The following is a 54,258-nucleotide window of genomic DNA, read 5'->3' as shown; positions in this document are numbered from 1 at the left end:
TGGAGTGCCTTCGGACGGCGGTTCAATTCCGCCCACCTCCACCATCTGTATGGCCTGTCGAGGCCGCAAGAAGCCGGATCTCCCGTCAACTGGGGTTCCGGCTTTTTTGTGCCTGCACGTCGCGCAGGACGTGTGGCGCATAATCGGGATGACACCGCCAACACAACAGTTCCTCCATCCGCGACCGCCAGAAGGATCTGCAATGAAAATCGCCACAACCACGCTCGCCCTGTTCCTCACCGCGCTCGCCGCCGCCCCAGCCACGCACGCCGCAGCCCCGGCCATCGCGCCGCCCGGCACCGCCACGCTGGAAGCGCTGCTGGCCTGCAAGGCGGGCTCGGATTTCAGTGCGGCCGACGCCATCGATGCCCTGCAGGCGGCCGGCCTGGCCAAGAAGCCGGGCGGCACCTTCGAGCCGGAGGACAAGCCGGTCGCGCTGTTTGGCGGCACGGTCAACAGTGCCGATGTGACTGTGGCCGAAGGCGAGAAAGGCCTCTTCGTGTACCTGAACGGTGTCGACGCCAAGCGCCTGGCCAGGGACTGGTCGGTGACCGAGGTCAACGAGCATGCCAATACCGAAGAACCTTCGTACGTGAAGCGCATCGACAAGCACCACACCCTGCACGTGATCGCAGGCGACGACTACGAGGGCTATTCGGCGGCGGTGAAGTGCCAGATCAGCCACTGATGGCGTAGCCGACGCTACAGCCAGCGTGGCACGCGATGACGGTACTGCGCGTACGCCTCGGGAAAGCGGGCCATCAGTGCCCGCTCCTCCGGCAAGATCTGCAGCCAAGTGATGTACGCCACGAACAGCGGCACCACCAGCAGCGCGATCAGGTTCTGCAGGTACACCATGGCACCAAACAGGACCAGCGCCTGGCCGAGATACATCGGATTTCGGGTGCGGCGGTAGATTCCGCTGGTAACCAGCGCGCTCGACGCCGAAGGTCGCAGAGGATTGACGGTGGTACCGGCGCGCCGGAAAGAGACCTTGGGCAGCAGGTTGAGCACGACACCCAACGTCACCGTCACCCCGGCCAGCAGAACAGGCATCGGTACCCGAAGGTGCAAACCCTGCCACAGCCAGCGTGCTGCAAAGCCCGCAGCGGCGAACAGCAGCATTACCACGGGCGGGGGAATGCGGGTTTCCAGCCAGGCCATCGCGATCACCGTGTCCTTTCCATTCGCCGCAGTGTCACACGGAAATGGCTGAATCGCCCCAAGCGGCCAGGCGCAAACCGACCGTCAGGTCTATTCCGCTTTGACAGGCCGGCCGCTAGAGTGGCGCCACCGCGCAGGAGGATCGCATGGCTACCACGGGCTTGGGCTTCATCGGCCGCACGACCCTCATCATCACCGTGCTGCTCACCCTGGGCGGCTGCGCGACGCTGCGCCAGTTCGGGCCGTCGGTGCAGGTTGCCTCGGTCACGCCCGGCCAGTACATCGCGCTCAAGCGCGGTGACATCCTGACCTCCGGCAAGCTCAGCGCGGCGACCATTGAGACCCTGCGCGTGGCCGGGCTCGATGAGGGCGTCTGTGCCAAGCCCGGCCTGCCCTGCATCGAGGCCATGGAAAGCAGCATCGTGGTGCGCGAGGAAGACAAGCGCTCCAGCCTGGCCGAGTTGTGGCTGCAGTATGCGATGACCCTGCCGGCGCCAAAGCGCGAGTACTCGGCATCCGGCCGCGCCAAGACCGCAGTCACCGAGCTGGATGCCGACTTCCAGCCACGCCTCGATGCGTGGATGCAGGTCGCGCGCCAGGCCTATGCCTATCTGTTCTTCACCGAGCGCACCGCCAACCAGCGTGGTTTCGAAGACCGCCAGACCCAGGTGCGCGACTACTACAACCTGGCGGTGCAGGAAGCCTCGGTGCAGCTGTACAACGCGTATGCCACCGGCCGCGTGCACGGCCAGGCCAGCCATTTCCAGCTGGGCCGCTGGACCTTCGTGCTGGCCCCTTCAGACCAAGCATCGGCGCTGGACCAGCGTACCCCCAGCGAGCTGGTACCCGCCGCCTCGCTGTCGTTCACCGGTACGCTGCGCAGCGTGCATCGCCGCGATGGCTTCGGTGCCGAGCTGGTGGCGGTGATGGACGACCCGGCCGGCAGCACGGCCACCACGCCTCGGGCAGCGGCGCAGGCAACGCAGGCCAGCACTTCGGCCACGCAGAGCTGGAGCGAGATGCCCTCGCCATCGATGACGGTGCTGCTGCGCTTCTCGGGGAACAACCTGTGGGAGGTGCTGCACGATGACGAGCCGGAGCTGGAGATCCACGATCCCTACCAGGTTTCGGAAGTGACCCTGCACGGCCAGCAGGTGCCACTGGCGGCCAACTTCACTGCCGGCTATGCGCTGTGGCTGGCCCGCTCCAACTTCAGCCGACAGTCGTTGCGCACGCTGTTCGGTGGCAAGGGCGGCATCGACACGCCGCATCTGTACATGATGCAGCCCTACGACCCGAACCGCCGCGTGCTGCTGATGATCCACGGCCTGGCCAGCAGTCCGGAAGCCTGGGTCAACGTGGCCAACGAACTGCTGCGCGACGACGAGATCCGCCGGGAGTTCCAGGTCTGGCAGTTCTATTACCCGACCAACATGCCCATCGCGATGAGCCACGATGCGATGCGCCACACGCTGACTGAAGTGTTCAAGCACTTCGACCCCAGCGGCAAGGCGCAGGCCTCGCATGACATGGTGCTGGTGGGGCACAGCATGGGCGGGGTGATCGCACGGTTGATGATCTCCTCCTCCGGCGACCACCTGGTCGACACCCTGCTGGCCACCGCGCAGATGACGCCCGCCCAGCGCGAACTGCTGCGCACCAAAGGCGCACCGGTGCTGACCTTCCTGCCAGAACCGGAAGTGTCCCGCGTGGTGTTCATCGCCACGCCGCATCGCGGTACCGACGTGGCGGGCACCCGCCTCGGCCGGTGGATCGGCCGGCTGGTGCGGTTGCCACTGACCGTGCTGGAAGACGTCGCCACCATCGCCAACGACGGCCAGATCGACCGCAATGACGGCAAGCACGGCTACCAGATGAACAGCATCCAGAACCTGGACAAGGACGACCCGTTCGTCCGCGCCGTGGCTGACCTGCCGATGTCACCGAAGGTGCACTACCACTCGATCATCGCCCGCGCCAAGGCCGATGGCCCACTTGAGAAGACTGATGACGGGCTGGTGCCCTACTGGAGTTCGCACCTGCCGCACGCGGATTCGGAGAAGGTGATCGTGTCCGGACACAGCGTGCAGGAAGCTACGCCGGCCATCGTCGAGCTGCGGCGGATCCTGCATGAGGACATGCAGGCACACGGGCGAACGGGAAAGTAAGCCGCCGTCCCGACAGATCAGGCACCGGCCGTGCGCCGCGAGAACGTGCCATGCAGCGCCGCCGGAATCGCAAAGCCCTCCATGCGCACCTCGGGCCGATAGTCGGCGCTGGGGGTGAAGCGGAACTCGCGTGCCAGCAGCGCGCACAGCAGTACCAGCTGTGCATTGCCGACCGCCGATCCCACGCAGGAACGCGTGGGGAAGCCATAAGGCACATAGATGCCGGCGGTACGCTTGCGCCGTTCGGGCAACCAGCGATCGGGATCGAACTGCAGCGGGTCATCCCAGTACTTCGCCGAGCGGTGCTGGATGAACGAACTCAACTCGAACACTGTGCCTTCGGCGATGGCCTGCCCTTCCACCTGCAGATCGCAGGCGGCCACCCGGCGGTTGTTGAAGGGCGTGGAGTACAGCCGCATCACTTCCTTCAGGAAGCGCATCGTGCAGGGAATCCTGGCCATCGGCAGCGCATGGATCTCCGCATCCGAGAGCGGCGCGAATTCCTCCTCGATGCGCTGGCGCCAGTGTGGATGCATCTGCATCGCCAACAGCAGGCAGGCGGCCATCATGCCGGGCACGCCGGAAATGGCGATCAGCTGCACGGTGACCAAGTAGGTGACCTTGTCCAGGCCGATGCGCTCTCGCAGGCTCAGCAATGACTGCGCGTAGTCCAGCGCCGAACGTCCGCTGCGGACCCGGCGCTTGAGTTCGGCGGCGATCGCCCGTGATTCGGCACGGCCGATGAGGAAGTTGCGCAGCAGGTGGCGCCGATGGATGACCTGCTCGACCTGGGTGGTGTAGCGCAGATGCAGGGCGCGTTCGATGGCCGCAGTGCCGCGCGCGTCGAGCCCATCGATCACCAGTGGCACCAGCGGATGCGCCATCACCTTCCACACGGCTGGCGTGGCATCCAGCTCGCGCCCGCACAGTGCGTCCAATGCCTGCCGCATGCGCGACTGCAACGCCTCCAGAGTCTGTGCACTGGTGAGTTCAGCACTGCGCGTGGCAATCAGGCTGCGCACTTCGGTCCAGCGCACGCGTTCGTGCCGGCGGAACAGGTCGGCCAGCGACTCGACCACGAACAGGTGCTCGGAATTCTCCTTGTCGACCTTGCCGGCCAGTTCCGGGCAGAACACCCCGATACCGCCGGTTTCCAGTTTCAGCACAGGCCCTTCGCGCTCCACGCGCGCAGCCAGGCGCTCGGCAGCAATGGCGCTGCCTTCATTCGACATCCCTTGCATGCAGTGCGTCTCCGGCAGGAAGGGACTCGAAAGACGAGTCCCTTCGTCTTGCTACCGCTCAATCGCGGGTTTGGCCCGCAGGATCAGAATTCGACCCACAGAGGCCAGGTATTCCACACGCTGCTCTTTTCGTTCGGATGAATATTCAGAGTGACGCGCAATGCTCGGGCGAATCTTTTCATTTTCATTCCTTTGCTTGCTGTGTGGTTATGCCGGGATTATCCCGGCACCGGCTAGATAACACGACATAATCCCGCTGTCCAACCGGCCGGGTGGCGCACTGCAGCATCCTGGTTGCGGCCGATTGAGGGGAATCCCTCATCGCGCCTGCGCATCCGGCCTCCTATGCTGGGCTCACTTTCCCCCAACGGAGGTCTGCATGAACACGCAAGAGCCCAGCCGCCAGCCCAGCCCCGATCCGGCCGAGCGCGATGCCTTCTTCCCGTCGCCGTATTCGCTCTCGCAGTTCACCTCGCCCAAGAGCGACCTGTCCGGCGCCGACTATCCGGATGCGCGCCGCGATGGCCGCTGGAAGGTGCTGATGATCGCCGCCGACGAGCGCTATCTGCCGACCGCCAATGGCCACCTGTTCTCCACCGGCAACCATCCGGTGGAAACCCTGCTGCCGATGTACCACCTGGACAAGGCCGGCTTCGACATCGACGTGGCGACGCTGTCCGGCAACCCGGTCAAGTTCGAATGGTGGGCCTTCCCACACGAGGACAGCGAGATCGGCGCCCTGTACGAACGCTACCAGGAACGCTTCCGCCAGCCGTTGCAGCTGGACCAGGTGGTGGCCGGCCTGGGCGCCGATTCGGACTACGCCGCCGTCTTCATTCCCGGTGGGCACGGCGCGTTGATCGGCCTGCCGGAGAGCGCGGCGGTGAAGGCCGCGCTGCAATGGGCCATGGCCGAGCAGCGCCACATCATCACCCTCTGCCATGGCCCGGCGGCGCTGCTGGCGGCGGGCGTCGACGACGCCGAGGGTGCCTCGCTGTTCCGTGGCTACCGCATCTGTGCCTTCCCCGACGCAATGGACCGGCAGACACCGGGGATCGGCTACATGCCCGGGCAGCTGCGTTGGTTCTTCGGTGAACGGCTGGCCCAGCAGGGGGTGCAGATCGTCAATGAGGGCATCGATGGCAGCGTACTGCAGGATCGCCTGCTGCTGACCGGCGACAGTCCGCTGGCCGGCAACGCGTTGGGCAAGCTGGCCGCGCGTACGCTGCTCGATGCGCTGGCGGGGCGCTGAGCCAATGCCTGCGCTGGTGCCCGCGCTGCTGGAACTGGAACAGGCGCGGTCATTGCCGGCGGTGGGCGGCGTGCTGCGCGCCGCCGCCTCACCATTGGGCTACGACCGCCTGTTGGTGTTTGCCACCGGAACCGGGCTGGAGCGCGACGCACAGCGTGTGTACTGGATTGAAGGTGACTGGTTCGGCGACGGCAGCGATAGCGGACTCGCCCGCTACCTGCACGCCTGTCCGGTCAACCGCCATGTGCTGGACAGCAATGCGCCGTTCTTCTGGAGCAAGCGCCACGGTGTGCGTGGCGAGCGCTACCAGGTGGTGAAGCAGCCTCGCGGCGATGGCCTGCATGGGTTGCAGGTGCCGGTGTTCGGCCCGACCGGTCTGGAGGGTGCGGTCAGTTTCGCCGGCACCTCGATTGATGCGTCCGCCAGCGCGCGCCTGCTGCTTGAAATGGTCGGCACGTCAGTCTTCCGCGCGGCGCGGCGGCTTGCCGAAGCGCCGGCCGACATCCGCGCGGGCGCGCTGAGCGCACGCGAACGCGAGGTGCTGCGCTGGGTCGCCGCTGGACGGCGCCAGGCAGAGATAGCGGCCACGCTGGGTCTGTCTGCGCGCACCGTTGAGAACCACCTGCGGCGAGCGCGGCAACGACTGGGCGTGGCCACCACCGCGCAGGCAGTGCGCGCGGCAGGCCGCCGTGGCGAGATTGAAGATTGATCAGGATGGAGGCACTTCCTGCTGCCTGATCAGCGTGCGGCATACGCCCTGTGCATCTGCGCGATTGCAGAAGGCAGGCGACGGGATGAGCTACGACCCGTGATCGCCGGTGCGCGGTCCACCGGGCGGGGCGTTCATCGCCCGCCCGGCATCCGCGAGCCACCCATCCCTGCATAACGCTGCCCTCGCATTCGTGGCATGCTCTGTGAAACCGTTTTCATGGAATGGAGGGATTCCACGATGTTGTCGCGTTTCCGTCGCCCCGCGCTGTCTGCGCTGCTGGCGCTTGCCCTGCCTCTGACCAGCGCCTGGGCCGCAGCCCCTGCGCCGTTGAAGGTGATGTCGTTCAATGTGCGCACCCCGGCCGATACCGAACCCGGCAAGCGCTGGCCCGACCGTCGCGATGCGATGGTGAAGGTCATCCTCGACGCGCACCCAGCGGTGATCGGTACCCAGGAGCTGGTGCAGGAGCAGGCCGATTACCTTGCCCAGCACCTGCCCGGATACCGCTGGTTCGGCGAGGGCCGCCGCGGCGGCAGCGGCGACGAGCACATGGGCGTGTTCTACGACAGCAAGGTGCTGGCGATCGAGGAATCAGGCAACTTCTGGCTGTCTGATACGCCCGATGTGCCCGGCAGCATTACCTGGGGCAACCTGTATCCACGCATGGTCACCTGGGCGCTGTTCCGCCGCATCGATGACGGCCGACGCTTCTATTTCATGGATACCCACCTGCCCTACCGCGACGAGGACGAACCACGCCGGGTGAAGGGTGCCGAGCTGATCGGCAGGCGCGTGGCCGGCCTGGCGGCCGACCTGCCGGTGGTGCTGACCGGTGACTTCAACAGCGAACCCGGCGGCGACACCTACAAGGCATTCACCCGCGTACTGCACGACACCCGTGCCCAGGTGAAGACACCGCAGGGCCCGCGACTGACCTTCCACGATTTCACTGGCAAGGCCACCGCGCAGCTGGACTGGGTGCTGGTGCGCGGTTTCCACGCGCGCAGCTTCCTGACCGATGACCGCCGCATCGATGGCGTGCTGCCATCGGATCATTTCCCGCTGGTGGTCGAACTGGACTGGCCGAAGCACTGACCCCGCACGGCAGCCGCAGCTACAGCGGCGGCTGCCGCGACAGCAGGCGATACAGGGCCTGATGCTGATCGCGCGCCTGGCAGATGCGGGCCCCTATCGCCAGGAACACGGCGACGCCGATCAGGCCCAGCCCCAGCATCGAATCCTGCAGGCGCAGGAAACCGACCGCTGCGGCCATCGTCGCCAGCACCAGCAGCACCACGACCGCCACTGACAGACCCGCACCCGGTGGACCCGGATCGCCGAACAACATCCGTTGGGTATCCCGCCTTCCGTCCGCCATTGCCTGTCCTCCCGAGTGCCTGACCCACTAGTTACACGGCGAGCCCGCAATCCGGCAGAGTCAGAAACGTCACCAAGGTGAAGACGTACGCGAAATGCACCGCGCTACCCTGCCGCGTACCCCTCGAACCTGCGGAGCAGCACATGGCACACCAGAGCCGGCTGGCTGGATTCATCATCGACTGCCAGGACCTTCCCGCCGACGAAGGCGCCCGTTTCTGGGCCGCCGCGCTCGGTCTGCAGGCACAGGCGGCGCGTGCCGAAGGGGGCGCCGAGTATGCCGACCTGCTGGGCGCACCGGCGGGCCTGGACGTTGAAGTCCAGCGGGTCGATCACCCGTCACGGGTGCATCTGGACATCGAGAGCGACGACATCGATGCCGAGGCCGACCGCCTGGAGAAGCTCGGCGCACGACGGATAGGCTTCGTCAAGCGCTGGTGGGTGATGGAAGCACCGACCGGCCATCGCTTCTGCATCGTGCGCATGCGCGAGCGCGAGGTGCCGGCCAATCAGTGGCCCTGAAAGAGCAAAGGGACGGACGCCACGGCCTCCGTCCCCCCCGGCGTCAGGGCACCTGCGCCACGCTCGGTTGCTGCGGTGATTGCCCCCAGCCGCCCAGCGCCTTGTACACGCCCACCACGCTGACGTTGACCTCGGACTCGGCCGCCGCCAACGCATCATCGGCTGCCAGCTGCGTGCGCTGCGCATCCAGCAGGGTCAGGAAGTCCTCCGAGCCCTCGCGATAGCGGATCTGCGCCAGCGATTCGGCACGCCGTGCCGCCTGCGCCTGCTCGACCACGATCGCCAACCGTGCCTGCTGCTTGGAATAGCGGGTCAGTGCGTTCTCGGTGTCTTCCAGGGCCAGCAGTACCGCCTGCTCATATTGCGCGGCCACGCCTTCGGCTTCAGCCTTGCTGGCACGCAGGCGTGCACGCACGGTGCCGAAGTCGAATGCCGCCCAGCTCAGCGATGGGGTCAGCGACCAGGCCTTGTTGTTGCCATTGACCAGGCCGCTGGCATCGCCACCGAGGAACCCGACGAAGCCGGACAGCGACAACCGCGGGAACAGGTCCGCCGTGGCCACGCCCACGCGTGCGGTCGCAGCCGCCAGGCGACGCTCGGCCACGCGCACGTCGGCACGCTGGCGCAGCAGTTCGCGGGTATCGCCCAGCGGCAGTGCCTTGGCGAAGGCCGGTACGTCGTGCGGCGCGAGCATGTCAGTCAGCACTTCCGGGCGCTGGCCGAGCAGCACGGCCAGCCGGTTGCGCGACTGCGCCTCGGCCACTTCCAGCAACGGGATGTCAGCCTCGATCGCCTTCAGCCGTGCACGGCTGCTCTGCACATCCAGCTCGCTGCCTGCGCCCAGCTGCCAGCGCGCCTCGGTCAGCTTCTGCGTATCGCGCAGGTTTTCCAGCGTGTGCTGGGCCACCGCGATGCGCTTCTGCGTACCACGCAGCTCGAAGTAGTTGCGTGCCACTTCAGCGGCGATCAGGACCTGCGCATCGGCCAGGTTGGCCTGCTCGGCACCGAGGTCGGCGCGTGCGGCTTCAGCGGCACGGCGCTTGCGGCCGAACAGATCCAGCTCCCAGCCGGCGTCGAAGCCGAGCTGGTAGCTTTCACTGAACACCCGCTGCCCACCCAGCTGCGGATCGGGTTGCTTGCGGCGGTCATAGCTGCCGCCAGCGGTGACGTGCGGAGCCTGGTCGAGGCGGCTTTCCACGAACACCGCGCGGGCCTGGCTGACGCGGGCCACGGCCACGCGAAGGTCCAGGTTGTCCGACAGTGCGCCGTGCACCAGCTGTTCCAGCACCGGATCATCGAACTGCGCCCACCAGCTGGCGACCGGCGAAGCGGTACTGAACACCGGCTGCTGTGCGCTCTGGAGGACCACCGGCTCCTGCATCGGCGCCTTGTAGTTGGGGCCGACGCTGACACAGCCTGCCAGCACCAGGCTGGAGACGGCCACCGCCAACGTGCGGATCACCATGGCAGCACCTCGCCCAGGTAGGTGAAGCTGCCGCTGGCGCCGGATTCACCGATCAACGCCATTTCCACGCTGGAACGTGCGCCTTCGCTGATTTCGATTTCGCCGTTGCCGCCGTTCATGTCGGTCTTCACGTAACCCGGATGCACGGTGTTGACCTTGATCGGGGTATTGCGCAGTTCGTAGGCCAGACTCAAGGTCCAGCTGTTCACCGCCGCCTTGGAGGCATTGTAGGCCGGGATCTTGAAATCGTAGATGCCCGACGCCGGGTCGGCGTGCAGGGTCTGCGAGCCGAGCATGCTCGATACGTTGACGATGCGCCCGGACTTGGCCTGCTTGACCAGCGGCAGGAAGGCCTGGGTGACCGCCACCAGCGCATACACGTTGGTGTCGAAAGTGCGCTTCCAGGTATCGAGTGACTGTTCCGACGGTGCCTGCGCCGGGTTCTCGATCATGATGCCGGCGTTGTTGACCAGGATGTCGAGACGACCATGGCGCTGGCGCACCTGCTCGACCGCTTCGGCGATGCTGGCCGCGTCGGTCACGTCCAGTTGCAGGGCTTCGACCGGCAGGCCTTCAGCCTGCAGCTTCAGTGCCAGCTCCACGGCGGTCTCACGCTTGCGACCGGCCAGCAGCGTGTGCACGCCAGCCTGGGCCAGCTGGCGCACAGTTTCCAGGCCGATGCCACGGGTGGCGCCGGTGACCAGCGCGATCTTGTTCTGATGGGTGTTCATGGATGCATGCCTTGTCTGTGGGAAGAGTGGCCGCCGGCCAACGACCGGCGGCGGAGTTCCATATCAGTGGTGGATGGTCGGCTCGCCGTGCTGCACCAGCTGTCCACCACCGTTGCGGGTGACGAACTTGCGCAGGGCCACGTAGAACACCGGGGTAAGGAACAGGCCGAACAGGGTCACGCCCAACATGCCGGCGAACACGGTGATACCGGTCACCGAGCGCACTTCGGCGCCTGCACCGTGCGACAACACCAGCGGCACGGTGCCGGCGATGAACGCGATGGAGGTCATCACGATCGGGCGCAGACGCAGGCGGCAGGCTTCCAATGCCGCTTCAACGATGCCCTTGCCGCCCATCTCCAGCTCTCTGGCGAACTCGACGATCAGGATCGCGTTCTTGCACGCCAGGCCCATCAGCACCACCAGGCCGACCTGCACGAACACGTTGTTGTCACCACCGGTCAACCACACGCCGAACAGCGCGGACAGCAGGGTCATCGGCACGATCAGGATCACCGCCAGCGGCAGCGACCAGCTCTCGTACAGCGCGGCCAGCACCAGGAAGGCCAGCATGATCGCCACCGGGAACACGATGAAGGCGGCCTTGCCCTGGGTTGCCTGCTGGTAGCTCAGGTCGGTCCATTCGGTGGTCATGCCCACCGGCAGCACCTTGCCGGCGATCTCGGTCAGCTTGTTCATCGCCTCGGCGGAGGACAGCAGGCGCGGGTCGGCTTCACCGGCCAGGTCAGCCGCCGGATAGCCATTGAAGCGCAGCACCGGGTCCGGGCCGAAGGTCTGCTTGATGGTGACCATCGAACCGATCGGCACCATCTCGCCGCGGTCGTTGCGGGTACGCAGCTTGCCGATGTCCTCGACCGTCTCGCGGTACGGACCATCGGCCTGGGCGATCACCTGCCAGGTGCGGCCGAACTGGTTGAAGTCGTTGACGTAGGCCGAACCCAGGTAGGTCTGCAACGTGTCGAACAGCTCGGTGAGCTGCACGCCCTGTGCCTTGGCCTTGACGCGGTCCACCTCGGCATCGAGCTGCGGCACGTTGGCCTGGTAGCTGGAAATCGGGAAGGCCATGCCCGGGGTCTGCGCGACGGTGCCCTGCATGGCCTGCACTGCATTCTGCAGCGCGCCGTAACCCAGGTTGCCACGGTCCTCGATGAACATCTGGTAGCCGTTGCCATTGCCCAGGCCGAGGATCGGCGGCGGCATCATCGCGAACGCGAAGCCTTCCTGCAGGCCGGCAATCTTCTGGTTGATCTCGGCATTGATCTGCGCCGCGGTGCGGCCATGGCGCTCGGCGAACGGCTTGAGCGGGATGAACGCCACACCGGTGTTCGGCGTATTGGTGAACTGCAGCGCGTTCAGACCGGGGAACGAGATGGTGTGAGCGACGCCATCGGTTTCCTGGGCGATCTTGGCGACCTTGCGCAGCATTTCATCGGTGCGGGCGATCGACGAACCTTCCGGCAGCTTCACACCGGCGATCAGATACAGCTTGTCCTGGGTCGGAATGAAGCCCGGCGGCACCAGCTTGAAGATCACGCCGGTACCGACCAGCAGGATCGCGTAGACCACGAACACCGCACCGCGGCGGCCGAGGATGCGGGCCACGCCACGCTCGTATTTCTCCGAGCTGGACTTGAAGAAGCGGTTGAACGGACGGAACACCCAGCCGAACAGGCGGTCGATCAGGCGGCTCGGGCCGTCCTTCGGTGCACCATGGGCCTTCAGCAGGCGCGCGGCCAGGGCCGGCGACAGGGTCAGCGAGTTGATCGCCGAGATCACCGTGGAAATGGCGATGGTGACCGCGAACTGCTTGTAGAACTGGCCGGTGACACCGGACAGGAACGCCATCGGCACGAACACTGCACACAGCACCAGCGCGATCGCCACGATCGGGCCGGACACCTCGCGCATGGCCTGGTGTGCCGCCGCGGTGGGCGACAGGCCTTCCTCGATGTTGCGCTCGACGTTCTCCACCACCACGATCGCGTCGTCGACCACGATGCCGATCGCCAGAACCAGGCCGAACAGGCTCAGCGTATTGATCGAGAAGCCCAGCAGGTACAGCGCGGCGAACGTACCCACCACCGACACCGGCACCGCGATCAACGGAATGATCGACGCACGCCAGGTCTGCAGGAACAGGATCACGACCAGCACCACCAGGGCGATCGCTTCCAGCAGCGTGGAGACCACGGCCTTGATCGAGTCGCGCACGAAGATGGTGGTGTCATACACCGCTTCGTACTTCACATCGGCCGGCATGGTCTTCTGCATCTCGTCCATCGTCGAGATGACCTGATCGCGGATTTCCAGCGCGTTGGCACCCGGCGACTGGAAGATACCGATACCCACCGCGTTCTTGCCGTCCAGCTGCGAGCGCAGGGTGTAGTCGCCCGCACCCAGTTCCAGGCGGGCCACGTCGGACAGGCGCACGATCTCGCCATCGGTGCCGCTCTTGAGCACGATGTCGCCGAATTCCTTTTCGGTCTTCAGCCGGCCCTGGGCATTGATCAGGGTCAGGAACTTGCTGTCCGGCAGCGGTTCGGCGCCGAGCTGGCCGGCCGAAACCTGCACGTTCTGCTCGCGCATGGCACGCACCACGTCGCTGGCGGTCAGGCCGCGCGAGGCCACCTTGTCCGGATCCAGCCAGGCACGCATGGCGTAGTCGCCGCCACCGAAGATCTGCGCGTCACCCACGCCCGGAATACGCGCCAGCGCATCCTTGACGTGCAGGCGCGCGTAGTTGCGCAGGTACAGGGTGTCGTACTTGCCTTGCGGCGAAGTCAGGTGCACCACCATCAGGAAGGTCGGCGACTGCTTCTGCGTGGTCACGCCCTGCCGGCGCACGTCCTCGGGCAGGCGCGCCTGCGCCTGCGCCACGCGGTTCTGCACCTTCACCGCCGCCGCGTCCGGGTCGGTGCCCGGGCGGAAGGTGACGGTCATCTGCAGCACGCCGTCCGAGCCGGCCACCGACTTCAGGTACATCATGCCTTCGACGCCGTTGATGGCTTCTTCGAGCGGTGTGGCGACGGTCTCGGCAATGACCTTGGGGTTGGCGCCCGGATAGACCGTGCGCACGACCACCGACGGCGGCACCACTTCGGGGTACTCGCTGATCGGCAGGATTGGAATCGTGATCAGGCCTGCGGCGAAGATCACGATCGACAGCACCGCCGCGAAGATCGGCCTGTCGATGAAGAAACGGGAAAAGTCCATGGAGGAATTCCTGGGAAAGGCGTTCGGCGGGCAACAGCCACCCTGCCCCTCGCCGATACGACGAAGGCAGGGAAGGCTGCCGCTGGCGCCGGCAGCTAAGCGGGGACGCGGATCAGGAGACGGCGGATCAGTGGTCCAGTGCGGCGGTGGCATCGCGGCCCGGTGCCGGCACGGCCTGCGGCTGCATTGCCACGGCCTTGGCCTGCACCGGCATGCCCGGCATGAAGACCTTCTGCACGCCGTCGATGATCACCTTGTCTCCTGCCGCCAGGCCTTGCTCGACGATACGCAGGCCTTCAGCGGTGCGGCCAAGCTGGATGTCGCGGCGCTGGGCCTTGCCATCCTTGTCGACCACGTAGACGTACTTGCGGTCCTGGTCGGTCAGCACGGCCTTGTCGTCGATCAGCAGGGCCTGGAACTGGCCGCTGCCAAGCAGCTGCACGCGGGCGAACAGGCCCGGCGTGAACTGGCGATCGGCGTTGTCCAGCAGCGCACGGACGCGGATGGTCCCGGTACTGCGGGCCACCTGGTTGTCGAGGAAGTCGACCTTGCCCGTGTGCGGGTAGCCTTCTTCACCGGACAGGCCGACCTTCACCGGCAGCGCGCTGTCACGCTCGCTCGGGCGCTCGCCCTTGCGTGCCATCTGGGCGTAGCGCAGGAAGGTGCTCTCGTCAGCATCGAAGTAGACGAACACCGTGTCCAGCGAGACCAGCGTGGTCAGCACGCTGGCGCTGTCGCCGGCGGTGACCAGGTTGCCGGCGGTGACCATCGCGCGGCCGGCACGGCCGTCGATCGGTGCCCGTACCTTGGTGAACTCAAGATTGAGGCGGGCTGCATCCAATGCTGCCTGCGCGGCCTGCACGGCGGCGCCGGACTGGTCGGCAGCCGCACGGCGCTGCTCGGCGGTCTCGGTGGAGATCGCCTGCTGCTCGGACAGCCGCTTGGCGCGCTCGGACTCGCTGCGGGCCAGCGTGGCCTGGGTACGGGCGCGGGCCAGTTCGGCGGCCGCCCGATCGTACTCGGCCTGGTAACTGCGCGCGTCGATGGTGAAGAGCACTTCGCCCTTCTTCACTTCCTGGCCTTCGACGTAGTTGACCTTGTCGATGTAACCGGACACGCGCGGACGCAGTTCAACGCTCTGCACCGCTTCGACGCGGCCACTGAACTCGTCCCACTGGCTGACCTGCTTGACCAGTACCGGCGCGGCGCTGACCTGCGGCGGCGGCGGTGCACCGGCTTCTTCGGCATGGCCGCCGCTGCAGGCTGCAAGCACGGCCGCGGCGAGGATCGACACGCCGGCCATCGCAATGCGATGTCCGAAACGATGTGGGGTGGTATTGGGGGAAGTCATGGCATGCATCCGTACGGAGGGGTGGTACAGCTATATGGGAACGTGTTGCAAAAATCGGCGGCGAATACTGCGACCTCAACCATGGTCGAGGTCAAGCGATGCCTGCGGTGTCGCGCCAAAGCGGAGGAACTTCCAGGTGCAGCAGGCCACGCGGCAATTCGGCATCGCTGCTGTCGCAGCGGACGATGGCGCGGTTGTCGCGGCACCCATCAAGCAGGGAGACCACACGACGACCGACCAGCAGCGAGCTGGGCCACTCGATGCAGGCATTGGCCGCGTTGGCCGGGGTACACACCGGGCTGCAGACTTCCAGCATCTGCGCGCGCACGCCCAGCGCCTGCGCTTCCTGGTGCGCCACCTGCGCGTACATGCGCAGTGCGGCGGTGGTGATCGAGGTCTCGCCGTAGCCCGCCCAGGGCTTGGCGTTGGCCGGGCTGCCGATCATCACGTAGCGGCGCGCATGCACGTTGTCCTGCAGCAGCGGCAGCAGGTGGCGCACGGCGTGCACGTGCGGCATCAGGTCGGCCTGCATCGCGCCCAGCAGCTCATCGCCGTTGCGGTCGATCACCCGGCCGCGACGGTAGGGGCCACCCATGGCCGCGATCACGGCGGCCAACGGACGCGGGCGCTGCGCGATGCGCTCGGCCAACGCGCGTGCCGAGCCGTCATCGCTGAGCGAACCCAGCAGCGTCTCCAGTCCGGGCTCATCCGCGAACTGCTCGTGCAGCGCGGCCAGCCGGCCGGGATCGCGGCCAACCACCAGCACCGGGCTGCCGGCTTCCAGCAACGCGCCGACCACGCCCTGGCCGACGGCACCGGTACCGCCAAGGACCAGGACTTCGGGCGTCAGTATCCCATTCACGGGACATTTCCTCCCAAATCCGGGATAGTCCCAATTCGACGCAGGCGGTCGCCCTTGTGCGGGACCAGGCGGATGGCACCGCCACGCTGCTGACGCATGGGCGCGGTAAACTCACGAAAGTCCTTGTGTACCAAGGAACTCGGACGGGCTTCGACGGTCATCGCCAGGTCCAGGGTGTTCTGGCCGGCGTTCCGGAGTCGAGCAAGAATGTTGCGCAGGCTCATGGCGGACGGGCTCCAATTAACGAATGGCGCCACCATAGACCTCAAACCTTTACTTGATTAGTCCTGATTAAGGGGAATAATCATCCCGCTCCCGGTCCAATCGTTCTGTCACGATTGTCCCATCCCCGACGTCCAGGATCCCCGACCATGTCCCACGATCTCAACGAGACGCTGATCTTCGTCAAAGTGGTCGAGCAAGGCAGCTTCATTGCCGCTGCCAAATCGCTCGGCCTGCCCAAGACCACGGTCAGCCGCAAAGTGCAGGAGCTGGAAACGCGCCTGGGCGCGCGCCTGCTGCACCGGACCACGCGCCGCCTCGGCCTGACCGAAGCCGGTTCGATCTATCACGAACATTGCCAGCGCATCGCACGCGAGCTTGAAGAGGCCGAAAGCGCGGTGAGCCAGCTGCAGTCCGGCCCGCGCGGCTGGCTGCGCTTCACTGTGCCCTACTCGATCGGCATCACCTGGATTGCGCCGCTGCTGGGCCAGTTCCATGCGCAGTATCCAGAGATCCGCCTGGACATGCACATGGGTAACGAGAAGCTGGACCTGATCGCCGGTGAAGCGGACCTGGCGCTGCGCGTGGGTGCCCTGCCCGATTCCAATCTGGTCGCGCGCAAGCTGGGCAGCCTGCGCACGCAGGTGTTCGCCAGTCCGGCCTACATTGAGCGCTATGGCGAACCGCTGCATCCGGAAGAGCTGCAGTTCCATCGCATCCTGGCAATGCGCAAGCCGTACCACACCGGCAATTCGCCGCGCTTCACCTGGCAGCTGGGCGAGAACGGCGGCGAGCTGCGCGATTTCCCGGTCACCCCGCTGATGACCGCCAACGACATGTCTGCGTTGAATGGTGCATTGGTCTGTGGCGAAGGCCTGCTGCTGACCGGTGATGTGATGGCCAAGCCGTTCGTCGAATCGGGCATGGTGCGCCGCGTGCTGGCCGGCTGGACCGGCCCGGAAGTGGACTTCAATGCCGTGTTCGCCGGCGGCCGCTTGGTCTCGCCGAAGGTGCGTGCGTTTGTCGACTTCCTGGTCGAGAAGCTCAACTTCGATGCCAACTACATGCTGGCGCAGTGCCCCGGCGCGAAGCTGGCACAGCAGCAGAAGGCACAGGAAGATGCCGCGCTGGAAAGCAGTGGCAAGCGGATACTGGAGAAGGTGGCCGCCTCGGCGGCGTAACCTGCAACAAGAGCGCTTATCCATCTCTTGGTAGATGCCGACCTTGGTCGGCATGGCTTGCAGAGGGAGTCGAGCCCGGCTCGACTCTGCATGCGCTGTCGGCGTGCCGAGCAACGCTCGGCACCCACAAAAATGCCGCCTGCAAGGGCGGCATTTTCGTTCCGGCCGATGGCCGGACCGGCTCAAGCAGTAACGCTACGCGTTACTGCTTGAGCGGAATCACCCGAATCTCGACGCGGCGGTTCTTGGCGCGGCCGGCATCGGTGCTGTTGTCGGCAATCGGGTAAGCCTTGCCGGCGCCCAGGGTTTCGATACGCACGCTCTGCACGCCCTGGCCGATCAGGTACTGCGCGACCGAGTCGGCGCGTTCCTTCGACAGGCGGTTGTTGACCGCGTCGCTGCCGATGCTGTCGGTGTGGCCAACCACCTCGATCATGGTCTGGTTGTACTCACGCAGCGTACCGGCCACGCCGTTGAGCGAGCCATAGAACTGCGGCTTCAGGGTCGCCTTGCCGAAGTCGAAGGTGATGCCGTCCGGCAGGTTCAGCATGATGTTGTCGCCCTGTCGCTGCACATCGATGCCGGTGTTGGCGGTGCGCTCGCGCAGTGCACGTTCCTGGCGATCCTGGTACTGGCCGACGGCGGCACCGCTGAGTGCGCCGATACCGGCACCGATCAGCGCGTGCTGGCGCCGCTCGGTAGCACTGTCGCCGGTCAGCAGGCCGGCCGCCACGCCGATGGCCGTACCGATCAGCGCGTTGCGGCCGGTCCGGTTCTGCTGTTCGGTCGGGTTGCCGTACTGGTCACTCTGCACATAGGAGCCGCCGGTGGCGCAGGCCGACAGGACGGCCGCACTCATCAGGGCCAGTGCGACGTTGCGGGTGGTGTTGCGGATCATGAGGTTCTCCTTGGTTTCCGGTCGGCCGGCGGCTTGCGGGCGCAGAGAGGATAAACAGCCGAATGCGATGTCGGGATGATGATCCGGTGCGCCGACAGGGCCGCGTTCAGCTAACTGACCGGATCGCTCGGGTCACCCTTTACCCCGCCCCCGACTGGCGGTATGCCGCCAGCGCAGCGTCGCGGCCCTCAGCCAGGTCCACCATCGGCGTGCGTGGATAGTCAGGCGCGTGTGCTGCCAGGAGCAGGGGATGCTGCCACGGCGCAAACCGCGCCTTCACCGGCAGTGCCGCCAGCTCGGGCACCCAGCGGCTGATGTAGCGGGCCTGCGGATCGAACTTCTCGGCCTGGGTGACCGGGTTGAACACCCGGAAGTACGGCGCGGCATCGGCGCCGGTCCCGGCCACCCATTGCCAGCCCATCGTGTTGTTGGCCAGATCGGCATCGACCAGGGTGTCCCAGAACCAGCGCGCGCCATGCAGCCAGTGCGCGCGAAGGTGCTTGCACAGGTAGCTGGCCACGATCATCCGCACCCGGTTATGCATGTAGCCGGTGTGCCACAGCTCGCGCAGTCCGGCATCAACGATCGGCACGCCGGTGTTGCCGCGCTGCCAGTCGTGCAGTTGCGCTGCAGTCGGTGCCGCCCAGGGGAAGCGGTCAAAACGCGGATTGAGGTTGTCCGTGGGCGTCTTCGGAAAGTGATGCAACAGGTGGTAGGCGAAATCACGCCAGCCCAGTTGCCGCAGATAGCCGTCGATGTCGGCATCGGTGCCGGCACTGCGCAGTCTTTCCAGCGCATGCGCGATGCGCCACGGTGCGATCTCACCGAAATGCAGGTGCGGCGACATCCGCGAGGTGCCCACGCGGTCGGGCAGGTCTCGCTGCTCGCGGTAACCGCGCAAGGCGCCGTCCTCGAACACCGACAGCGCCTCCAGCGCACCGGCTTCACCCGGCTGCCAGTACTCCCAGAAGCCGGTATCCCAATCCAGCGTCGGTGCAAGCTGGAGATCATCAAGTGCGAGGCTGCCGACCGCGTGCGGCGTCAGTGCCTCCGGTGCGGCCTGCAGTGCCGGCAGGCGCCAATGACTGAGCACGTTGCGCCAGTACGGCGTGAACACCTTGTACGGCTGTCCCTGCTGGGTGGCGATGTCCCAGGGCTCGAACAACAGGCTGCCATTGCAGCTCTGCGCGTCGACGCCCTGCTCGCGCAGCGTGCGCTTGATGGTAGCGTCGCGAGGCTGGGTGGCCGGCTCGTACTTGCGGTTCCAGTACACCGCCTCGGCACCGGTCTGCTCGATCAGCAACTGCAGGGCCGGCAGGCTGTCACCACTGCGCAGCACCAGCGACGAGCCGCGCGCGCGCAGGTCGGCATCCAGTGCGGCCAGTGAGCGATGACGCCAGGCATCGGACGCCGCGCCGGGCGCCCATTCGCCTTCCTCGTGCGGCGCGTGGATGTACACCGGCACCACATGGTGACCGGCGTCCAGCGCGGCCTGCAGGGCCGGATTGTCCTGCAGCCGCAGATCACGGCGGAACCATACCAACGCTACCGACACATGCACCGCCTTCGTTGTGGAAGGCGCACATGATAGCCAGCGGTGGTGAAGGCGATGCGCGCAGACGCCGTCTGCTAGGCTGCACGGCCGCTGCCCGATGGACTCTGACATGGATGATCTTCACGCCTCATTCGCCCGCTTCGGGCTGCTGCATGCCCAGCACGAGAGCGACTGGCAGGGCCCGTTCCCGCTGCCCCCGGTACTGGCACGCTTCTACGCGCAGGTCGGGCCGCTGGGCGAAGTGATCAATGCCCGGGTAGGCACCGCCGGCATCACCGTTCCCGGCCTTGATGTCTGGATACCGCCGCTGCAACGCCTGTGGAGCCATCAGGCCGGCTATCGATGGCATGGCATCAGCGGCGAACGGATCAACGACTGGCCCTCGAACTGGCTGGTGATTGCCGATCGCAGCGCTGATCCGCTCATCCTCGATCTGGACGACGGCCGTGTGCTGTTCAGCCATCACGGTGCCGGCCTGCTGGATGCCGTCGAAATGACTGCCGACGTGCCGACCCTGATGGCAGCTCTGGCTGCAGCAGGCACGGTGTACCTCGACGCCGGCGATGACCTCTACAACGACGATGACGATGGCGGCATCCGCCCTGAACACCAGGACGCAGCCGTACAGGTGGTGGCCCGGGTACTGGGCGACCGCCTGCAGGCCGAATCGTTCATCGAGACGTTGCTGGACTGAATCCACGCATGGCGCGGATCTACCTTTCGAAGCGCTTCATCGCTTCGCTGATCAGCGCCCGCGCCTCGGCGGCGTTGCCCCAACCGTTGAGCTGCACCGGGTTGCGCCCGGCCGGCAGGTCCTTGTAGACCCGGAAGAACGCTTCGATGCGCTCTCTTTCGATCTCCGGCAGATCGGCCAGGTCGCGGATGTTGGCGTAGGTCGGGTCAACCTTGTCGGTCGGCACGCCGATGATCTTCTCGTCGTGCTCGCCGCCGTCGATCATCTTCAGGTAGCCGATCGGCCGGAAGCGTACGATCACGCCCGGATGCAGGGGTTCACGGGTCAGCACCAGCGCGTCCAGCGGATCGTTGTCGCCAGCCAACGTGCGCGGCATCGAACCGTAGTTGGCCGGATAGGCGACCGGCATCGACTGGAAGCGGTCCACATGCACCAGGCCGTCTTCCTTGATCTCGTACTTGGTCACGCTGCCGGCGGGAATCTCCACCGCCAGATTCACCTCCCGCGGGGCTTCCCTTGGTTGGGCCACCAGGAACGGATGCAGCACGGTATCGGCAGCGGTCACCGCTGTCGCGAGCAGGAGCAGGGCCCCGCCGATGGCAGCCATGGGGACAAGACGGCGTACGGTTTTCATCTGGATCTCCTCATTCCCAGCAGCGATCGGCGCGACCCTTGGCGGTCTGCGCACGCGGGCAGTCGCGCGGTGCGATGCGGCCTTCGGTCAGCTCCATGCGCTGTTTCCCCCCCTTGGCATCGCGGCGCAGTTCGAAGGCATCGTAGAGACGGCCGGTCACGGTGCGTGCTTCATAGCGCAGGCGCTGCGGGTCGATGTTCAACACCTGGAACAACTGGGTGTCTTCGGCCACCGGATCCATCGTCTTTCGTGCCTCGTCGGAGAGACGGTACTGCTTCGGCCCCGCCACGGTTACCACGTACTGCGGCGTTGCGGCCTGCCCCTCGCCACGGCGGCCATAGGTGTGGTCGTGGCCCTGCAGCACCAGATCGACGTTGTGGCGGCGTACCACCGGCAACAGCACCTCACGCAGCGCGGCGTTCTCGCGCCCTTCGCGCGGCGAGTAGAACGGCTGGTGCAGCAACACGATGGTCCACGGCTGCGGATTGCCGGTCAGCACCTTGTCCAGCCATTGCGCCTGTGCCTTGGCGGTGCCAAGGTCGAGTGCCGAAGTGCCATCGACCACCGCCACGCGCACGCCCTGCGCATCGAACCAGTAGCTGCTCTGCTGCGCAGCGCTGGCACCATTGCCCGGCAACGCGAACGTGACCGGCCAGTGGCGGCCCAGCACCCGGCGCTCCTGCGGGGTGTCCTCGAATTCCTCGAAGTACTCGTGATTGCCTATGGCCGGCGCCACCAGCATTTCCTGCGCCAGCCAGCCGACGGCGGCAAACCATTCGCCCCACTCGCTGTCATCCATGTTGTCGCCGCCGCTGACCAGGTCGCCGGCAAACAGGCTCATGCGTGCCTGCGGTGCGGCCTTCTGCGCGGCACGCACCACGCGGCTGACATGGCTGACGTTCTTGTTCTGGGTATCGCCGAAGTACAGCAGGGTCAGCGGCTGGTCGGCGGCAGCCAGCGTGCGCAGCTGGTTCCATGCACTCCAACTGCCGTTGCCCTGCACACGGTAGACGTACTGGGTATCCGGCTGCAGGCCATCGATATCTGCACGATGGTGGTGCGACAGGCCGTTCTCGGTCTGCAGCGCGCGGGTCGTCGCACGAACCTGGCGGATGCCTTCGATGGCCGGCGAATCTGCGGCCATTGCGATCTCCAGCAGCGGCGCCTGCACGCTGCCATCGGTGCGCCAGGCCACTGCGAACCCATGGCTGGAATCGGCCACCGGCGAGGCGACGATGCGGTCCGGCACCGTCGTCGCTGCGTAGTGGCGGCTACCTGCCGGCACCTGGGTATTCGGTTCGGCCGCCGCGAACGACAGCGACGGCAGCGCCAGCAGCAGACCCAGGGCCAACGTGCGCATCACGCGCTGCCGGCTCATGCGCCACACTCCAGCGGCAACGCCAGTTGCTTGGCGATGCTCTCCCAGTCGAACGCTACCACGCCCTGGTCGTCATGCACGGCATAAAGCGCACCGTGCGGGAAGCGCGTGCTGGCTTGCTGCATCATCCAGATGCCATCGGTGTTGGCCACGGTATTGCCCTGGAACGCGCCGACCGGCTTCAGCGTGTGCCGGTCGAACAGATGGAACACGCTGCGCTGCTTGCCCTGTTCGGTGGTGATCCACCAGCCATCCTTGCCGCAGGTGCACAGGGCCACGCCTTCGGCCTGTGCCTTGAACACGTCGCGGCCGAAGGTGGTGCCGGTGAAGCGGCCCGCGAGGGTGTAGACCTTGAACTCGCTGGCGTAGCTCTCGTCCTCTTCGGCGATCAGCAGGCGGTCGTTCTCGGGATCGCCCCAGATCGACTCGACCACGCGCAGCGCACCAGTCTCGGTGGTATCGCCGATGCTGGCCACCAGCTTCGCGTCGACCTTCTCACCATTGCGGGTCACGTGATACTGGCGCACGCGCTTGTCCAGCTCGGCCAGCGGCGGCAGGATGTCGCGCCCCTGTGCATCCTCGCCGTTGTCCCAGGAGTCGGTGACGTAGACGCTGTAGCCATCGGCACGGCGGTCGACCCACAGCCCGTAAGGCTTGCGCAGGTCGTCCGCCGCGAACGTCGCCAGCGGCGCGAAGTCCGGCAGGCGCAGTACCTGCACGCGGTGATTGTCGCGCTCCACGATCCACAGCAGGTCGTCGGTCACCGCGATGCCGTTTGGGCGGTCGAACTGCCCCGGTGCGGTGCCGCTGCTGCCGACGTCACGCAGGTGCTGGCCGGTGCTGCCGTCGTAGACCACCAGCTTGTCGGTGGCCTTGGCAGTGGCGATCAGCCACAGTACGCCGTCCGGCGCGCGCCAGGCCGCCGGCGAGTCGATGTTGTCGGCCGGGGTCATCGGTGACAGGAACGCTTCGGCGATGGTGGCTACCTTGCGCTCGCCACTGGCGGCCGGCGAGGCCGCTCCCGCAACCGGATCGTTGCCGGTGGCCGGCGTGCAGCCGGCGACCAGCGTAGCCGCCAGCGCGGCGGCCAGGACAGTGACGCCACGCCCCATCACAGCGCCACCTTCAGGCCCAGCGCATAGGTGCGGCCGTACTCTTCCAGCTGCAGGGTGCGCGAACGGGTGCCCTGGTACAGCTCCAACGGCTTGTCCAGCAGGTTCTGCGCCTCGAAGTACACGCTCACGCGCGGGGTGAACTTGTAGTCAAGCGAGAAATCGAGCTGGGTGTTGGGTGCCACGTAGATGTCGAATGCGCGCCCCTTGCCGATGCTGTCCAGGTACTCGCTGCGGTACACGGCCGCCAGGCGCGTGCTTACACCGTACTTTTCATAGCCGATGTGTGCGCTGTAGACATGCTTGGAAGCGCGCGGCAGCGTGAAGTCCTCGCCCGCACGGTCCTTGATGCCGGCATCGAACTTCGTATCCAGCCAGGTGCCACTGGCGCCGACCAGCAGGCCATCCAGGCCGTCCGGCAGGAAGGCCAGCTGCTGCTGCCAGTTGAACTCCGCACCACGCACGGTGGCCTTGCGACCATTGATCGGCTGCGTCACATCGAATCCACCGTAGGCCGGATCATTGGTGCGCACGGTTTCGACGATGTAGCCATCGATCGACTTGTGGAACAGGCCCAGCGAAACGATGCCGCTGCTGCCGATGTACTTCTCCACCGACAGGTCGATGTTCTTCGACTCGTACGGATCCAGTTCCGGGTTACCCAGGCGCACTTCCTCGTCACCACGGCTGTAACCCACGCGCGGCGAGACGTCGCCGAAGGACGGGCGCGATACGGTCTTGTTGGCCGAGGCGCGCAGCACCCAGTCATCAGCCGCGTCATAGCGCAGGTGCAGGCCCGGCAGCACGTTGGTGTAGCTGCTGTTGGCCACGCGCGGGGTGACGGTGAAGCTGCGGCCGTTGGCGGCCACGTCCACCTGGTTGCCGATCGCCTTGAAGCGGGTGTTCTCCACGCGCACGCCGCCGATGAGGCGCAGCGCGCCCACGTCCCAGGTACCCATGGCGTAGCTGGCGAAGATGTCTTCGCTGGCCACGTAATCCTCTTCCAGCGACGTCATCGCATTGCCGCCGACGTCCTGCGGGCGGGCGCTGTACTGGCTGCCATTGGCCGCCCAGAAGGCACGCATCGCCGCCGAATCCATGCCGTCGCCGAAGTTGCCGTGGCGATGTTCGGGCGAGGAGGTGGTCCAGCCCGCCAGCGCCACCTTCGGGCCGACGCGCAGTTCGCGCTCATCCACATTCACGTCGCGGTCGCGCCAGCGGCCCAGCAGACCGAACTTGATGCTGCTGCTGTCGCCGTCGAAGCGCACGTTGACCTGCGCGCTGTGCTCCTTGTCGTTCACCTGCTTGGGCGATAGCACGAAGCGGTCGAACGCGTAATTGCTGTTGTCCAGCCACTGCGGGTTGTCGAAGCTGTAGCTGGGCAGCCGGCTGCTCTGGTCCAGGCTGCCGTTGAACGCCTTGCCGTTGAGCTTGAAACGCGCCTCCATCTCGTCGTTCACGCGCTCTTCGGTACGGGTGTAGCCGATCCGGTAATCAACCACGGCGTTGGTCAACTTGTTCTCGCCGCCCAGGCTGGCCGCGAAGGTGTTTTCCTTCTTGGTGCGGTAGCGCATGCGCTTGTCGATCGAGTCCTTCGGCATGCCATCCAGGCGGTACTGGTCGGTGCCGGTCTTGACCATCTTCGCGTCGTCGAAGTTGAAGATCACGCGCTGGCGGGTCTCCGCATCGTCGAACTGGCTGTACAGCGTGCGCAGGTAGTACCTGCTGTCTTCGTCCGGCCGCCAGTCGAGGTTGAGGTTGGCGCCGATGCGCTTGCGCTCGATCTCGTACTTGCGGTGCTGCAGGTTGATCGCGGTCACGTCACCGGGGGCGGCATCGTCCTCGCCGTCGTACTCCACTTCGGTGTTGTCCGACTCGAACCGGCGCTTCTGGTAGTTCACGCCCAGCGCCACGCCGAAGGTGTCGTTGAACACTTCGCTGTAGTTGAAGGCCGCCTTCGGGCTGGTCTCGCCGGACAGCTGCTGGTGGCTGCCCTCGATCTTGCCACGCAGGCTGCGACCGTCGCGGTCGAAGGCCGAGGCCGATTCCACCAGCACGGCACCGCCGATGGCATCACCGGGCATGTCCGGGGTCGGCGACTTCACCACGCGCAGGCGTTCGGTGGAATCGGACGGGATCACGTCCAGCGGCGCGGCACGGCTGGAATCCTCCGGCGTGCCCACGGCGATGCCATCCACGCTGACGCTGTTGAGATTGGCGTCCAGGCCACGGATGACCACGAAACGGCCCTCGCCCTGGTCACGGGTCACGCTGATGCCCGGCAGGCGCTGCAGCGACTCGGCCACGTTCTTGTCCGGGTACTGGCCCAGGGCATCGGAGGACACCGCGTCTTCGATGGCGTCGCTGCCGCGCTTGAGGTCGACCGCGCGGACCTGCGATTCGAGCTGGGCGCGCACCTCGATACGGTCCAGGTCGACCGCGTCGGCCGCCACGGCGCCGGTGGCGGCTACCGCCTGCTGCCCGGCGGCCTGCAGCGGGGCGGCAGCCCCCATCGCCAGGGTCAGGGTGATGGCAACGGCCAACGGAGTCTTGATATGCACTGGGAATCCCCATTCCTGTTAAGAATGGGTCTGCACGGTATGTCCGCAAGGTTGCATGGCCGTGACATGCCCCTGCACATTTCATGTACAGCGGCCCCGGGCCCGGTTTGGGCTTCGCCCCGCCAATCCGGCAAAATGGCGGCCTCTCTCCCTATTCCCCTTCCCGACCATGAAGATCGTCGAAGTGCGCCACCCGCTGGTGCAGCACAAGATCGGCCTGATGCGCAACGCTGCGCTCAGCACCAAGGATTTCCGCGAACTGGCCAACGAGCTGGGTACGCTGCTGGCCTACGAGGCCACCGCCGACCTGGATACCGAGCCGCACACCCTGGCCGGCTGGGCCGGCCCGGTGACGGTGCAGCGCATCGCCGGCGCCAAGATCACCGTGGTGCCGATCCTGCGTGCCGGCCTGGGCATGCTCAGCGGCGTGCTGTCGCTGATTCCGGCCGCCCGTGTCAGCGTGGTCGGCCTGCAGCGCGATGAAGAAACCCTGCAGCCGGTACCCTACTTCGAGCGCCTGACCGGCCGCCTGGAAGAGCGCGACGCACTGATCCTCGACCCGATGCTGGCCACCGGCGGCACGCTGATCGCCACCATCGACATGCTCAAGCGCGCCGGCGCCCGTCGCATCAAGGGCATCTTCCTGGTGGCCGCGCCCGAAGGCATCGAAGCAGTGAAGGCCGTGCATCCGGACGTGGAAATCTACACTGCGGCCATCGATGCCCAGCTCAACGACAAGGGCTACATCCTGCCCGGACTGGGCGACGCGGGTGACCGCATCTTCGGCACCCGCGTCGGCTGATCCGGCGAACCGTGGTCGGATCCCTCTCCGCAGGAGAGGGCTCTGACCCGACAACCGTTCGCCGGCCCGCTTCGCCGCGTCACGTGAACGCCCGTGGACGCGGGTGTGGCCGACGCGTGATTCTTCACGTGGCCTTACCGGTCGGAAGCGAATGCTCCGCGCACCCGCCACCGCTTGGAGCTCCCGATGAAAGCCTCTTTCCTGCTGGCCGCTGTCCTGCTGGTCGGCCTGCCCCTGACTGCCAATGCCACCACCCCGCAGCAGCAGCGCATGGCCGAATGCTCGGCCAAGAACAAGGGCTTGAAGGGGGATGCCTACAAGACCGCGCAGAGCTCCTGCCTCAGCGGTCATGCCGCCGAAACCAAGCTGGTCAATACGCAGCAGGAACGCATGCGCAAATGCAACGCTGACGCAGGCGCGAAGAAGCTGGCCGGCGATGCGCGCAAGACCTTCATGAGCAGCTGCCTGAAGGCGTCGTAACGACGAGTGATGTGGAGCCGAGCCCACGCTCGGCTCTGCCATTAACCCAGGGCGCGCGCCTTCAGCTCGCCCTGTTCGTGCAGGGTCACGAAACGTCCCTTGTCATCACGGCCCAGCTGCGCCAGCGCCACCTGCGGGTCGTGGGTGAAGAACAGCCGCACGTTGCGCGCCAGCTTGTCTTCAAGGAACTGCCGTTTCTCGTCGATCAGCAATTCGGCATTGCGGTCATAGCCCATGGTGATCGGCACGTGCACCCATGAACGACCTGGGATGAGGTCGGCACAGAACACCACGCCACCATGCGCATCTTCACCGGCATGCGCGTGGCCAACGATCTCGGCCAGCATCAGCCCCGGCGTATGCCCATCGCTGTAGCTGAAGCGCACGCTGCGGCCGAGCGCCTTCGAGTACTCCCCCTCCACTACTTCCAGGCGGCCACTGGCCTGCAGCAGGCCGGGCAGCTCAGGAATGAAACTGGCCCGATCGCGCGGGTGTGGCCGCACGGCGCGCTGCCAATGCTGCGCACCAACCACATAGGTTGCGTTGGGGAACAGCAGTTCGGGCTCACGCCCTTCGCTCCATGCGGCAAGCAGGCCACCGGCATGATCGAAGTGCAGGTGGCTGAGCACCACCACGTCGATGTCCTCGTGCTCGAAACCCGCTTCGCGCAGTGAATCGATCAGCACGTGCTGGCTTTCCTGCACGCCATAACGCTCGCGCATGCGCGGGTCGAAGAACGCACCGATACCGGTTTCAAACAGTACTGTCTTGCCTTCCAGCGGACTGGCAAGCAGCGCACGGCAGGCCAGCTCGATGCGATTGAGCTCGTCCGGAGCCGCCCATTTTTCCCACAACGCACGCGGCGCGTTGCCGAACATCGCGCCGCCGTCCAGGCGCTGCGAGTTTCCACGAATAGACCAGAGTTTCATGCGTCGATTATCGGCGCCGGACTGTTAAATAATCGCTAGAAAGGAAACAGGAAACCCCGCCGGTTGGCGGGGTCCTGGTGATCTGCCAGATTGCCGGCCAGTGGCCGGCACCGCCACATCAGTGGGCCGGCACGACCTGGGCACTGCCCACCGGATTGCGCGGGTCGCTGCCGCCGAACAGCTTGTTCGCCTTGCGGTCCCATTCCACGGTCTGCAGGTTGCCCCACACGTGGCTGGAACCGCGACCGCCGGCGGCGACATTGCCCGGCAGGTCGATCCTGTGGCCCATCGCCTGCAGCTGCTTCACCGTCGCCGCGTCGAACGCATCGTCCTCGGCTTCGATCAGATCCGGCAGCCACTGGTGGTGGTAGCGCGGCAGCGCGGCAACCTGCTGCGCGTCCAGGCCGGCGTCGTAGCCGAGGATGCCCAGCAGCACCATGGTGATGATGCGGCTGCCACCCGGCGTGCCCAGCACGATCACCTTGTCGCTGTTTTCCATGAAGGTCGGCGTCATCGAGCTGAGCATGCGCTTGCCCGGCTTCGGCGCATTGGCCTCGTAGCCCATCACGCCGAAGGCATTGGGCGTACCCGGCTTCAGCGCGAAATCGTCCATCTCGTTGTTCAGCAGCACGCCGGTGCCCTTGGGAATGAGCCCCGAGCCGTACAGCAGGTTGACGGTCTGGGTGGCGCCGACGCGGTTGCCGTCGCGGTCGATGATCGAGAAGTGCGTGGTCTCGTCGTCTTCCAGCGGCGTCGGATTGCCCGACAGCAGGTCGCTGGGCGTGGCCTTCTCCGGATGGATGGTCGCGCGCAGGCCCTGTGCGTAGTCCTTGCTGGTCAGCACCTTCTGCGGGATCTGCACGAAGTCCGGATCGCCGAGGAAGAACGTACGGTCGCGGTAGGCACGGCGCATCGACTCCACCACCAGGTGGGTGCGGTGCGCCGGGTCCATCTTCCTGATGTCCCAGCCTTCCAGGATCTGCAGCATGCTGGCCAGCGCGATGCCACCCGACGACGGCGGCGGCGCGGTGGTGATCTTCCAGCCGTTGTAGTTGAACACGATCGGCTCGCGCTGCTTCACGCGGTAGCCGGCCAGCTCTTCAGCGGTCCACTTGCCGCCGGCCTGCTTGACGCCGGCCAGCAGCAGCTTTCCGGTCTGGCCCTTGTAGAAGCCATCGAAGCCACCTGCGGCCAGGCGCTCCAGCGTCTGCGCCAGCTCCGGCTGCCTGAACAGGTCACCGCTGGCGATCGGCTTGCCGTTGCGCAGATAGACTTCACGCGTGCCGGGATAGCGCTCCATCACTTCACGGCGCGACGCATAGCCCTTGGCCATGCGGTCGTACACCGGGAAGCCTTCGCGCGCGATGCGGATCGCCGGCTGCAGCGATGCAGACAGCGGCAGCTTGCCGTGCTTGGCCGACAGTTCGACCAGCGCCGCAGGCAGGCCGGGAATACCCGCCGACCACGCACCGTTGACCGAGCGGTCGCGGTCCAGGTTGCCCTGCTTGTCGAGGAAGGCCTGCGGCGTGGCCGCCGCCGGTGCGGTCTCGCGTGCATCCAGCATCACGTCCTTGCCGGTGGCCGCGTCGTGCAGAAGGAAGAAGCCGCCGCCGCCGAGTCCGGAACTGATCGGCTCGACCACCGCCAGCGTGGACGAGACCGCCACCGCAGCGTCGAAGGCGTTGCCGCCCTGCGCCAGGATATCGATACCGGCCTGGGTGGCCAGCGCGTGGCCGCTGGCAATGGCTGCGCCGTCGGGGCGCTCGGCACGGGCCGGGCTGTCGGCCCAGGCCATCGGGCTCAGCAGCAGGCCGAGCAGCAACAGGGGGCGGACGATCAGCGTCTTCATTCGGATGGGGGCTCCGCATAGAGTTCGGGGTGATCGTGCTGCAGCTGGCGCAGCTTGGCCAGCAGCTGGTCTTCCGTTTCCACGATCTCCGGATCCGGGTCGATGCACTCGACCGGGCAGACGACCACGCACTGTGGCTCGTCGAAATGACCCACGCATTCGGTGCAGCGCGCAGGGTCGATCACGTAGATGGTTTCACCCATCGCAATGGCCTGGTTCGGGCAGGCCGGCTCGCAGACGTCGCAGTTGACGCAGAGCTCGTTGATTTTCAGCGACATGGCGATACTCCTCGCCCGCGCCTTGGGACAAAGGACCGGCCAGCGCGGGCGCGCGGGCCGGTCAGGTCATCAGCGGCGCCCTGGCAGGACGCCGCCCGGGCCATGCCGGAGCATGGCCGCCATGGCTCGGTATTACTTGGCTTCGACGAAAATGTACTCGGCACCGGTCGGCTGGATCGCAGCCTGCACGCGGGCGTTGTCGGCCGACTGGCCGATGAAGACGACGCGCACGCCCTTCATCGAATCCGGCGACACGTCCTTGAACACGGCCTGGATCATGTCAGCCATCTTGCCCGAGGCCGACGAACCAAAGGCCAGCATGTTGCCCGGCTGCACGCCACGGGCCACGGCCTGGGTCGCGCTCTCGGTCTGGCGCTCGTACTTGGCCTGGAAGTCCGGGTCCGATTCCGGGGAGAGGTAATACAGGAACGGGCTGTTGGTGATGTTGCCCATGTTCTGGATCGCCACTTCCTGCAGGTACTTCTTCCAGCCGGCATCGTCGTCCTTGGACGGAGCGACCAGGGCCTGCTTGGCCTCGTCGACCGGAGCGGCCTCTTCCTTCTTGCAGGCGGTGAAGGCCAGGGCCAACGAAGCGATCAGCATCGCGCGCATGGTGGTGTTCATGGATTTCCTCCCGGAATGGTGCGTGGTGTTGTACGTAATGGGGTGCAGGTACGGCGGGCTTACGACTGTGCCGCCTTCGCTTCGCGGACCTTGCGCAGGGCTTCGAGCACCGCGGCCGGCACGAAACCGGACACGTCGCCGCCCAGGCGCGCGATCTCGCGGACCAGCGAGGACGAAATGAAGCTGTGCTGCTCGGCCGGGGTCAGGAACAGGGTCTCGACCTCGGGGATCAGGTGGCGGTTCATGCTGGCCATCTGGAACTCGTACTCGAAGTCGGACACCGCGCGCAGGCCGCGCAGCAGCACCCCGCCCTGGACCGAACGTACGAAATGGGCCAGCAGGGTATCGAAGCCGATGACTTCGACATTGCCATGGTGGGCCAGGGCGCCACGCGCCAGCTGCACGCGCTGTTCCAGCGGCAGCGCCGGGCCCTTCGACGGGCTCTGCGCCACGCCGACCACGACCTTTTCGAACAGCGGCGCGGCCCGGCTCACAAGGTCGATGTGACCGTTGGTGATCGGGTCGAACGTGCCGGGATAGACGGCAATGCGGCGGTTGGCCACGGTCATGGGCGGTAGCAGATGTTCAGATGAGGTCAAAGTGTAGCAGTGGCACGGCGGTACAGGGCAAAGCGCACCTCACGGGTGCCGCCCTCGCGGTGCAGCAGCCAGCCCTGCGGCAGCACCGGCACGTGGCCGGCCGGCGATTCCAGGTACAGCCAGGCATCGGCGGCCAGGTGCCGCGGCAGCTGGGCCAGCACGTCCTGCCACAGGCCATCGGCGAATGGCGGGTCGATGAACACCAGATCGGCCTGCTGCGCCTGCGCACCCTGCAGCCAGCGCAGGGCATCTGCCTGCACGACGCTGATCTGGTCGCTGGCCTGCAGCTTGGCCACGGCGGCGGTCAGGTTGCGTCCCAGCTGCGCATCGCGCTCGACCAGGGTGGCGTGGGCGGCACCGCGCGAGACGGCTTCCAGCCCCAATGCGCCGCTGCCTGCGAACAGGTCCAGGACGCGGGCCCCGCCCAGCTTGGGCATCAGCCAGTTGAACAGGGTCTCGCGCACACGGTCGCTGCTGGGCCGAAGCCCCGGCAGGGTCGGCACCGGCAAGCGGGTATTGCGCCAGCGACCGCCGATGATGCGGACCTGGCCGTCGTTGCCCCCACGGCCGCTCATTGGCGTCCCCGGCGGGAGGTATTCAAGAATTTCAGCATGAGTGGGATTGTAGTTCGGCCGGGCCGCGGCCGGGGACGCGCCAACGCATGCGCGCTGTCGCTCCCACGCTTCGCTGCGCGAAACGCGGGCCCCACTTACCAGCTTCCATACCCCCGCCGCTTCGCGGCCGCCCCCTGACTCAGGCGGCTCTACCCCAGACGCGATCCGATGCTCGACATACAGGCGGGGTCAGATCCGTTTTCCTGCGGAAAACGGATCTGACCCTGGTTTGGATTTCGATATCTGAGAGATTCCATCCACGCATGGCGTGGATCTACTGGCCGCCGGCCAACTATCGAAGGCGGGGCGGTGTCGGATTGCGCGGTGTCCGCGGCATGGATGCCGCGGCCAAGCCCCCAAGGACGGGTTCACGGCGTCCCCGCAATCCGACACCGCCCCGCCATCCCACGGATAGCCCGCTGTTGCTTCGGCTGTTGCTCTGGCCTCTGCGGGTGCCGGGCGCAGCCCGGCCGAACAACCCCTTGATTTCGGGACAATCACCCCTACCCCTTGGCGAGGCCGCACGCGCTGGCGCGGCATTGCACATGGAGCCCTATCGATGACCGAGACCACCCAGACCGAAACCCTTGGCTTCCAGACCGAAGTCAAGCAACTGCTGCAGCTGATGATCCACTCGCTGTACTCCAACAAGGAAATCTTCCTGCGCGAGCTGGTCTCCAACGCTGCCGACGCCGCCGACAAGCTACGCTTCGAGGCCCTGACCCAGCCGGCGCTGCTGGAAGGCGACAGCGAGCTGCGCGTGCGCGTCAGCTTCGACGCCGCCGCCCACACCATCACCATCGAAGACAACGGCATTGGCATGAGCCGCGCCGAAGCCATCGCCCACCTCGGCACCATCGCCAAGTCCGGCACCGGCGACTTCCTGCGGCAGCTGTCCGGCGACCAGAAGAAGGATTCGCAGCTGATCGGCCAGTTCGGCGTCGGCTTCTACAGCGCTTTCATCGTCGCCGACGAAGTGGAAGTGACCTCGCGCCGCGCCGGCCTGGCTGCGGCCGAAGGCGTGCGCTGGAGCTCGCATGGCGAAGGCGATTTCGAAGTGGCCACCGTCGACAAGGCCGAGCGCGGTACCCGCATCGTGCTGCACCTGAAGGACGGCGAGCACGACTTCGCCGATGGCTGGCGCCTGCGCAGCATCCTCAAGAAGTACTCGGACCACATCGGTCTGCCGATCCAGATGCCGAAGGAAGGTGGCGAAGAAGGCGCCGCCGTCGAGTGGGAGACCGTCAACCGCGCCAGCGCGCTGTGGACCCGCCCGCGCACCGAGATCAGCGACGCCGAGTACACCGAGTTCTACAAGCACGTAGCGCACGACCATAGCGACCCGCTGGCGTGGAGCCACAACAAGGTCGAGGGCAAGCTGGAGTACACCTCGCTGCTGTACGTGCCCGGCCGCGCGCCGTTCGACCTGTACCACCGCGATGCGCCCAAGGGCCTGAAACTGTACGTGCAGCGCGTGTTCGTGATGGACCAGGCCGAGCAGTTCCTGCCGCTGTACCTGCGCTTCATCAAGGGCGTGGTCGATTCCAACGACCTGTCGCTGAACGTCTCGCGCGAGATCCTGCAGTCCGGCCCGGTCATCGATTCGATGAAATCGGCGCTGACCAAGCGTTCGCTGGACATGCTGGAGAAGCTGGCCACCGACAAGCCCGAGCAGTACGCCACGTTCTGGAAGGAGTTCGGCCAGGTGCTGAAGGAAGGCCCGGCCGAGGACTACAACAACCGCGAGAAGGTGGCCGGCCTGCTGCGCTTCGCCTCCACCCGTGGCGACGGCGATGCGCAGAGCGTGTCGCTGGCCGATTACATCGGCCGCATGACCGAAGGCCAGGACAAGATCTACTACCTCACCGGCGAGAGCTACAGCCAGGTGCGCAACAGTCCGCACCTGGAAGTGTTCCGCAAGAAGGGCGTGGAAGTGCTGCTGCTGACCGACCGCATCGACGAGTGGCTGATGGGCTACCTGACCGATTTCGACGGCAAGGGCTTCGTCGACATCGCCCGTGGCGATCTCGACCTGGGCGCACTGGAAACCGATGCGGACAAGCAGGCACAGGAAGCGGCAGCAAAGGACAAGCAGGGCCTGGTCGAGCGGCTCAAGACGGTCCTGGGTGACGAAGTGGCCGAGGTGCGCGTGTCGCACCGCCTGACCGATTCGCCGGCGGTGCTGGCCATCGGCGAGCAGGACCTGGGCCTGCAGATGCGCCAGATCCTGGAAGCCAGCGGGCAGAAGGTGCCGGACAGCAAGCCGGTGCTGGAGATCAACCCGGGCCATCCGCTGATCGCCAAGCTCGACGCCGAAGCCGATGGCGCGCGCTTCGACGACCTCGGCCGGGTGCTGTTCGACCAGGCCGCGCTGGCCGCCGGTGACAGCCTGAAGGATCCGGGTGCCTATGTGGCGCGCCTGAACAAGCTGCTGCTGGAGCTGTCGGCCTGATCGAGGCGGTGGTCGCCGGGCATGGCCCAGCGGTGCCTTGGTAGAGGCCAACCTTGGTTGGCGCCCCAAAAGCGTGCCAACCAAGGTTGGCATCTGCCAGAACGGGGTCTGCGTGCCAACCAAGGTTGGCACCTGCCAGGGCGGGTCAAGCATGCCAACCAGGGTTGGCACCCAACAGGGGCGGCGGTTCGCGCCTGCCGAGGGGGCTCAGGCTTCCCGATCCAGCAGCGAACCCAGCAACGGGTCCTGGCGGCGGATCACCGAGGCATTGGCGGCGAAGGCCACCACCTCGGCTTTCGCCGCCAGCAGATCTCCCAGCGGTGCACCGACATCAGCGCCGGCGGCAGTCACCGAGGCCTGCACCCCACCCTGTCCAGTGGCACCGCGCTGCAACTGCAGGCGCTGCGCATCGGGGGTGGCCAGATTGGCCACGTTGTGCGCTGCCACCTGCACGCCCTGCTGGGCCGCACGCATCCCGCCGAGGGCGATTCCCATCACGTTGTTCATGGCGGTCTCCGGGCCGCTCCGCGCAACCCTCCGGACCGGTTAACGGCCGGCCGGCCGCGACCTTGAGTCCACATCGGCCCGACAGGCCCGAGTGGTAGCATATCCCTCTGATTTCAGCGCCTTTTGCCAATGCTCAGTTTTTTCCGCCGCAAGAAGCCCCAGGATGCCCCCACCACGGAGGCCTCCAAGACCCAGCACTACTCGGCTGAAGAGCTGGCGGCGGCGTTCCCGTCGGCCGCCCCGGCCGAAGACGCACCCACCGCCGCGGTGGTCGAAGCCAATGCACCCGCACCTGCACCGGAATCGGCCCCGGTCGCCGAAGTGCCTGCCGTGCCAGCTGCGCAGCCGGCCACCGCGCCCGAGGACGTCCAGGCTGAAGCGCTCGCTGCGGCCGCTGTGCTGGCTCCTCTGGCTCCGGTCATTCCGGCCGAGGAACCCACCGCCCCGGCCACCGACCTGCCTGCGCTGGTGGATGCCCCTCCGGCGCCCGCCGGCAAGCCCGGCTGGCGCGAGCGCCTGCGCAACAGCGTCATCGCGCGCAGCTTCGGCGGCCTGTTCTCGCGCAACCCCAAGCTCGACGACGATCTGCTGGACGAGCTGGAAACCGCCCTGATCACCGCCGACGTCGGCGTGGGCGCCACCACCGATCTGGTCGAGGGCCTGCGCAAGCGCATGAAGTCGCGCGAGTTCACCGACGCCAATGCGCTGCTGGCCGCGCTGCGCGCCGAGCTGATCGCGATCCTGCAGCCGGTGGCCAAGCCGCTGGTGATCGACCGCAATGCCAAGCCCTTCGTAGTGCTCACCGTCGGCGTCAACGGCGTCGGCAAGACCACCACCATCGGCAAGCTGGCCAAGCGCTTCAAGGATGACGGCCACAGCCTGATGCTGGCTGCCGGCGATACCTTCCGCGCCGCCGCCGTGGCCCAGCTGCAGGCCTGGGGCGAGCGCAACGGCGTGGCCGTGGTTGCGCAGGGGCAGAACGCCGATGCCGCTTCGGTGGCATTCGACGCGCTGCAGGCCGGCAAGGCCCGCGGCACCTCGGTGCTGATCGCCGATACCGCCGGCCGCCTGCACACCCAGTCCGGGCTGATGAACGAGCTGGGCAAGATCCGCCGCGTGCTCGGCAAGATCGACCCCACCGCCCCGCACGAAGTGCTGATGGTGATCGACGGCACCACCGGCCAGAACGCGCTGTCGCAGCTGCGCCAGTTCAATGCCGCAGTGAACGTGACCGGCCTGGTGGTGACCAAGCTGGACGGCACCGCCAAGGGCGGCGTGGTGTTCGCACTGGCCCGCGAGTTCGGCATTCCGATCCGCTTCGCCGGCATTGGCGAGCGCCCGGAAGACCTGCGTGTATTCGACCCGGAAGCCTTCGTCGACGCCCTGCTGCCCGAAGCATTGGGCGCCTGATACACCGTGCAGCCACGCATGGCGTGGCTCTACTGCGATCTGGTAGAGCCACCCCATGGGTGGCTGCCTCCTTCCGGAACACTCATGCCCCGCCAGCCGCACGCCAGCGCCGACACTGCCAAGGAAGACGACTTCGTCGCCCGCCTGCTGCACTGGTTCGACGACCACGGTCGCCATGACCTGCCCTGGCAGCACCCGCGCAGCCCCTATCGGGTCTGGTTGTCGGAGATCATGCTGCAGCAGACCCAGGTGGCCACGGTCATCCCGTACTTCCATCGGTTCCTGCAGCACTTCCCAACCCTGCCCGAGCTCGCCGCCGCCAGCAATGACGCGGTGATGGCGCAGTGGGCCGGGCTCGGCTACTACGCCCGCGCACGCAACCTGCATGCCGCCGCAAAGCGCTGCGTGGAACTGCACGACGGCGACCTGCCGCGCGATTTCGATGCATTGCATGCCCTGCCCGGCATCGGCCGCAGCACCGCCGGTGCGATCCTCAGCCAGACATGGAACGATCGGTTCGCGATTCTCGACGGCAACGTCAAGCGCGTGCTCAGCCGCTACCACGGCATCGACGGCTTTCCCGGCCTGCCGGCCATCGAGAAACAACTGTGGGCGATTGCCCAGGCGCACGTCGCGCAGGTGCCGGCCGGGCGTATGGCCGATTACACCCAGGCGCAGATGGATCTGGGCGCGACGGTATGCAGCCGGGCCAAGCCGGCCTGCGTGATCTGCCCGCTGCAGGACGAGTGCGTGGCGCGGCGCGAAGGCCGCACCGCTGAACTGCCCACGCCCAAGCCCAGCAAGACCCTGCCCGAACGCGAAGCGGTCGCCCTGCTGCTGCGCGACGCCCAGCAACGCGTGCTGCTGCAGAAGCGGCCGGACACCGGCATCTGGGCGCAGCTGTGGACGCTGCCGCAGGCCGAGGCCGGCAGCGACCTGCAGGACTGGTTCGACGCACATGTCGACGGCTCGCTGGAAGATGCAGAGGAACTGCCGGTGCTGCAGCACACCTTCAGCCACTACAGGCTGCACCTGCAGGTATTGTCACGGAAGGTGCGCGGCCTGCGTGTGGAAGAACCCACGCTGCGCTGGGTCGCCAACGACGAGCTACCCGCATTGGGCCTGCCTGCACCGATCCGCAAATTGCTCGACGGCGCCACGATCAAGACGCCGAAACGAAATTCCAGCAAACCCCGTAACCACGAGTGAATGCCATGCCCCGAACCGTCTTCTGCCAGTACGAACAACGCGATGCCGAGGGCCTGGACTTCGTGCCCTACCCCGGCGAGCTGGGCCAGCGCATCTTCAACAACATCGGCAAGCAGGCCTGGGCCGCGTGGCTGGCCCACCAGACCATGCTGATCAACGAGAACCGGCTGTCGCCGCGCACGCCGGAACATCGTGCGTTCCTTGAAGGCGAACTGGTCAAGTTCCTGTTCGAGAAGGACGCGGAAAAGCCGGCCGGCTTCACCCCGGAAACCTGACAGGCAGGTCGTGCAGGCCGATGGCCGGCAATCTGGCATCTGCGCGATGCCGGCCAGCGGCCGGCACTACCGCGCTATTTCGCGTTTTCCTCGCGCTCCTGCACCTGCGCCTGGCGCAGCTTCTGCTCGGACGCGCGCAGCGCCTTCACATCCAGCTTGCGGATGCTGTTGATGAAGCACGGCAGGCGCGGGCCGCCGGTGGGGTCGCGCACCAGCACTTTGTCAAAGCGCGACGACACACGGCCCATGCTGCTGGTCAGACCGATGGCGGTCGCATACGGCAGGTCCTGGCAGGGACCATTCAACTCCAGCAGATAGGCTTCGCTGGGACGGGTCCACACCGCCAGCGCACTGTCGCCCAGCTCGGTCCAGCCATTGAGGCTGCCAAAGAACTGCATGTCGTTCTGCGGCGCGCCGGCGTGGGCACGGTACAGATCCAGTTTTTCGGTACTGCTGAGCCGGCCGGTCGTCGCACAGGCGGCCAGTGCCAGGCAGAGTCCGGCCATCAGGATCGGGGTCTTCATGGCGATCTCCTCGGGGAACTGTCGCCATCATGCGCCTGGCCTGGCAACGCCGGCGCGACGGCTCGCGCCCCATTCAGCCGCCGGTCGGCGGCTACTGGCCGGACCACGGTAGACGCCAACCTTGGTTGGCGCTTGCCCTGCAGGAGCAGCCGACCAAGGCCGGCCTCTACCAAAGCGGTCCCAGCGCTCAGACGTCGGCGTGGGCCAGCGCGTGCAGGCGCCCTTCGCGCAGCTCCAGCACCCGGTCCAGGCGCCGCGCCAGGCTGCGGTCGTGGGTCACCAGCACCAGGCTGGTATGGCGCGCGCGGTTGAGTTCCAGCATCAGCTCGAACACGGTGCCGGCGGTGCGGTCATCCAGGTTGCCGGTCGGCTCGTCGCCGAGCACGCAGGCGGGATGGTTGACCAGCGCACGCGCCACTGCGGCACGTTGGCGTTCGCCGCCGGACAGCTCGCCCGGCTTGTGGTCCAGGCGATGGCCGAGGCCGACCGCTTCCAGCAGCGTGGTCGCCCGGCTGCTCGCCTCGGCCACGGCGGTGCCGGCCAGCAGCACCGGCATCATCACGTTTTCCAGCGCGGTGAATTCCGGCAGCAGGTGATGAAACTGGTAGACGAAGCCCAGCGCTTGGTTGCGCAGCAGACCGCGCGCGGTATCCGACAGCGCCGACATGCGCTGGCCGGTCACATACACTTCGCCGGCAGTCGGAATGTCCAGGCCGCCCAGCAGGTGCAGCAGCGTGCTCTTGCCGGCACCGGAGGCACCGATGATCGCCACCGTCTCGCCAGCAGTCACGGTCAGGTCCAGCCCATCGAACACCGGCGTCTGCATGCGCCCTTCGGCATAGGTCTTGCCCAGCGCTTCGGCGCGGATCACTTCATCGCCGCGGTTGACGACCTTATTCATAACGCAGGGCCTCCGCCGGCTGGGTGCGTGCTGCCCGCCAGGCGGGATACAGGGTGGCCAGGAAGCTCATCAGCAGCGCGACCACTGTGATCGCCACCACGTCGCCGGTCTGCATGTCGGTCGGCAGGCCGGTGATGTAGTACACGTCCTCCGGCAGCAGCTTGACGTTGAACACGCTCTCGATGGCGCCGAGGATGCGTTCCAGGTTGAGGGTCAGGGTGATGCCACCGATCAGGCCGGCCAGCGTGCCGAAGATGCCGATCAACGAGCCCTGCACCATGAACACCTGCATCACCCCGCCCGGGGTCAGGCCCAGGGTGCGCAGGATGGCAATGTCGGCCTGCTTGTCAGTCACCAGCATCACCTGCGAGGACACCAGGTTGAAGGCCCCCATGGCGATGATCAGCGACAGCAGGATGCCCATCACCACCTTCTCCATGCGCAGCGAGTGGTAGAGATTGGCGTTCTGCTGCGTCCAGTCACTCACGCGATAGGCGCCACCGAGGCTCTGCGCCAGGTCCACGCCCACTTCCAGCGAACGGTCCATGTCGTGCAGCTTCAGCCGCACGCCGGTGGCGCCGTCGCTACGCAGAACACGCTCCAGGTCCTGCATGTTGGCGAAGCCGACGCCGCGATCGACCTCGTTGTACCCGGCCTCGAAGATGCCGCTGACGGTGAAGCGCTTCATCCGTGGCACTGCACCGGCAGGCGTACCCTGCACTTCGGCAAAAGTCACCAGCACCTGGTCGCCAACGTCCACGCCCAGCCAGATCGCCAGCTCCTTGCCCAGCAGCAGGTTGAAGCTGCCCGGCTTGAGGCTGTCATAGCTGCCCTTGGTGACCTTCCTGTCGATCACCGAGACGTTCGGCTCCAGGGCCGGATCGATGCCCTGGATGATCGCACCCTGCACGCGCGGGCCGCTGATCATCGACTGGATCTCGATGTACGGCGCGGCACCCGCCACGCGCGGATCCTTGCGGGCGACATCGACCACGCGCATCCAGTCCGGCATCGGTTCACCGTCACGGCTGATGGTGGTGTGTGCGGTCATCTGCAGCAGGCGACTGCGGATTTCCTTCTGGAAACCGCTCATCACCGCCAGAGTGGTGATCAGCACCGTAACGCCAAGCGCGATGCCCAGGATCGATGCCATCGAGATGAAGGAGATGAAGCCGTTGCGGCGCTTGGCGCGCAGGTAGCGCAGGCCAATGGCCACGGGAATGGGTTTGAACATGCAGGCACGCCGGTCAATTCAGCTTATGGTGCCATCGACCGGGGCCGACGGGAAACGCTGCGTGCGGCCACGGCCAGTCGCAGTTCACGTCGCTGCCCGGAATCGAGCACATCCGGCCAGAACAGCAGGCGCCGGCGGCGCCGATCCTCACACCACAGCAACAACAGCCATGGGCCACGCACCACCAGCCTTGGCGTATCGACGTCCCGCCCGGCCACCTGCAGTGGCCCGGGAAGCGGAGGCAGAAGCACCTGCACGCGCGGCCGGCGCTGGCGCCAGGCCAGTTCGGCCAACCCGACGCCCCAGGCCAGCAGCAGCGCGGGCATCAGCAGCCGCGCAGGCAGATCGGAGGCACGCAGCAACCAGGGGGCGGCCAGCAGCACCACGACCTGGGCGGCGGCCTGCAGCCGCGAGGGGCGCCACTCAAGGCTTGAGGGCGAGGATCTTCTGCATGAGGGGGATCGCGTGCGCATGCGGGCAGGCCTCATAGCCCATGAACCAGCGCCACAACTTATCGTCCTCGCAGTCGAGCAGGAACAGGAAAACCTCGCGCTCTTCGGTCGGCGCAGTGCGCCATTCGTGGTCCAGGTAGCGGCCAAACAGCTGGTCCAGTTCTCGCATGCCGCGGCGGCAGCGCCAGCGCAGCTTCTTCAGCAGGACATCGTCTTCCATCGTGCTTCTCCAGATACAGCAAAGCCACGCATGGCGTGGCTCTACTGGGTGGTGCAGCCTCGCGTGGCGTGGCTCCACCGGGTACTGCCAGGCCTGTATCAGGCGCGGCGCTCCATCATCAGCTTCTTGATCTCGGCGATTGCCAGCGCCGGGTTCAGGCCCTTCGGGCAGGTCCGGGCACAGTTCATGATGGTGTGGCAGCGGTACAGCTTGAACGGATCTTCCAGATCGTCCAGGCGCGCGCCGGTGTCCTCATCGCGCGAGTCGATGATCCAGCGATAGGCCTGCAGCAGGATCGCCGGGCCCAGGTAACGCTCGCCGTTCCACCAGTAGCTCGGGCAGCTGGTCGAGCAGCAGGCGCACAGGATGCACTCATACAGGCCGTCGAGCTTCTTGCGGTCTTCCGGCGACTGCAGGCGCTCACGGTCCGGCGGTGCCGGGGTCTGGGTGCGGATCCACGGCTTGATCGAGGCGTACTGCGCGTAGAAGTGGGTCAGGTCCGGAACCAGATCCTTGACCACGTTCATGTGCGGCAGCGGGTAGATCGGCACTTCCTTCTTGCCGCAGTCCGAGATGGCTCGGGTGCAGGCCAGGGTGTTGGTGCCGTCGATGTTCATCGCGCACGAACCACAGATGCCTTCGCGGCAGGAGCGGCGGAAGGTCAGGGTCGGGTCGATCTCGTTCTTGATCTTGATCAGGGCGTCCAGGACCATCGGGCCACAGGCGTCCAGATCGACTTCATAGGTATCGGTGCGCGGGTTGCTGTCGTCGTCCGGACTCCAGCGGTAGATCTTGAAGGTGCGCACATTCTTGCCGCCGTTCTTGACGGGGAAGTGCTTGCCCTTCGTGATCTTGGAATTCTTGGGGAGTGAAAACTCGGCCATGGCTGCTCTCGTTGGCTCAGGCGGCCCGCGCCCGTGGGCGCGGATTGCATGGTAGGCGGGGTCGGATCAGTACACGCGCGGCTTCGGCGGCACCACGGACACGTCGTCGGTCAACGTGTACATGTGCACCGGACGGTAGTCGAAGCTGCACTTGCCCTTCTCGTCGACGCTGACCAGGGTGTGCTTCTGCCAGTTGACGTCGTCGCGGTCCGGATAGTCCTCGTGCGCATGCGCACCACGGCTTTCCTTGCGCTGTTCGGCCGAGTTGATCGTCGCCACCGCGTTGAGCAGCAGGTTGTTCAGCTCGTAGGTCTCGATCAGGTCCGAGTTCCAGACCAGCGAACGGTCGGAGACCTTCACGTCCTGGAACGAGTCGAAGATCTTGTCCATCTTCTCGCAGCCTTCCTTCAGCGTCTGGCTGGTGCGGAAGACGGCCGCGTCGGCCTGCATGGTGCGCTGCATGCGGTCGCGGATGACCGAGGTCGGGGTATCGCCGTTGGCGTGGCGCAGCTTGTCCAGCAGGCCCAGCGCCTTGTCGCAGGCATCGGCCGGCAGCGGCTTGTGCGCGGCGCCCGGCTTGATGGTCTCGGCGCAGCGGTTGGCCACCGCACGGCCGAACACCACCAGGTCGAGCAGCGAGTTCGAGCCCAGGCGGTTGGCGCCGTGCACGGACACGCAGGCCGCTTCGCCGATGGCGTACAGCCCCGGCACCACGGCGTTGTCGTTGTCGCCGACCTTCTGCACCACTTCACCGTGGTAGTTGGTCGGGATGCCGCCCATGTTGTAGTGCACGGTCGGAATGACCGGGATCGGCTGCTTGTGCACGTCGACGCCTGCGAAGATGCGGGCGCTCTCGGCGATGCCCGGCAGCTTCTCGTCGATCACGCCCGGGCCGAGGTGGGTCAGGTCGAGCAGGATGTGATCCTTGTGCTCGCCGACGCCGCGGCCTTCGCGGATCTCGATGGTCATCGAACGGCTGACCACGTCGCGCGAGGCCAGGTCCTTGTAGTGCGGTGCATAGCGCTCCATGAAGCGCTCGCCGCTGCTGTTGCGCAGGATGCCGCCTTCACCGCGGACACCCTCGGTGATCAGGCAGCCGGCGCCGTAGATGCCGGTCGGGTGGAACTGCACGAACTCCATGTCCTGCATGGCGATGCCGGCACGCATGGCCAGGCCGCCACCGTCGCCGGTGCAGGTGTGCGCCGAGGTAGCGCTGAAGTAGGCACGGCCGTAGCCGCCGGTGGCCAGCACCACGCCCTGGGCGCGGAACAGGTGCAGCGTGCCATCGGACATGTCCAGGGCCAGCACGCCGCGGCAGGCGCCTTCGTCGTCGAAGATCAGGTCGAGCGCGAAGTACTCGATCATGAAGCGCGCATCGTGCTTCAGCGACTGCTGGTACAGGGTGTGCAGCATCGCGTGGCCGGTACGGTCGGCCGCCGCGCAGGTACGCTGCGCCGCCGGGCCTTCGCCGTACTTGGTGGTCATGCCACCGAACGGACGCTGGTAGATCTTGCCTTCGGCGGTGCGCGAGAACGGCACACCGTAGTGTTCGAGTTCGATGATGGCCGGGATGGCCTCACGGCACATGTACTCGATGGCGTCCTGGTCACCCAGCCAGTCCGAACCCTTGATGGTGTCGAAGAAGTGGTAGCGCCAGTCGTCCTCGCCCATGTTGCCGAGTGCGGCCGAAATACCGCCCTGGGCGGCGACGGTGTGCGAACGGGTCGGGAAGACCTTGGTCAGGCACACGGTCTGCAGGCCCTTGGCGGCCAGGCCGAACGTGGCGCGCAGGCCGGCACCGCCGGCGCCGACCACGACCATGTCGTACTTGTGTTCGGTGATCTTGTAAGCGGACATCTAATCTGGATTCCTGTGTAGGTGCCTGGGCTCAGGCAACGCCGAGGGCGATGCGGCCCACCGCAAACACACTGACGATCATGCCGAGCACGGCGACGAACTTCACCGCGGTCTGCAGCACCAGGGCCAGCAGCGATTCGTGGATGTAGTCTTCCAGCACGACCTGCATGCCGAGCTGCGCGTGCCAGAACATGGCGATCAGCAGGCCGATCAGCGGCACTGCATTCCACGGCTTGGCCACGGCGGCGGCGGCGGTCGCGTAATCCGAGCCCAGCAGGCCCAGTACGAAGACTAGGAACCAGATGCCCAGCACCACCAGCGCGGCGGCGGTCAGGCGCTGGTGCACGAAATGCTCGGTGCCGGTCTTGGCCGAGCCCAGGCCGCGCACGTTCTTCAGCGGGGTACGGAACTTGCTCACGCGGCACCTCCGAACATCACATAGGCCCACACCAGCAGGGTGATCACCAGGCTGCCGATGACCGACAGCCAGCTGCTGCGGATGAAGGCAGGGATGCTGAAGCCGATGGCGAAGTCCTGCACTACATGACGGATGCCATTGCACAGGTGATAGGCGAACGACCATGTCCACGCGAACAGGAACACGCGGCCATACCAGGCCCCGGCATGGCCGGTGAAGCAGTTCCAGGACTCGGGCCCCATCATCAGGGCCAGCAGGCCGGCAGCGATGATGAGGGCACCAACAGACAGAAAGATGCCAGTGGCTCGATGCAGGATCGAGGTGGCCATCTGAATCTGCCAGCGATACACCTGAAGGTGCGGGGAAAGTGGGCGTTGTCTGGTCGCCATTCGCTGGGCTCGTTGTCTCGGCTGGGCGGCACGCGGCCGCGTTGGCTCAATGCTGATCAGAAATCGATGCAGCGTCCGTTTTTCTCCCAATCGCCATACCGCACCGGATCAAGTCCGCCGCGGCCGCCGAATTCCTCTGCTTTTTCCTGTTCCACGGGCACGGGTGCCGCAGGGACCAGCGGGGCTTCAGATTCGTCGTCGGGAGTGGGGGTTGTTTGGCCTATCATGTTCGGTCTCGCAACGCACAAATTTTAGACCTCGTTCACGTGCCTGACAACCTGCCCCCTGCTTTCGTCGGATATCCGCGCCTGCCCGGCCACCAGCTGCTGAGCCTGCAGGGCCCGGATGCGGCCGCCTTCGCCCACGCCCAATTCAGCAGCGATGTCACCGCCCTGCCCCTGCTGCACTGGCAGTGGAGCGCCTGGCTGACTGCCAAGGGCCGCACCCTGGCAGTGTTCCAGCTGCTCCGGCTGGCCGACGATCACGTGATGCTGGTGCTGGCCGACGGCGATGCCGATGAGATTGCGTCGCAACTGCAGCGCTTCGTGTTCCGTCGCAAGGTGCAGGTACAGGTGCGCAGCGATCTGGCCGTGGCCGGTGCGTTCACTGCGCCCGAGGCTGCCAGCGGCGCCGCGATCGCGCTCGCTGCAGGTGACGGCTGGGAGCTGGACCTGGGCAGCGACGCCCTGCCGCGCACCCTGCGCATCGGGGCGGCGGCTGCCGTTGCATCCGGCAGCGAAACCGATGAGGCCGCCTTCGCCCTCGCCTGGCGCCAGGCCGACCTGCGCTACGGATTGCCGCGCTTGGACGAAAGCCAGCGCGAAGTGTGGACCCCGCAGCAGCTGGGCCTGGACCGCCTGAATGGCTACAGCGTGAAGAAAGGCTGCTACCCGGGCCAGGAAATCGTCGCCCGCACCCACTTCCTCGGCAAGGCCAAGCGCGCGGTGCAGCTGCTGCATACTGCGGCACCGGCACAGGCCGGCGATGGCGTGCTGCAGGACGGCGCGACGCTGGGCACGATCGCCAGCGTAGCCGGTGACCTGGCGCTGGCGGTGCTGCCGCTGGAGGCTGGCGACGCCGAGCTGCAGGTGGGTGATGCCATTGCGCAGCGCGTGCCGCTGCTGGATGGCCTGGCCCGCTGAATCTGACGCGCCCTCATCCACGCATGGCGTGGATCTACTGACCGACCCGGTAGGTGCGGACCGTTGGTCCGCACTGCAACGAAGTAGCCGAGCATGGGCTCGGCTCTACAGAATCAGAGCCGCTCGCCGCTCTCTGCGTTGAAGAAGTGCAGGCCCTGCGGGTGAATCGCCACGCGGATCTGCTCGCCCACTGCTGGCAGCGACTGTGGTGCCACGCGCATGGTCAGCGCGTGCTGGCCACTGCTCATGTTGACGAAGATCTCGTTGCCGACCGGTTCGATGCCTTCGATGCGCGCGGTGAATGCATGCGCATCATCGGCAGCCGCCGGCTGCAGGTGCTCCGGGCGCACGCCCACCGCGATCGGCTTCTGCAGCCATGCCGGATCGATCGTCGCCTGGCCCAGGGGGGCACGCCATTCGCCGTCGACCACGCTCACGCCGCCGGCATCGCCCTGCAGCGTGCCGCGCAGCACGTTCATCGCCGGGCTGCCGAGGAAACCGGCCACGAACAGGTTGGCCGGGCGGTCGTAGAGCGCCATCGGGGTATCGATCTGCTGGATGATGCCGTCCTTCAGCACCACGATGCGCTGGCCCAGGGTCATCGCTTCAACCTGGTCGTGCGTCACGTAGATCATGGTGGTGCCCAGCTTGCGGTGCAGCTGCGCGATCTCGGTGCGCACGCTGTGGCGCAGCTTGGCGTCGAGGTTGGACAGCGGCTCGTCGAGCAGGAACACCGCCGGCTCGCGCACCAGCGCCCGGCCCAGTGCCACGCGCTGACGCTGGCCACCGGACATCGCCTTGGGCAGCTTGTCCATCATCTCGGTCAGGCCCAGCGTCTGCGCGGCTTCGGCGATGCGCTTGTCGATGGTTGCCTTGTCATGCCCGCGCAGCTTCAGGCCGAAGGCCAGGTTCTCGGCCACGGTCATGTGCGGATACAACGCGTAGCTCTGGAACACCATGGCGATGTCGCGATCCTTCGGCGCCACGTCGTTGACCACGCGATCACCAATGGTCAGCGTGCCACCGCTGATCTCTTCCAGGCCCGCCACCATCCGCAACAGGGTCGACTTGCCACAGCCGGACGGACCGACCAGCACCATCAGCTCGCCATCGGCGACCTCGAAGGTGGCGTCCTTCACCGCGACTTGGCCGTTGTCATAGACCTTGCGCACACCCTGCAACTGCACTTTTGCCATATCACCTATCCGGTCCGCCCGAAGCCGGGCTGTCTTTTGGGACTGCCTCGGCCCTCCCGATGGCAGTGATGATTGCGCGCCTGCCGCATGACGGCGAGCACTGCAATCGAATACAGTTGCCCATTCTGCCATGTAAACGTTTTCACGTGGCACTATCCGATGATCGGTGCGCACCGATCTGCGTCGGCGGTTGAACGAAGGTTCCGCCGAGGTAGTGGTTTCGAATGGAACGGTCTTCCGCAACCCCGGAGATCGCCCCTGACGAACCTCGGACAGGCAGTTGCGCGGATGTCCCCCGAACCCAGCCATGAAGCGATTGACAACGATGTCACCCGGATCTGAAACTCGAGCGATGCACGACACCCTCTTCCTGTTCGGTGCCACAGGTGATCTGGCCCAGCGCTACCTGTTCCCTTCGCTGCTTCGCCTGCTTGGCGACGGCCTGCTGCCGGAGGACTTCCGCATCCGCGCACTGGCCCTGTCCGGGCATGACACCGAAGCCTTCCATGACATCCTGCGGCCGCGCCTGCAGCAGGCCATGCCGATGGCCACGCAGGACGACATCGCTGCCCTGCTGCGCCGCATCGACTACCGTTCGGTGGACCTGCGCGACGTCGACTCGGTTGCCGCTGCGGTCTCCGACCTGGTGCACCGCAAGTGCGTCAGCTACCTCGCCATTCCGCCGGGCCTATACATTTCCACCTGCGAAGGCCTGGCCAAGGGCGGCGCCCTCGCCGCGCCGGCACGCCTGATGCTGGAGAAGCCGATCGGCAGCGACAGCGAGAGCGCCGAGGAAATCATCAGCACCATCGGCCAGTGGATCGACGAGGACCGCGTGTTCCGCCTCGACCACTACCTGGGCAAGGCGGCAGTGCAGAACCTGATCGCGCTGCGCTTCGGCAATACGCTGCTGGAAGCGGTGTGGAACCGCAACTACATCGAATCGGTGCACATCCTGGTGGCCGAGAGCGAAGGCGTGGACGGCCGTGACGCCTACTACGCCCGCTCCGGCGCGCTGCGCGACATGGTGCAGAGCCACATCCTGCAGCTGCTGTGCATGGTGGCGATGGAGCCGCCGGCGTCGCTGGAAGCCGACCGCATCCGTGACGAGAAGGTCAAGGTGCTGCGCGCCCTTCGCCCGCTCGACGCGAAGCACGCCGCGCGTGACAGCATCCGCGGCCGCTACACCGCTGGCACCATCAACGGCCAGCCGGCGCAGGCTTACCAGCCGCCGGAAGGCAGCGACGTGGAAACCTTCGCCGGTGTCACCGCGCATATCGACAACTGGCGCTGGAGCGGCGTGCCGTTCCATCTGGTCACCGGCAAGCGCCTGCCCGAGCGCACCACCCGCGTGGTGGTCACGCTGAAGCCGGTCACCCATTGGCTGTTCGAGCGCCCGCAGCGCGCGCAGGCCGCACCGAACCGCCTGGTGTTCCAGCTGCAGCCGCAGGAAAACATCGAACTGGGCCTGATGAGCAGCCTGGCCGGCCCGGAATGGGGCGCGCTGGAACTGCATCCGCTGGAACTGGAACTGTCAGTGCCAACCGGCCTGCATCGCCGCATCGCGTACGAGCGCCTGTTCCTGGATGCCTTCAATGGCAATCACACGCTGTTCGTGCGCGACGACGAAGTGCGTGCAGCGTGGGCCTGGATCGACAGCGTCGCCGACGCGTGGAAGGACGCCAAGCTGCCGCTGGAGCCCTACCCCGCCGGCCAATGGGGCCCGAGCAATGCCGGCGAGTTCCTGCCGCAGGGCGTGGACGCACCGGACAGCGGAGCGTCGGCATGAGCGCCAGCTCGCAGCCGGTGCTGGTGGCCGACATCGGCGGCACCAACGCCCGCTTCGCCCTGGCCGATACCTCGCAGGACGCGCCGCTGCGGAAGGACAGCATCCGCGAATACGCGGTGGCGGAGTTCCCTTCGCTGGGTGATGCGGCGCGCCACCACCTGGAACAGATCGGCGCCAGCGCAAGCCGCGGCGTGTTCGCAGTGGCCGGTCGCGTTGATGGCGATGAAGCGCGCATCACCAACCATCCGTGGGTGATCTCGCGCAACCGCACCGCAGCGATGCTCGGTTTCGACGAACTGCACCTGATCAACGACTTTGCCGCACAGGCGATGGCGATCTCATTGCTGCAGCCCGAGGACGTCGTCCAGGTCGGCGGTGCCGCCTGGGTTCCGGGTAAGCCGGGCCAGCCGCGCAACTACGCAGTGATCGGGCCGGGTACCGGCCTCGGCGTGGGCGGCCTGATCATGCGCCACGGCCGCTGCTATCCGCTGGAAACCGAAGGCGGCCATGTCAGTTTCCCGCCGGGAACTCCGGAAGAGATCCGCATCCTCGAGATCCTGTCCGAACAGTTCGGCCGCGTCTCCAACGAGCGCCTGATCTGTGGCCCCGGCCTGGTCAACATCCACCGCGCCGTGTGCGAGATGGCCGGTATCGACCCGGGCCAACTGCAGCCGGTGGACGTGACCGCCCGCGCCCTGCACGGTGATCCGCAGGCAATGCGCACCGTGGACGTGTTCTGCGCCGTGTTCGGCGCCATCGCCGGTGACCTGGTGCTCACCCAGGGCGCCTGGGATGGCGTGTTCCTGACCGGCGGCCTGACCCCGAAGATGCTCGATTCGCTGCAGCACTCCGGTTTCCGCCAGCGCTTCGAACACAAGGGCCGCTTCTCCTCGATCATGGCGCGCGTGCCCTCATTGGCAGTGATGCATCCCCACGCCGGATTGCTGGGCGCCGCCGCCTATGCCACCGACGCCGAACGTGACGCACCAGGAGTTGCCGCATGAACCCCAGCTTCCACGACGATCGCATCGAGTTCATCCAACACGGCGACGCCGACGGCTGGATCGAAGCGGTGGCCGCTGAGATGGCACGCACCCTCAACCACGACATCAATGAAGTGGGCCGCGCCCGCATCCTGTTGTCCGGCGGCACCACGCCGGCCCCGGTCTACCAGGCACTGGCCGAGCTGGACGTGCACTGGGACCGGGTTGAAGTGAGCCTGGCCGACGAGCGCTGGCTGTCGCCGCAGGATCGCGACAGCAACGCCTGGCTGGTGCGCGAGCACCTACTCAAGCGCACCGAGGGCGCCCACTTCGATCCGCTGGTACGGATCGGCAAGCCACTGCCCGAATGCGTGTACACCGCCAACCTGCAGGCGCAGCACAGCCAGCCGCCGAGCCTGGTAGCGCTGGGCATGGGCAACGACGGGCACACCGCCTCGCTGTTCCCTGGCTCGAAAGACCTCGCACGCGCACTGGAAAGCACCCTGCCCTATGCCGCGCTGGATGCCACCGGCTGCCCAGGCGCGAACCAGTGGCCGCTGCGCATCACGCTGACCCCGCACGGCCTGCGCCAGTGCCGCCAGCGCCTGCTGCTGCTGCGTGGCAAGCAGAAGCTGCAGGTACTGCGCCAGGCGCTGGACAGCAACGACGCCCAGCAGTACCCGATCCTCAATGCGATCAACCTGGAAGGCGCGCGCCTGCGCGTCCACTGGGCTGATTGATGTCGGCGGCGGCGCCGTGCCGCCGCTTGCCTCTCGCCACCATGAACGCCGGTAGCCAATGAGCCTCCATCCTCAACTGCAAGCCATCACTGAGCGCGTCATCCGCCGCAGCGCCGCCTCGCGCGCCGCCTATCTGGCCGCGATCGATGCCTCCCTGCGTGAGGGCCCGTTCCGCAGCCGCCTGAGTTGCGGCAACCTCGCCCACGGGTTCGCCGCCTGCGGCGGCACCGACAAGAGCCGCCTGCGCGGCGGCGTGACGCCGAACCTGGGCATCATCACCGCCTACAACGACATGCTGTCGGCCCACCAGCCGTTCGAGACCTATCCCGAACAGATCCGCGACATCGCCCGCGAGCTGGGCGCCACCGCGCAGGTCGCCGGCGGCGTCCCTGCGATGTGCGACGGTGTCACCCAGGGCCGTGGTGGCATGGAGCTGTCGCTGTTCTCGCGCGATGTCATTGCCCAGGCCACGGCCATCGGCCTCAGCCATGACATGTTCGATACCACCGTCTACCTCGGCGTGTGCGACAAGATCGTGCCGGGCCTGCTGATCGGTGCGCTGGCCTTCGGCCATCTGCCGGCGGTGTTCGTACCGGCCGGCCCGATGACCCCGGGCATCCCGAACAAGCAGAAGGCCGAAGTGCGCGAGCGCTACGCCGCCGGTGAGGCCACCCGCGAAGAGCTGCTGGAAGCCGAGTCCGCGTCGTACCACGGTGCGGGCACCTGCACCTTCTACGGCACGGCCAACTCCAACCAGGTGTTGCTGGAAGCCATGGGCGTGCAGTTGCCGGGCGCATCGTTCGTCAATCCGGGCACGCCGCTGCGCGACGCCCTGACCCGCGAGGCAACCGAACGCGCGCTGGACATCACCGCACTGGGCGACGATTTCCGCCCGCTGGGCCGGATCATCGACGAGCGCGCGATCATCAACGCGGTCATCGCGCTGATGGCCACTGGCGGTTCGACCAACCACACCATCCACTGGATCGCGGTGGCGCGTGCGGCCGGCATCGTGCTGACCTGGGACGACTTCGACGAACTGTCGCAGCTGATTCCGCTGCTGGCCCGTGTCTACCCGAACGGCGAGGCCGACGTGAACCGTTTCGCGGCCGCTGGCGGCCCGGCCTTCGTGTTCGGCGAGCTGATCAAGGCGGGCCTGATGCACGGCGATCTGGTCAGCGTCGCGCGTGGCGGCATGTCCGACTATGCGCGCGAGCCGCAACTGCGTGACGGCCGGCTGGTCTACCTGCCGGGCCTGGAACACAGCGCCGATGACGAAGTGGTTCGTGGCGTCGACAATCCGTTCGAGCACCAGGGTGGCCTGCGCCTGCTGCGTGGCAACCTCGGCAAGTCGCTGATCAAGCTGTCGGCGGTGAAACCGCAGTACCGGACGATCGAAGCACCTGCGGTGGTGGTCGATGCACCGCAGGTATTGAACAAGCTGCACGCCGGTGGCCTGCTGCCGCAGGACTTCGTGGCGGTGGTGCGCTACCAGGGCCCGCGTGCCAACGGCATGCCCGAACTGCATTCGCTGGCACCGCTGCTGGGCCTGCTGCAGAACCAGGGCCGGCGCGTGGCGCTGGTCACCGACGGCCGCCTGTCCGGTGCGTCGGGCAAGATCCCGGCGGCCATCCATGTGACGCCGGAAGCGGCGCGTGGTGGCCCGCTGTCCAAGGTCCGCGAGGGCGACATGATCCGCCTCGACGGCGAGGCCGGCACGCTGGAAGTGCTGGTGGACGCGGCGGAATGGGCAGCACGTCCGCTGGCGCCGAACACCGCGCCGGCCGCGCATGACCTGGGCCGCAACCTGTTCGCGATCAACCGTCGCGTGGTGGGCCCGGCCGACCAGGGCGCGATTTCGATTTCGTGCGGGCCGGCGGCGGCCGATGGCGGGCCGTGGGAGTACGACGCGGAGTATGAGCTGGGGCACGATGCCGCAGCGGCGGCGGCGCCGCATGAGGCGAAAGACGCCTGACGCGAAAAGCCGCGGCAGGCTTCCCGGCTTGGGCAGTAGAGCGCCCTGGCCGGGACACGCCGTAAACCCATTCATGGGGGCTCGATCGCGGCATTCATGCCGCTCACAGTCCCGGCCAGGGCGCTCTACTGCCCTTGGACAATTCCCGGCGCGTCATTTGCGCTGCGGCCACTGAATCAAGAAGAGCAAAGGCAAGGGCAAAAGCATGGGTATCGAACAACATCAGGTGAAGGCGGCGGAGCTGTTGCATGCGGCGGGCATCCTGCCGGTGGTGACGATTCATACGCTGGACCAGGCGCGAGCGGTCAGTGCGGCGCTGCTGGAAGGTGGTCTGCCGGCGATCGAGCTGACGCTGCGCACGCCGGTGGCGATGGAAGCGCTGGCAATGCTCAAGCGCGAGCTGCCGGACGTGGTGGTGGGCGCCGGTACGGTGCTGACCGTGGAGCAGATGCAGCAGTCGATCGATGCGGGTGCTGACTTCCTGGTGACCCCGGGGACGCCGCCGGCGCTGGCTGATGCACTTGCCGCTGCGCCGCTGCCGGTGGTGCCGGGTGCGGCGACGCCGACCGAGCTGCTGTCGCTCTACGCCCGCGGTTTCCGCGTGTGCAAGCTGTTCCCGGCCACAGCCGTGGGCGGGCTGGCGATGATCAAGGGACTGGCCGGCCCGGTTGCCGACCTCAAGCTGTGCCCGACCGGCGGCATCACCGAGAACACCGCCGCCGAGTACCTCGAGCAGAAGAACGTGGTCTGCATCGGTGGTTCGTGGATGGTGCCGGGCAACTGGATTGCCGACGGCGAATGGGACAAGGTGCGCGCCAGCGCCGCCGACGCCGCGAAGATCATCAAGCGCGTGCGCGGCCACTGACATGAAGATCGGGGTCAGAGCCCTTTCCCGCCGGGAAAGGGATCCGACCCCAGGTTGCGAGCGCGCACAGCGCGCGACCCGCTCCTGCTCTTCAATCTTCATTCCGCGGTGGCGGCGCACGGAAACTGTCGGTGGCCCTGCGGAGGGATTGCGCAGGGGCGTAAGCGCCATGGATGGCGCGCCCGAGTCTTATCTGATGGAAATCTGTCAGCGTAGGTGTCGAGAGCCGGCGTGGGCCGCCGTACGAGCCCGGATCTCGACGATCCGTAGCCAGGATCGCGACGATCGCCCTGTAGCTTGGCGCCCACGCCGGAATCTCCCTTGATCCGCCCGAACAGTTGCTGGAG

At 66.6% G+C, this 54,258-nt stretch carries 53 protein-coding genes and 1 other RNA gene (1 of these 54 only partly in view); 21 read left to right on the top strand and 33 right to left on the bottom strand.

Annotation, left to right across the window (positions count from 1 at the left end):
* Positions 1-44, top strand: a transfer-messenger RNA (tmRNA) gene (ssrA, locus tag ACM0O9_RS17020); it begins 310 nt to the left of the window's first position.
* Positions 45-202: 158 nt separating this feature from the next.
* On the top strand, positions 203-688 hold the full coding sequence (locus ACM0O9_RS17015) for a hypothetical protein (protein ID WP_053499134.1): 486 nt from the start codon (positions 203-205) through the stop codon (positions 686-688).
* 14 nt (positions 689-702) lie between these two features.
* Here ACM0O9_RS17015 and ACM0O9_RS17010 read toward each other — a convergent pair whose 3' ends face one another.
* The gene (locus ACM0O9_RS17010; RefSeq protein ID WP_235649973.1) at positions 703-1,164 is read right to left on the bottom strand and encodes a methyltransferase family protein; all 462 of its coding nucleotides are present in this window, start codon (positions 1,162-1,164) and stop codon (positions 703-705) included.
* Positions 1,165-1,310: 146 nt separating this feature from the next.
* Between ACM0O9_RS17010 and ACM0O9_RS17005 the strand changes: the two genes are divergently transcribed.
* Entirely contained in the window at positions 1,311-3,332 is a 2,022-nt protein-coding gene (locus tag ACM0O9_RS17005; RefSeq protein ID WP_235649965.1) for an esterase/lipase family protein, read from the top strand.
* Between the two features lie 17 nt (positions 3,333-3,349).
* On the opposite strand, the gene ACM0O9_RS17000 is transcribed toward ACM0O9_RS17005, so the two are convergent.
* Complete coding sequence (locus ACM0O9_RS17000; protein ID WP_235649966.1) at positions 3,350-4,573, bottom strand: cytochrome P450; 1,224 nt, start codon at positions 4,571-4,573, stop codon at positions 3,350-3,352.
* A gap of 379 nt (positions 4,574-4,952) precedes the next feature.
* On the opposite strand from ACM0O9_RS17000, the gene hchA reads away from it, so the two are divergent.
* The 3 genes from hchA to ACM0O9_RS16985 all read left to right on the top strand — a co-directional run bounded on the left by hchA (position 4,953) and on the right by ACM0O9_RS16985 (position 7,632).
* Positions 4,953-5,825 (top strand): glyoxalase III HchA, encoded by an 873-nt coding sequence (hchA, locus tag ACM0O9_RS16995; RefSeq protein WP_235649967.1) that lies wholly within the window; start codon positions 4,953-4,955, stop codon positions 5,823-5,825.
* A 4-nt stretch (positions 5,826-5,829) separates the two neighbouring features.
* Positions 5,830-6,534 carry a PA1136 family autoinducer-binding transcriptional regulator gene (locus ACM0O9_RS16990; RefSeq protein ID WP_111176665.1) on the top strand — a complete coding sequence of 235 codons (705 nt, stop codon included), beginning with the start codon at positions 5,830-5,832 and terminating at the stop codon, positions 6,532-6,534.
* A gap of 240 nt (positions 6,535-6,774) precedes the next feature.
* Positions 6,775-7,632, top strand: coding sequence for an endonuclease/exonuclease/phosphatase family protein (locus tag ACM0O9_RS16985; RefSeq protein ID WP_134955709.1), 858 nt, complete (start codon positions 6,775-6,777; stop codon positions 7,630-7,632).
* A 19-nt stretch (positions 7,633-7,651) separates the two neighbouring features.
* On the opposite strand, the gene ACM0O9_RS16980 is transcribed toward ACM0O9_RS16985, so the two are convergent.
* Positions 7,652-7,915 (bottom strand): hypothetical protein, encoded by a 264-nt coding sequence (locus ACM0O9_RS16980; protein ID WP_049414598.1) that lies wholly within the window; start codon positions 7,913-7,915, stop codon positions 7,652-7,654.
* A gap of 143 nt (positions 7,916-8,058) precedes the next feature.
* On the opposite strand from ACM0O9_RS16980, the gene ACM0O9_RS16975 reads away from it, so the two are divergent.
* Positions 8,059-8,436, top strand: a complete 378-nt coding sequence (locus tag ACM0O9_RS16975) for a VOC family protein (RefSeq protein ID WP_005416164.1) — start codon at positions 8,059-8,061, stop codon at positions 8,434-8,436.
* Positions 8,437-8,479: 43 nt separating this feature from the next.
* On the opposite strand, the gene ACM0O9_RS16970 is transcribed toward ACM0O9_RS16975, so the two are convergent.
* From ACM0O9_RS16970 to ACM0O9_RS16945, 6 genes are all read right to left on the bottom strand, one after another.
* Complete coding sequence (locus ACM0O9_RS16970) at positions 8,480-9,901, bottom strand: efflux transporter outer membrane subunit (protein WP_414604064.1); 1,422 nt, start codon at positions 9,899-9,901, stop codon at positions 8,480-8,482.
* Positions 9,895-10,632 carry an SDR family oxidoreductase gene (locus ACM0O9_RS16965; protein ID WP_005416162.1) on the bottom strand — a complete coding sequence of 246 codons (738 nt, stop codon included), beginning with the start codon at positions 10,630-10,632 and terminating at the stop codon, positions 9,895-9,897. Before ACM0O9_RS16965 ends, ACM0O9_RS16970 begins: the two co-directional genes overlap by 7 nt.
* Positions 10,633-10,695: 63 nt before the next feature.
* Positions 10,696-13,866, bottom strand: a complete 3,171-nt coding sequence (locus ACM0O9_RS16960; protein ID WP_019338348.1) for an efflux RND transporter permease subunit — start codon at positions 13,864-13,866, stop codon at positions 10,696-10,698.
* 127 nt (positions 13,867-13,993) lie between these two features.
* A complete protein-coding gene (locus ACM0O9_RS16955) occupies positions 13,994-15,217 on the bottom strand; it encodes an efflux RND transporter periplasmic adaptor subunit (protein WP_414604063.1) in 1,224 nt (407 codons plus the stop codon).
* 91 nt (positions 15,218-15,308) lie between these two features.
* On the bottom strand, positions 15,309-16,079 hold the full coding sequence (locus ACM0O9_RS16950) for an SDR family NAD(P)-dependent oxidoreductase (RefSeq protein ID WP_414604062.1): 771 nt from the start codon (positions 16,077-16,079) through the stop codon (positions 15,309-15,311).
* Positions 16,076-16,303, bottom strand: coding sequence for a hypothetical protein (locus tag ACM0O9_RS16945; protein WP_049414419.1), 228 nt, complete (start codon positions 16,301-16,303; stop codon positions 16,076-16,078). Before ACM0O9_RS16945 ends, ACM0O9_RS16950 begins: the two co-directional genes overlap by 4 nt.
* A gap of 147 nt (positions 16,304-16,450) precedes the next feature.
* On the opposite strand from ACM0O9_RS16945, the gene ACM0O9_RS16940 reads away from it, so the two are divergent.
* On the top strand, positions 16,451-17,482 hold the full coding sequence (locus ACM0O9_RS16940) for a LysR family transcriptional regulator (protein ID WP_005416157.1): 1,032 nt from the start codon (positions 16,451-16,453) through the stop codon (positions 17,480-17,482).
* Between the two features lie 202 nt (positions 17,483-17,684).
* Here the strand turns inward: ACM0O9_RS16940 and ACM0O9_RS16935 are convergent, their stop codons facing one another.
* Together ACM0O9_RS16935 and ACM0O9_RS16930 are read right to left on the bottom strand one after the other, a co-directional pair.
* A complete protein-coding gene (locus ACM0O9_RS16935) occupies positions 17,685-18,380 on the bottom strand; it encodes a YiaD family glycine zipper/OmpA-like lipoprotein (protein ID WP_005416156.1) in 696 nt (231 codons plus the stop codon).
* A gap of 139 nt (positions 18,381-18,519) precedes the next feature.
* Positions 18,520-19,935 (bottom strand): cryptochrome/photolyase family protein, encoded by a 1,416-nt coding sequence (locus ACM0O9_RS16930; RefSeq protein ID WP_414604061.1) that lies wholly within the window; start codon positions 19,933-19,935, stop codon positions 18,520-18,522.
* A 109-nt stretch (positions 19,936-20,044) separates the two neighbouring features.
* Here ACM0O9_RS16930 and ACM0O9_RS16925 point away from each other — a divergent pair, with 109 nt between their 5' ends.
* Positions 20,045-20,629: a hypothetical protein gene (locus ACM0O9_RS16925; protein ID WP_065179490.1), complete on the top strand. Its 585-nt coding sequence runs from the start codon at positions 20,045-20,047 to the stop codon at positions 20,627-20,629.
* A gap of 19 nt (positions 20,630-20,648) precedes the next feature.
* On the opposite strand, the gene ACM0O9_RS16920 is transcribed toward ACM0O9_RS16925, so the two are convergent.
* Genes ACM0O9_RS16920 through ACM0O9_RS16905 form a run of 4 tightly spaced genes read right to left on the bottom strand, consistent with a single transcriptional unit; the run spans position 20,649 to position 26,266 of the window.
* The gene (locus ACM0O9_RS16920; protein ID WP_065179491.1) at positions 20,649-21,263 is read right to left on the bottom strand and encodes an inorganic diphosphatase; all 615 of its coding nucleotides are present in this window, start codon (positions 21,261-21,263) and stop codon (positions 20,649-20,651) included.
* Between the two features lie 10 nt (positions 21,264-21,273).
* Positions 21,274-22,623 (bottom strand): purple acid phosphatase family protein, encoded by a 1,350-nt coding sequence (locus ACM0O9_RS16915; RefSeq protein WP_231109038.1) that lies wholly within the window; start codon positions 22,621-22,623, stop codon positions 21,274-21,276.
* Positions 22,624-22,637: 14 nt separating this feature from the next.
* Entirely contained in the window at positions 22,638-23,753 is a 1,116-nt protein-coding gene (locus ACM0O9_RS16910; protein ID WP_414604060.1) for a phytase, read from the bottom strand.
* Positions 23,753-26,266: a TonB-dependent receptor gene (locus tag ACM0O9_RS16905; RefSeq protein ID WP_265329347.1), complete on the bottom strand. Its 2,514-nt coding sequence runs from the start codon at positions 26,264-26,266 to the stop codon at positions 23,753-23,755. Before ACM0O9_RS16905 ends, ACM0O9_RS16910 begins: the two co-directional genes overlap by 1 nt.
* 217 nt (positions 26,267-26,483) lie before the next feature.
* Between ACM0O9_RS16905 and upp the strand changes: the two genes are divergently transcribed.
* Both upp and ACM0O9_RS16895 read left to right on the top strand, forming a co-directional pair.
* A complete protein-coding gene (upp, locus tag ACM0O9_RS16900) occupies positions 26,484-27,116 on the top strand; it encodes a uracil phosphoribosyltransferase (RefSeq protein WP_005416149.1) in 633 nt (210 codons plus the stop codon).
* A gap of 186 nt (positions 27,117-27,302) precedes the next feature.
* The gene (locus ACM0O9_RS16895; RefSeq protein ID WP_164093349.1) at positions 27,303-27,596 is read left to right on the top strand and encodes a PsiF family protein; all 294 of its coding nucleotides are present in this window, start codon (positions 27,303-27,305) and stop codon (positions 27,594-27,596) included.
* A gap of 41 nt (positions 27,597-27,637) precedes the next feature.
* On the opposite strand, the gene ACM0O9_RS16890 is transcribed toward ACM0O9_RS16895, so the two are convergent.
* The 6 genes from ACM0O9_RS16890 to rsmD all read right to left on the bottom strand — a co-directional run bounded on the left by ACM0O9_RS16890 (position 27,638) and on the right by rsmD (position 32,450).
* Positions 27,638-28,525, bottom strand: a complete 888-nt coding sequence (locus ACM0O9_RS16890; protein ID WP_005416147.1) for an MBL fold metallo-hydrolase — start codon at positions 28,523-28,525, stop codon at positions 27,638-27,640.
* A gap of 118 nt (positions 28,526-28,643) precedes the next feature.
* Positions 28,644-30,374, bottom strand: coding sequence for a gamma-glutamyltransferase (gene ggt / locus ACM0O9_RS16885; RefSeq protein WP_065195834.1), 1,731 nt, complete (start codon positions 30,372-30,374; stop codon positions 28,644-28,646).
* Positions 30,371-30,652: a YfhL family 4Fe-4S dicluster ferredoxin gene (locus tag ACM0O9_RS16880; protein WP_004153175.1), complete on the bottom strand. Its 282-nt coding sequence runs from the start codon at positions 30,650-30,652 to the stop codon at positions 30,371-30,373. Before ACM0O9_RS16880 ends, ggt begins: the two co-directional genes overlap by 4 nt.
* 132 nt (positions 30,653-30,784) lie before the next feature.
* Complete coding sequence (locus ACM0O9_RS16875) at positions 30,785-31,276, bottom strand: hypothetical protein (protein WP_004153167.1); 492 nt, start codon at positions 31,274-31,276, stop codon at positions 30,785-30,787.
* A 59-nt stretch (positions 31,277-31,335) separates the two neighbouring features.
* Positions 31,336-31,845: a pantetheine-phosphate adenylyltransferase gene (gene coaD, locus ACM0O9_RS16870; RefSeq protein WP_005416145.1), complete on the bottom strand. Its 510-nt coding sequence runs from the start codon at positions 31,843-31,845 to the stop codon at positions 31,336-31,338.
* Between the two features lie 26 nt (positions 31,846-31,871).
* Complete coding sequence (rsmD, locus tag ACM0O9_RS16865; RefSeq protein ID WP_005416144.1) at positions 31,872-32,450, bottom strand: 16S rRNA (guanine(966)-N(2))-methyltransferase RsmD; 579 nt, start codon at positions 32,448-32,450, stop codon at positions 31,872-31,874.
* A gap of 598 nt (positions 32,451-33,048) precedes the next feature.
* On the opposite strand from rsmD, the gene htpG reads away from it, so the two are divergent.
* Positions 33,049-34,941 (top strand): molecular chaperone HtpG, encoded by a 1,893-nt coding sequence (htpG, locus tag ACM0O9_RS16860; protein WP_235649969.1) that lies wholly within the window; start codon positions 33,049-33,051, stop codon positions 34,939-34,941.
* A 207-nt stretch (positions 34,942-35,148) separates the two neighbouring features.
* On the opposite strand, the gene ACM0O9_RS16855 is transcribed toward htpG, so the two are convergent.
* Positions 35,149-35,448, bottom strand: coding sequence for a hypothetical protein (locus ACM0O9_RS16855; RefSeq protein ID WP_065185205.1), 300 nt, complete (start codon positions 35,446-35,448; stop codon positions 35,149-35,151).
* Positions 35,449-35,577: 129 nt separating this feature from the next.
* Here ACM0O9_RS16855 and ftsY point away from each other — a divergent pair, with 129 nt between their 5' ends.
* The 3 genes from ftsY to ACM0O9_RS16840 all read left to right on the top strand — a co-directional run bounded on the left by ftsY (position 35,578) and on the right by ACM0O9_RS16840 (position 38,342).
* Positions 35,578-36,858, top strand: a complete 1,281-nt coding sequence (gene ftsY / locus ACM0O9_RS16850) for a signal recognition particle-docking protein FtsY (RefSeq protein ID WP_164093464.1) — start codon at positions 35,578-35,580, stop codon at positions 36,856-36,858.
* A gap of 84 nt (positions 36,859-36,942) precedes the next feature.
* The gene (gene mutY / locus ACM0O9_RS16845) at positions 36,943-38,067 is read left to right on the top strand and encodes an A/G-specific adenine glycosylase (RefSeq protein WP_235649970.1); all 1,125 of its coding nucleotides are present in this window, start codon (positions 36,943-36,945) and stop codon (positions 38,065-38,067) included.
* Positions 38,068-38,072: 5 nt separating this feature from the next.
* Positions 38,073-38,342, top strand: coding sequence for an oxidative damage protection protein (locus ACM0O9_RS16840; protein ID WP_005416139.1), 270 nt, complete (start codon positions 38,073-38,075; stop codon positions 38,340-38,342).
* A gap of 74 nt (positions 38,343-38,416) precedes the next feature.
* Here ACM0O9_RS16840 and ACM0O9_RS16835 read toward each other — a convergent pair whose 3' ends face one another.
* The 10 genes from ACM0O9_RS16835 to ACM0O9_RS16790 all read right to left on the bottom strand — a co-directional run bounded on the left by ACM0O9_RS16835 (position 38,417) and on the right by ACM0O9_RS16790 (position 45,448).
* Complete coding sequence (locus ACM0O9_RS16835; protein WP_065179417.1) at positions 38,417-38,866, bottom strand: DUF6491 family protein; 450 nt, start codon at positions 38,864-38,866, stop codon at positions 38,417-38,419.
* Positions 38,867-39,053: 187 nt separating this feature from the next.
* Positions 39,054-39,767, bottom strand: coding sequence for a lipoprotein-releasing ABC transporter ATP-binding protein LolD (gene lolD / locus ACM0O9_RS16830; protein ID WP_032954095.1), 714 nt, complete (start codon positions 39,765-39,767; stop codon positions 39,054-39,056).
* Positions 39,760-41,001 carry a lipoprotein-releasing ABC transporter permease subunit gene (locus tag ACM0O9_RS16825; protein ID WP_005416136.1) on the bottom strand — a complete coding sequence of 414 codons (1,242 nt, stop codon included), beginning with the start codon at positions 40,999-41,001 and terminating at the stop codon, positions 39,760-39,762. Before ACM0O9_RS16825 ends, lolD begins: the two co-directional genes overlap by 8 nt.
* Positions 41,002-41,024: 23 nt before the next feature.
* Complete coding sequence (locus ACM0O9_RS16820) at positions 41,025-41,474, bottom strand: hypothetical protein (protein ID WP_065185207.1); 450 nt, start codon at positions 41,472-41,474, stop codon at positions 41,025-41,027.
* Positions 41,425-41,673: an FAD assembly factor SdhE gene (locus ACM0O9_RS16815; RefSeq protein ID WP_005416134.1), complete on the bottom strand. Its 249-nt coding sequence runs from the start codon at positions 41,671-41,673 to the stop codon at positions 41,425-41,427. The genes ACM0O9_RS16820 and ACM0O9_RS16815 overlap by 50 nt, the downstream gene beginning before the upstream one ends.
* A 98-nt stretch (positions 41,674-41,771) precedes the next feature.
* Complete coding sequence (locus ACM0O9_RS16810) at positions 41,772-42,557, bottom strand: succinate dehydrogenase iron-sulfur subunit (protein ID WP_005409079.1); 786 nt, start codon at positions 42,555-42,557, stop codon at positions 41,772-41,774.
* Positions 42,558-42,623: 66 nt separating this feature from the next.
* The gene (sdhA, locus tag ACM0O9_RS16805; RefSeq protein ID WP_014036803.1) at positions 42,624-44,414 is read right to left on the bottom strand and encodes a succinate dehydrogenase flavoprotein subunit; all 1,791 of its coding nucleotides are present in this window, start codon (positions 44,412-44,414) and stop codon (positions 42,624-42,626) included.
* A 31-nt stretch (positions 44,415-44,445) separates the two neighbouring features.
* A complete protein-coding gene (gene sdhD, locus ACM0O9_RS16800) occupies positions 44,446-44,832 on the bottom strand; it encodes a succinate dehydrogenase, hydrophobic membrane anchor protein (protein WP_005409077.1) in 387 nt (128 codons plus the stop codon).
* Entirely contained in the window at positions 44,829-45,221 is a 393-nt protein-coding gene (gene sdhC, locus ACM0O9_RS16795; RefSeq protein ID WP_005416132.1) for a succinate dehydrogenase, cytochrome b556 subunit, read from the bottom strand. Before sdhC ends, sdhD begins: the two co-directional genes overlap by 4 nt.
* A gap of 56 nt (positions 45,222-45,277) precedes the next feature.
* On the bottom strand, positions 45,278-45,448 hold the full coding sequence (locus ACM0O9_RS16790) for a DUF1674 domain-containing protein (protein ID WP_005409075.1): 171 nt from the start codon (positions 45,446-45,448) through the stop codon (positions 45,278-45,280).
* A gap of 39 nt (positions 45,449-45,487) precedes the next feature.
* Between ACM0O9_RS16790 and ygfZ the strand changes: the two genes are divergently transcribed.
* Entirely contained in the window at positions 45,488-46,363 is an 876-nt protein-coding gene (ygfZ, locus tag ACM0O9_RS16785; protein WP_065179414.1) for a CAF17-like 4Fe-4S cluster assembly/insertion protein YgfZ, read from the top strand.
* A gap of 113 nt (positions 46,364-46,476) precedes the next feature.
* Here ygfZ and ACM0O9_RS16780 read toward each other — a convergent pair whose 3' ends face one another.
* On the bottom strand, positions 46,477-47,559 hold the full coding sequence (locus ACM0O9_RS16780; RefSeq protein WP_065179413.1) for an ABC transporter ATP-binding protein: 1,083 nt from the start codon (positions 47,557-47,559) through the stop codon (positions 46,477-46,479).
* A 352-nt stretch (positions 47,560-47,911) separates the two neighbouring features.
* Between ACM0O9_RS16780 and zwf the strand changes: the two genes are divergently transcribed.
* The 5 genes from zwf to eda all read left to right on the top strand — a co-directional run bounded on the left by zwf (position 47,912) and on the right by eda (position 53,911).
* Positions 47,912-49,348, top strand: a complete 1,437-nt coding sequence (gene zwf, locus ACM0O9_RS16775; protein ID WP_005416129.1) for a glucose-6-phosphate dehydrogenase — start codon at positions 47,912-47,914, stop codon at positions 49,346-49,348.
* Positions 49,345-50,352: a glucokinase gene (glk, locus tag ACM0O9_RS16770; RefSeq protein ID WP_005416128.1), complete on the top strand. Its 1,008-nt coding sequence runs from the start codon at positions 49,345-49,347 to the stop codon at positions 50,350-50,352. The genes zwf and glk overlap by 4 nt, the downstream gene beginning before the upstream one ends.
* Positions 50,349-51,071, top strand: coding sequence for a 6-phosphogluconolactonase (pgl, locus tag ACM0O9_RS16765; protein WP_049413491.1), 723 nt, complete (start codon positions 50,349-50,351; stop codon positions 51,069-51,071). The genes glk and pgl overlap by 4 nt, the downstream gene beginning before the upstream one ends.
* Positions 51,072-51,129: 58 nt before the next feature.
* Positions 51,130-53,046: a phosphogluconate dehydratase gene (edd, locus tag ACM0O9_RS16760; RefSeq protein WP_235649971.1), complete on the top strand. Its 1,917-nt coding sequence runs from the start codon at positions 51,130-51,132 to the stop codon at positions 53,044-53,046.
* A 205-nt stretch (positions 53,047-53,251) separates the two neighbouring features.
* Positions 53,252-53,911 carry a bifunctional 4-hydroxy-2-oxoglutarate aldolase/2-dehydro-3-deoxy-phosphogluconate aldolase gene (gene eda, locus ACM0O9_RS16755; protein WP_049429315.1) on the top strand — a complete coding sequence of 220 codons (660 nt, stop codon included), beginning with the start codon at positions 53,252-53,254 and terminating at the stop codon, positions 53,909-53,911.
* Positions 53,912-54,258 lie beyond the last annotated feature (347 nt).

This window comes from Stenotrophomonas sp. FR012, assembly GCF_047520565.2.
GTDB lineage: Bacteria > Pseudomonadota > Gammaproteobacteria > Xanthomonadales > Xanthomonadaceae > Stenotrophomonas > Stenotrophomonas sepilia.
This window is presented reverse-complemented; position numbering and strand designations above follow the sequence as displayed.

Excerpts from the sequence above, each read along its gene's own strand:
- ACM0O9_RS16990 (WP_111176665.1), top strand. The coding sequence starts at position 5,830 with ATGCCTGCGCTGGTGCCCGCGCTGCTGGAACTGGAACAGGCGCGGTCA.
- ggt (WP_065195834.1), bottom strand. The coding sequence starts at position 30,374 with ATGAAGACGCTGATCGTCCGCCCCCTGTTGCTGCTCGGCCTGCTGCTG.
- ACM0O9_RS16825 (WP_005416136.1), bottom strand. The coding sequence starts at position 41,001 with ATGTTCAAACCCATTCCCGTGGCCATTGGCCTGCGCTACCTGCGCGCC.
- ACM0O9_RS16855 (WP_065185205.1), bottom strand. The coding sequence starts at position 35,448 with ATGAACAACGTGATGGGAATCGCCCTCGGCGGGATGCGTGCGGCCCAG.
- ACM0O9_RS16890 (WP_005416147.1), bottom strand. The coding sequence starts at position 28,525 with ATGAAACTCTGGTCTATTCGTGGAAACTCGCAGCGCCTGGACGGCGGC.
- rsmD (WP_005416144.1), bottom strand. The coding sequence starts at position 32,450 with ATGAGCGGCCGTGGGGGCAACGACGGCCAGGTCCGCATCATCGGCGGT.
- ACM0O9_RS17015 (WP_053499134.1), top strand. The coding sequence starts at position 203 with ATGAAAATCGCCACAACCACGCTCGCCCTGTTCCTCACCGCGCTCGCC.
- edd (WP_235649971.1), top strand. The coding sequence starts at position 51,130 with ATGAGCCTCCATCCTCAACTGCAAGCCATCACTGAGCGCGTCATCCGC.
- ACM0O9_RS16910 (WP_414604060.1), bottom strand. The coding sequence starts at position 23,753 with ATGGGGCGTGGCGTCACTGTCCTGGCCGCCGCGCTGGCGGCTACGCTG.
- ACM0O9_RS16965 (WP_005416162.1), bottom strand. The coding sequence starts at position 10,632 with ATGAACACCCATCAGAACAAGATCGCGCTGGTCACCGGCGCCACCCGT.
- pgl (WP_049413491.1), top strand. The coding sequence starts at position 50,349 with ATGAACCCCAGCTTCCACGACGATCGCATCGAGTTCATCCAACACGGC.
- sdhA (WP_014036803.1), bottom strand. The coding sequence starts at position 44,414 with ATGTCCGCTTACAAGATCACCGAACACAAGTACGACATGGTCGTGGTC.
- ACM0O9_RS16905 (WP_265329347.1), bottom strand. The coding sequence starts at position 26,266 with ATGGGGGCTGCCGCCCCGCTGCAGGCCGCCGGGCAGCAGGCGGTAGCC.
- ACM0O9_RS16840 (WP_005416139.1), top strand. The coding sequence starts at position 38,073 with ATGCCCCGAACCGTCTTCTGCCAGTACGAACAACGCGATGCCGAGGGC.
- ACM0O9_RS16790 (WP_005409075.1), bottom strand. The coding sequence starts at position 45,448 with ATGATAGGCCAAACAACCCCCACTCCCGACGACGAATCTGAAGCCCCG.
- ACM0O9_RS16980 (WP_049414598.1), bottom strand. The coding sequence starts at position 7,915 with ATGGCGGACGGAAGGCGGGATACCCAACGGATGTTGTTCGGCGATCCG.
- mutY (WP_235649970.1), top strand. The coding sequence starts at position 36,943 with ATGCCCCGCCAGCCGCACGCCAGCGCCGACACTGCCAAGGAAGACGAC.
- ACM0O9_RS16810 (WP_005409079.1), bottom strand. The coding sequence starts at position 42,557 with ATGGCCGAGTTTTCACTCCCCAAGAATTCCAAGATCACGAAGGGCAAG.
- zwf (WP_005416129.1), top strand. The coding sequence starts at position 47,912 with ATGCACGACACCCTCTTCCTGTTCGGTGCCACAGGTGATCTGGCCCAG.
- ACM0O9_RS16960 (WP_019338348.1), bottom strand. The coding sequence starts at position 13,866 with ATGGACTTTTCCCGTTTCTTCATCGACAGGCCGATCTTCGCGGCGGTG.
- lolD (WP_032954095.1), bottom strand. The coding sequence starts at position 39,767 with ATGAATAAGGTCGTCAACCGCGGCGATGAAGTGATCCGCGCCGAAGCG.
- ftsY (WP_164093464.1), top strand. The coding sequence starts at position 35,578 with ATGCTCAGTTTTTTCCGCCGCAAGAAGCCCCAGGATGCCCCCACCACG.
- glk (WP_005416128.1), top strand. The coding sequence starts at position 49,345 with ATGAGCGCCAGCTCGCAGCCGGTGCTGGTGGCCGACATCGGCGGCACC.
- ACM0O9_RS16780 (WP_065179413.1), bottom strand. The coding sequence starts at position 47,559 with ATGGCAAAAGTGCAGTTGCAGGGTGTGCGCAAGGTCTATGACAACGGC.
- ACM0O9_RS17005 (WP_235649965.1), top strand. The coding sequence starts at position 1,311 with ATGGCTACCACGGGCTTGGGCTTCATCGGCCGCACGACCCTCATCATC.
- ACM0O9_RS16920 (WP_065179491.1), bottom strand. The coding sequence starts at position 21,263 with ATGAAAACCGTACGCCGTCTTGTCCCCATGGCTGCCATCGGCGGGGCC.
- upp (WP_005416149.1), top strand. The coding sequence starts at position 26,484 with ATGAAGATCGTCGAAGTGCGCCACCCGCTGGTGCAGCACAAGATCGGC.
- ACM0O9_RS16935 (WP_005416156.1), bottom strand. The coding sequence starts at position 18,380 with ATGATCCGCAACACCACCCGCAACGTCGCACTGGCCCTGATGAGTGCG.
- ACM0O9_RS16970 (WP_414604064.1), bottom strand. The coding sequence starts at position 9,901 with ATGGTGATCCGCACGTTGGCGGTGGCCGTCTCCAGCCTGGTGCTGGCA.
- ACM0O9_RS16820 (WP_065185207.1), bottom strand. The coding sequence starts at position 41,474 with ATGCGCACGCGATCCCCCTCATGCAGAAGATCCTCGCCCTCAAGCCTT.
- ACM0O9_RS16955 (WP_414604063.1), bottom strand. The coding sequence starts at position 15,217 with ATGACTTCCCCCAATACCACCCCACATCGTTTCGGACATCGCATTGCG.
- coaD (WP_005416145.1), bottom strand. The coding sequence starts at position 31,845 with ATGACCGTGGCCAACCGCCGCATTGCCGTCTATCCCGGCACGTTCGAC.
- ACM0O9_RS16915 (WP_231109038.1), bottom strand. The coding sequence starts at position 22,623 with ATGCGCACGTTGGCCCTGGGTCTGCTGCTGGCGCTGCCGTCGCTGTCG.
- sdhC (WP_005416132.1), bottom strand. The coding sequence starts at position 45,221 with ATGGCGACCAGACAACGCCCACTTTCCCCGCACCTTCAGGTGTATCGC.
- ACM0O9_RS17000 (WP_235649966.1), bottom strand. The coding sequence starts at position 4,573 with ATGCAAGGGATGTCGAATGAAGGCAGCGCCATTGCTGCCGAGCGCCTG.
- ACM0O9_RS16895 (WP_164093349.1), top strand. The coding sequence starts at position 27,303 with ATGAAAGCCTCTTTCCTGCTGGCCGCTGTCCTGCTGGTCGGCCTGCCC.
- ACM0O9_RS16945 (WP_049414419.1), bottom strand. The coding sequence starts at position 16,303 with ATGAGCCTGCGCAACATTCTTGCTCGACTCCGGAACGCCGGCCAGAAC.
- ACM0O9_RS16985 (WP_134955709.1), top strand. The coding sequence starts at position 6,775 with ATGTTGTCGCGTTTCCGTCGCCCCGCGCTGTCTGCGCTGCTGGCGCTT.
- ACM0O9_RS16875 (WP_004153167.1), bottom strand. The coding sequence starts at position 31,276 with ATGAACACCACCATGCGCGCGATGCTGATCGCTTCGTTGGCCCTGGCC.
- ACM0O9_RS16815 (WP_005416134.1), bottom strand. The coding sequence starts at position 41,673 with ATGGAAGACGATGTCCTGCTGAAGAAGCTGCGCTGGCGCTGCCGCCGC.
- ACM0O9_RS17010 (WP_235649973.1), bottom strand. The coding sequence starts at position 1,164 with ATGGCCTGGCTGGAAACCCGCATTCCCCCGCCCGTGGTAATGCTGCTG.
- ACM0O9_RS16925 (WP_065179490.1), top strand. The coding sequence starts at position 20,045 with ATGGATGATCTTCACGCCTCATTCGCCCGCTTCGGGCTGCTGCATGCC.
- ACM0O9_RS16835 (WP_065179417.1), bottom strand. The coding sequence starts at position 38,866 with ATGAAGACCCCGATCCTGATGGCCGGACTCTGCCTGGCACTGGCCGCC.
- eda (WP_049429315.1), top strand. The coding sequence starts at position 53,252 with ATGGGTATCGAACAACATCAGGTGAAGGCGGCGGAGCTGTTGCATGCG.
- ACM0O9_RS16940 (WP_005416157.1), top strand. The coding sequence starts at position 16,451 with ATGTCCCACGATCTCAACGAGACGCTGATCTTCGTCAAAGTGGTCGAG.
- ACM0O9_RS16880 (WP_004153175.1), bottom strand. The coding sequence starts at position 30,652 with ATGTCGCTGAAAATCAACGAGCTCTGCGTCAACTGCGACGTCTGCGAG.
- hchA (WP_235649967.1), top strand. The coding sequence starts at position 4,953 with ATGAACACGCAAGAGCCCAGCCGCCAGCCCAGCCCCGATCCGGCCGAG.
- htpG (WP_235649969.1), top strand. The coding sequence starts at position 33,049 with ATGACCGAGACCACCCAGACCGAAACCCTTGGCTTCCAGACCGAAGTC.
- ACM0O9_RS16975 (WP_005416164.1), top strand. The coding sequence starts at position 8,059 with ATGGCACACCAGAGCCGGCTGGCTGGATTCATCATCGACTGCCAGGAC.